The sequence below is a fragment of the Hymenobacter telluris genome (genome assembly GCF_017313265.1).
GTDB classification, from domain to species: domain Bacteria; phylum Bacteroidota; class Bacteroidia; order Cytophagales; family Hymenobacteraceae; genus Hymenobacter; species Hymenobacter telluris.
The window spans coordinates 57,672-115,342 of record NZ_JAFLQZ010000007.1 but is presented as its reverse complement, the minus strand read 5'-3'; the positions used below and the strand labels follow the sequence as shown (position 1 = coordinate 115,342).

The 57,671-nt window shown below is 55.5% G+C and carries 47 protein-coding genes (2 of these 47 cut by a window edge); 25 read left to right on the top strand and 22 right to left on the bottom strand.

All coding sequences use genetic code 11. The features are described 5' to 3' along the window. The 10 genes from J0X19_RS25135 to J0X19_RS12560 form a co-directional block, all read left to right on the top strand. On the top strand, nucleotides 1-2,080 hold the end of the coding sequence (locus J0X19_RS25135; protein ID WP_206984722.1) for a translocation/assembly module TamB domain-containing protein. 2,498 nt of this gene lie to the left of the window's left edge; 2,080 of the gene's 4,578 nt are visible here — the last part of the coding sequence; its start codon lies beyond the left edge, outside the window; it ends in the stop codon at nucleotides 2,078-2,080. Between the two features lie 162 nt (nucleotides 2,081-2,242). After that, nucleotides 2,243-3,136 (top strand): cell division protein FtsX, encoded by an 894-nt coding sequence (locus J0X19_RS12600; RefSeq protein WP_206984721.1) that lies wholly within the window; start codon nucleotides 2,243-2,245, stop codon nucleotides 3,134-3,136. Nucleotides 3,137-3,243: 107 nt separating this feature from the next. Continuing rightward, on the top strand, nucleotides 3,244-3,549 hold the full coding sequence (locus tag J0X19_RS12595) for a DUF3098 domain-containing protein (protein WP_206984720.1): 306 nt from the start codon (nucleotides 3,244-3,246) through the stop codon (nucleotides 3,547-3,549). A 96-nt stretch (nucleotides 3,550-3,645) separates the two neighbouring features. Next, nucleotides 3,646-4,434, top strand: coding sequence for an undecaprenyl-diphosphate phosphatase (locus J0X19_RS12590; protein ID WP_206984719.1), 789 nt, complete (start codon nucleotides 3,646-3,648; stop codon nucleotides 4,432-4,434). An 88-nt stretch (nucleotides 4,435-4,522) separates the two neighbouring features. Beyond that, nucleotides 4,523-5,344, top strand: a complete 822-nt coding sequence (truB, locus tag J0X19_RS12585) for a tRNA pseudouridine(55) synthase TruB (protein WP_206984718.1) — start codon at nucleotides 4,523-4,525, stop codon at nucleotides 5,342-5,344. 135 nt (nucleotides 5,345-5,479) lie between these two features. After that, nucleotides 5,480-6,436, top strand: coding sequence for a bifunctional riboflavin kinase/FAD synthetase (locus tag J0X19_RS12580; protein WP_206984717.1), 957 nt, complete (start codon nucleotides 5,480-5,482; stop codon nucleotides 6,434-6,436). 59 nt (nucleotides 6,437-6,495) lie between these two features. Further along, nucleotides 6,496-7,722 (top strand): carboxypeptidase-like regulatory domain-containing protein, encoded by a 1,227-nt coding sequence (locus tag J0X19_RS12575; RefSeq protein WP_206984716.1) that lies wholly within the window; start codon nucleotides 6,496-6,498, stop codon nucleotides 7,720-7,722. Between the two features lie 25 nt (nucleotides 7,723-7,747). Beyond that, nucleotides 7,748-8,449 carry a CoA transferase subunit A gene (locus J0X19_RS12570; RefSeq protein ID WP_206984715.1) on the top strand — a complete coding sequence of 234 codons (702 nt, stop codon included), beginning with the start codon at nucleotides 7,748-7,750 and terminating at the stop codon, nucleotides 8,447-8,449. 96 nt (nucleotides 8,450-8,545) lie between these two features. Next, on the top strand, nucleotides 8,546-9,823 hold the full coding sequence (locus J0X19_RS12565) for a serine hydrolase domain-containing protein (RefSeq protein WP_206984714.1): 1,278 nt from the start codon (nucleotides 8,546-8,548) through the stop codon (nucleotides 9,821-9,823). A 161-nt stretch (nucleotides 9,824-9,984) separates the two neighbouring features. Next, entirely contained in the window at nucleotides 9,985-10,638 is a 654-nt protein-coding gene (locus J0X19_RS12560; protein WP_206984713.1) for a CoA transferase subunit B, read from the top strand. 98 nt (nucleotides 10,639-10,736) lie between these two features. Here the strand turns inward: J0X19_RS12560 and J0X19_RS12555 are convergent, their stop codons facing one another. Further along, nucleotides 10,737-11,216 carry a hypothetical protein gene (locus J0X19_RS12555; protein ID WP_206984712.1) on the bottom strand — a complete coding sequence of 160 codons (480 nt, stop codon included), beginning with the start codon at nucleotides 11,214-11,216 and terminating at the stop codon, nucleotides 10,737-10,739. 94 nt (nucleotides 11,217-11,310) lie between these two features. Between J0X19_RS12555 and J0X19_RS12550 the strand changes: the two genes are divergently transcribed. From J0X19_RS12550 to J0X19_RS12530, 5 genes are all read left to right on the top strand, one after another. Continuing rightward, the gene (locus tag J0X19_RS12550; RefSeq protein ID WP_206984711.1) at nucleotides 11,311-12,435 is read left to right on the top strand and encodes a T9SS type A sorting domain-containing protein; all 1,125 of its coding nucleotides are present in this window, start codon (nucleotides 11,311-11,313) and stop codon (nucleotides 12,433-12,435) included. 186 nt (nucleotides 12,436-12,621) lie between these two features. Further along, nucleotides 12,622-14,334 carry a bifunctional GNAT family N-acetyltransferase/carbon-nitrogen hydrolase family protein gene (locus J0X19_RS12545; RefSeq protein ID WP_206984710.1) on the top strand — a complete coding sequence of 571 codons (1,713 nt, stop codon included), beginning with the start codon at nucleotides 12,622-12,624 and terminating at the stop codon, nucleotides 14,332-14,334. 39 nt (nucleotides 14,335-14,373) lie between these two features. After that, nucleotides 14,374-14,868, top strand: a complete 495-nt coding sequence (locus J0X19_RS12540; protein ID WP_206984709.1) for an RDD family protein — start codon at nucleotides 14,374-14,376, stop codon at nucleotides 14,866-14,868. Nucleotides 14,869-15,045: 177 nt separating this feature from the next. Further along, a complete protein-coding gene (locus J0X19_RS12535) occupies nucleotides 15,046-15,765 on the top strand; it encodes an SDR family oxidoreductase (protein WP_206984708.1) in 720 nt (239 codons plus the stop codon). Nucleotides 15,766-16,007: 242 nt separating this feature from the next. Then, on the top strand, nucleotides 16,008-18,008 hold the full coding sequence (locus tag J0X19_RS12530) for a DUF4394 domain-containing protein (RefSeq protein ID WP_206984707.1): 2,001 nt from the start codon (nucleotides 16,008-16,010) through the stop codon (nucleotides 18,006-18,008). 130 nt (nucleotides 18,009-18,138) lie between these two features. Here J0X19_RS12530 and J0X19_RS12525 read toward each other — a convergent pair whose 3' ends face one another. Next, nucleotides 18,139-18,879, bottom strand: coding sequence for an RDD family protein (locus tag J0X19_RS12525; RefSeq protein ID WP_206984706.1), 741 nt, complete (start codon nucleotides 18,877-18,879; stop codon nucleotides 18,139-18,141). 281 nt (nucleotides 18,880-19,160) lie between these two features. On the opposite strand from J0X19_RS12525, the gene J0X19_RS12520 reads away from it, so the two are divergent. The 7 genes from J0X19_RS12520 (at nucleotide 19,161) to J0X19_RS12490 (ending at nucleotide 26,525) form a co-directional block, all read left to right on the top strand. Beyond that, complete coding sequence (locus J0X19_RS12520; RefSeq protein WP_206984705.1) at nucleotides 19,161-20,129, top strand: stage II sporulation protein M; 969 nt, start codon at nucleotides 19,161-19,163, stop codon at nucleotides 20,127-20,129. A 48-nt stretch (nucleotides 20,130-20,177) separates the two neighbouring features. Beyond that, the gene (locus J0X19_RS12515) at nucleotides 20,178-21,095 is read left to right on the top strand and encodes a hypothetical protein (RefSeq protein WP_206984704.1); all 918 of its coding nucleotides are present in this window, start codon (nucleotides 20,178-20,180) and stop codon (nucleotides 21,093-21,095) included. 73 nt (nucleotides 21,096-21,168) lie between these two features. Beyond that, on the top strand, nucleotides 21,169-21,912 hold the full coding sequence (locus J0X19_RS12510; RefSeq protein WP_206984703.1) for a DUF4129 domain-containing protein: 744 nt from the start codon (nucleotides 21,169-21,171) through the stop codon (nucleotides 21,910-21,912). 117 nt (nucleotides 21,913-22,029) lie between these two features. Then, nucleotides 22,030-23,436, top strand: a complete 1,407-nt coding sequence (locus J0X19_RS12505; RefSeq protein ID WP_206984702.1) for a DUF4350 domain-containing protein — start codon at nucleotides 22,030-22,032, stop codon at nucleotides 23,434-23,436. Between the two features lie 173 nt (nucleotides 23,437-23,609). After that, nucleotides 23,610-24,710, top strand: a complete 1,101-nt coding sequence (locus tag J0X19_RS12500) for an AAA family ATPase (protein ID WP_242582543.1) — start codon at nucleotides 23,610-23,612, stop codon at nucleotides 24,708-24,710. A 93-nt stretch (nucleotides 24,711-24,803) separates the two neighbouring features. After that, nucleotides 24,804-25,136, top strand: coding sequence for a four helix bundle protein (locus J0X19_RS12495; RefSeq protein WP_242582541.1), 333 nt, complete (start codon nucleotides 24,804-24,806; stop codon nucleotides 25,134-25,136). Nucleotides 25,137-25,172: 36 nt separating this feature from the next. Then, entirely contained in the window at nucleotides 25,173-26,525 is a 1,353-nt protein-coding gene (locus J0X19_RS12490; protein ID WP_206984701.1) for a DUF58 domain-containing protein, read from the top strand. A gap of 472 nt (nucleotides 26,526-26,997) precedes the next feature. Here the strand turns inward: J0X19_RS12490 and J0X19_RS12485 are convergent, their stop codons facing one another. Then, nucleotides 26,998-28,815, bottom strand: coding sequence for a hypothetical protein (locus tag J0X19_RS12485; protein ID WP_206984700.1), 1,818 nt, complete (start codon nucleotides 28,813-28,815; stop codon nucleotides 26,998-27,000). Between the two features lie 171 nt (nucleotides 28,816-28,986). Here J0X19_RS12485 and J0X19_RS12480 point away from each other — a divergent pair, with 171 nt between their 5' ends. Further along, nucleotides 28,987-31,080 carry a beta-N-acetylhexosaminidase gene (locus J0X19_RS12480; RefSeq protein WP_206984699.1) on the top strand — a complete coding sequence of 698 codons (2,094 nt, stop codon included), beginning with the start codon at nucleotides 28,987-28,989 and terminating at the stop codon, nucleotides 31,078-31,080. A 150-nt stretch (nucleotides 31,081-31,230) separates the two neighbouring features. On the opposite strand, the gene J0X19_RS12475 is transcribed toward J0X19_RS12480, so the two are convergent. The 19 genes from J0X19_RS12475 to J0X19_RS12385 all read right to left on the bottom strand — a co-directional run bounded on the left by J0X19_RS12475 (nucleotide 31,231) and on the right by J0X19_RS12385 (nucleotide 56,818). After that, entirely contained in the window at nucleotides 31,231-35,013 is a 3,783-nt protein-coding gene (locus tag J0X19_RS12475) for a hypothetical protein (protein ID WP_206984698.1), read from the bottom strand. 241 nt (nucleotides 35,014-35,254) lie between these two features. Next, nucleotides 35,255-38,974: a sensor histidine kinase gene (locus J0X19_RS12470; protein WP_206984697.1), complete on the bottom strand. Its 3,720-nt coding sequence runs from the start codon at nucleotides 38,972-38,974 to the stop codon at nucleotides 35,255-35,257. Between the two features lie 102 nt (nucleotides 38,975-39,076). Next, nucleotides 39,077-39,475 (bottom strand): DUF983 domain-containing protein, encoded by a 399-nt coding sequence (locus tag J0X19_RS12465; RefSeq protein ID WP_242582539.1) that lies wholly within the window; start codon nucleotides 39,473-39,475, stop codon nucleotides 39,077-39,079. Beyond that, complete coding sequence (locus tag J0X19_RS12460) at nucleotides 39,475-39,735, bottom strand: hypothetical protein (RefSeq protein WP_206984696.1); 261 nt, start codon at nucleotides 39,733-39,735, stop codon at nucleotides 39,475-39,477. Before J0X19_RS12460 ends, J0X19_RS12465 begins: the two co-directional genes overlap by 1 nt. A 39-nt stretch (nucleotides 39,736-39,774) precedes the next feature. Then, entirely contained in the window at nucleotides 39,775-40,332 is a 558-nt protein-coding gene (locus J0X19_RS12455; protein WP_206984695.1) for a DUF420 domain-containing protein, read from the bottom strand. Further along, on the bottom strand, nucleotides 40,316-40,981 hold the full coding sequence (locus tag J0X19_RS12450) for an SCO family protein (RefSeq protein WP_206984694.1): 666 nt from the start codon (nucleotides 40,979-40,981) through the stop codon (nucleotides 40,316-40,318). Before J0X19_RS12450 ends, J0X19_RS12455 begins: the two co-directional genes overlap by 17 nt. Nucleotides 40,982-40,984: 3 nt before the next feature. Further along, the gene (locus J0X19_RS12445; protein ID WP_206984693.1) at nucleotides 40,985-41,326 is read right to left on the bottom strand and encodes a cytochrome C oxidase subunit IV family protein; all 342 of its coding nucleotides are present in this window, start codon (nucleotides 41,324-41,326) and stop codon (nucleotides 40,985-40,987) included. A gap of 93 nt (nucleotides 41,327-41,419) precedes the next feature. After that, nucleotides 41,420-42,199: a cytochrome c oxidase subunit 3 gene (locus J0X19_RS12440; RefSeq protein WP_206984692.1), complete on the bottom strand. Its 780-nt coding sequence runs from the start codon at nucleotides 42,197-42,199 to the stop codon at nucleotides 41,420-41,422. A gap of 21 nt (nucleotides 42,200-42,220) precedes the next feature. Beyond that, nucleotides 42,221-42,814, bottom strand: coding sequence for a cytochrome c oxidase subunit 3 (locus J0X19_RS12435; RefSeq protein ID WP_206984691.1), 594 nt, complete (start codon nucleotides 42,812-42,814; stop codon nucleotides 42,221-42,223). Nucleotides 42,815-42,919: 105 nt separating this feature from the next. Continuing rightward, a complete protein-coding gene (gene cyoE / locus J0X19_RS12430) occupies nucleotides 42,920-43,771 on the bottom strand; it encodes a heme o synthase (RefSeq protein ID WP_206984690.1) in 852 nt (283 codons plus the stop codon). A gap of 53 nt (nucleotides 43,772-43,824) precedes the next feature. Then, complete coding sequence (locus J0X19_RS12425) at nucleotides 43,825-44,910, bottom strand: COX15/CtaA family protein (protein ID WP_206984689.1); 1,086 nt, start codon at nucleotides 44,908-44,910, stop codon at nucleotides 43,825-43,827. Between the two features lie 159 nt (nucleotides 44,911-45,069). Next, entirely contained in the window at nucleotides 45,070-46,932 is a 1,863-nt protein-coding gene (locus J0X19_RS12420; RefSeq protein ID WP_242582536.1) for a cytochrome c oxidase subunit I, read from the bottom strand. A gap of 29 nt (nucleotides 46,933-46,961) precedes the next feature. Then, entirely contained in the window at nucleotides 46,962-48,023 is a 1,062-nt protein-coding gene (locus J0X19_RS12415) for a cytochrome c oxidase subunit II (RefSeq protein ID WP_206984688.1), read from the bottom strand. Nucleotides 48,024-48,107: 84 nt separating this feature from the next. Beyond that, nucleotides 48,108-49,427 carry a quinol:cytochrome C oxidoreductase gene (locus J0X19_RS12410; protein WP_242582533.1) on the bottom strand — a complete coding sequence of 440 codons (1,320 nt, stop codon included), beginning with the start codon at nucleotides 49,425-49,427 and terminating at the stop codon, nucleotides 48,108-48,110. Further along, nucleotides 49,427-50,191, bottom strand: coding sequence for a c-type cytochrome (locus J0X19_RS12405; protein ID WP_206984687.1), 765 nt, complete (start codon nucleotides 50,189-50,191; stop codon nucleotides 49,427-49,429). Before J0X19_RS12405 ends, J0X19_RS12410 begins: the two co-directional genes overlap by 1 nt. Next, on the bottom strand, nucleotides 50,191-50,715 hold the full coding sequence (locus J0X19_RS12400; protein WP_206984686.1) for a DUF3341 domain-containing protein: 525 nt from the start codon (nucleotides 50,713-50,715) through the stop codon (nucleotides 50,191-50,193). The genes J0X19_RS12405 and J0X19_RS12400 overlap by 1 nt, the downstream gene beginning before the upstream one ends. Next, nucleotides 50,708-52,165 carry an NrfD/PsrC family molybdoenzyme membrane anchor subunit gene (gene nrfD / locus J0X19_RS12395; RefSeq protein ID WP_242582530.1) on the bottom strand — a complete coding sequence of 486 codons (1,458 nt, stop codon included), beginning with the start codon at nucleotides 52,163-52,165 and terminating at the stop codon, nucleotides 50,708-50,710. The genes J0X19_RS12400 and nrfD overlap by 8 nt, the downstream gene beginning before the upstream one ends. A gap of 103 nt (nucleotides 52,166-52,268) precedes the next feature. Then, complete coding sequence (locus tag J0X19_RS12390) at nucleotides 52,269-55,307, bottom strand: TAT-variant-translocated molybdopterin oxidoreductase (RefSeq protein WP_206984685.1); 3,039 nt, start codon at nucleotides 55,305-55,307, stop codon at nucleotides 52,269-52,271. A gap of 146 nt (nucleotides 55,308-55,453) precedes the next feature. Continuing rightward, on the bottom strand, nucleotides 55,454-56,818 hold the full coding sequence (locus J0X19_RS12385; protein WP_206984684.1) for a c-type cytochrome: 1,365 nt from the start codon (nucleotides 56,816-56,818) through the stop codon (nucleotides 55,454-55,456). A gap of 383 nt (nucleotides 56,819-57,201) precedes the next feature. Between J0X19_RS12385 and rpsF the strand changes: the two genes are divergently transcribed. Continuing rightward, nucleotides 57,202-57,579 (top strand): 30S ribosomal protein S6, encoded by a 378-nt coding sequence (rpsF, locus tag J0X19_RS12380; protein ID WP_206984683.1) that lies wholly within the window; start codon nucleotides 57,202-57,204, stop codon nucleotides 57,577-57,579. Nucleotides 57,580-57,587: 8 nt separating this feature from the next. Next, nucleotides 57,588-57,671 carry the 5' end (the start) of a 30S ribosomal protein S18 gene (rpsR, locus tag J0X19_RS12375; protein WP_022822548.1) on the top strand. The gene runs 168 nt beyond the window's last position, so only the first 84 of its 252 coding nucleotides appear in the window; the start codon lies at nucleotides 57,588-57,590; its stop codon lies beyond the right edge, outside the window.

The following is a 57,671-nucleotide window of genomic DNA, read 5'->3' as shown; positions in this document are numbered from 1 at the left end:
CCTAAGCCTGAGCAACGGGCCGCAGAGCATCAGCGCCCAGGGCTTCATTTCGCAGGACCCCGCCAAGGAGCTGAAGCTACTGGTAAAGGATATGGAGCTGGCCACGCTCACCTCACTTACCAAGCAGAACATGACCGGCCGCGTGAATGCCGAAGGTACGGTAAGCGGCATTTTCGGGTCGCTGGCCCTCAACTCCACACTGGCCGTCGATTCGTTGGCGCTGGATGGGGTGCTGATTGGCGACGTGAAGGGCAGCAGCAGCTGGGACAACCGCGCCAGCCAGGCCCTGCTCGACCTGGATGTGCTGCGCGACGGCCAGCGGGTGGTACGGGTGGCGGGTACCATTGCCCCCAGCCACTCAACCGAACAGCTCAACCTGACCGCCGTGCTCGACAACGCTCCGGTGAAGCTGGCCGAGCCGTTTCTGAAAACCATCTTCCGCAACCTGGGCGGTACGGCCGTGGGTACGCTGCGGCTGGCCGGCCGGCTCAGTGCGCCCCACCTCACCGGCACCATCGACGTGTCGGAAGGCCAGCTGACATTTATCTATCTGAACACCACCTACACCTTCTCCGACCGAATTCGGTTTACCGATGACCGGATTTCGCTGAACGATATCAAGATGCGCGACCCGCTGGGCAACTCTGGCACCATCAGCGGCGACATTTTTCACGACGGGTTTCAGAACATGCGGCTGGCGCTGGAAGCTTCTTTCCGCAAGATGCTGGTGCTCAATACCACCCGCAAAGACAACCAGCTGTACTACGGTACGGCCTACGCTACCGGCTCGGCGCGCGTAAACGGCCCGTCCACCAACCTGGTAGTGAACGTGCAGGCCAAGTCCGACCCTGGCACGCGCCTTTCGCTGCCGCTCGACAACGCCGCCAAAGCCGAGCAAGCCAGCTACATCCGCTTCGTGAACCGCAACCTGCTCGACACGACTAGCACGCCGGTGCCCATTGGCGTGCAGGACAAGGTGGACCTGTCGGGGATTCGGCTGAACATGAACCTGGAAGTAACGCCCGATGCCTACGTGGAAATCCTGCTCGACGAAAGCACCGGCGACGTAATCCGGGGCACGGCGGCGGGGCGGCTGCGTTTGAACATCGATACGCGCGGCGACTTCAACATGAGCGGGCAGATTGAGATTGTGCGCGGGGCGTACAACTTCACTTTGCAAGGCCTGGTCAACAAGGAATTTGTGGTGCGGCCGGGCGGCACCATCGTCTGGAACGGCGACCCGCTGGCCGGCGAAATGAACGTGACGGCCGCATATACTCAGCGTACTTCGCTGGCTCCTGCCCTGCCCGGCAATACCGCCGTGGTACCTGTTACGGCCGTTATGAACCTGACCGGGCCGCTGCTGCTGCCCGCCATCAAGCTCAATTTGGAGTTCAACGATATTCCCTCGTCGTTGGAAGGCGACCTGGCCCCGTTCCTGTCGTCGTTGCGCAACGATGAGCAGGAGCTGAACCGGCAGGTATTCAGCCTGGTGGTGTTCCGACAGCTGGCGCAGGTGGGCTCGTTGTCGTCGGTTACCTCCTTGCGCGGGCAGGATAACGCCCTGGGCAACAGCCTCGGGCAGATTATTTCCACTCAGCTCGGGGCCCTTACCTCGCAGCTCGACCCCAACCTGGAAATCAGCTTCAACTTCAACGGACTTTCCGCCGAGCAGCTGCAGGCCTTGCAGGTGCGGCTGAGCTACTCGTTCCTGAACGGCCGCCTGCGCGTGACGCGGGAAGGCGGCTTCAGCAACACCGGCACCCTCACAACCTCTACGGGCGTACCCATCTCCGGCTCCAACGCCAATACTTCGGTTATCGGGGATTTGAGTTTGGAATACGCTCTGCGCACCGACGGGAAGTTCCGGGCCAAGCTGCGCTACGAAACCACCCCGCGCGACTACAGTGACCTAACTAACCAGAATCAGGCCCGCGCGGGCATCTCCCTGCTGCACACCGAGCAGTTCGACTCCCTAACTGAGCTATTCGCCCGCAAGCACCTGCGCCGCCGCGAAACCAACGCCCGCAAAGCCCGCGAAGTGCTCAACATCGACGACGACCCACGGACGACGCTTTAAGTGGTTGAATTGTTTAATTGTTGCATTGCTGAATTGTTAGTTGTTCGACGAGACATTAGAACGACCAACAATTCAGCAATGCAACAATTAAACAATTCAATCCCCAACAATTAACAATCAATAACAAACCCGCAACCATTCTCCGATTACCTTTGCCTCTGTATGCCCCCAACCCGTCCGACCCGTAAGAAAAAGCTTGGCAGCTACCCGCACACGATGGTAGTGTTCAGCATTACGCTGGCGTTGCTGGTGATTGGACTATTTGGCTTGCTCCTGATTCACGCGCACAAGCTCTCCAACCTAGTGAAGGAGAATATCGAAATGCAGGTGTACCTGGAGCGCGACTTGCCGGCTACCGAACTGCTACGACTTCAGCAGGACTTTTCGCGCAAGCCATACATTGCCTCGCGCGACAACAAGCCGCAGGTCCGGTTCCTGTCGAAAGAAGAAGGCGCCAAGCAGTTCATCGACCAAACCGGCGAAGACTTCAAGAACTTCCTCGGCGACAACCCCTTGCGCGACGCGTACATCCTGAAAATCAAGTCCGAATTTTCCGACTCATTGCAGATGGGCCGCATTGAGCGGGAGCTGAAGGCCGAGCCGGGCGTGCACGAGGTGCAGTACGTGCAAAGCCTTATTAGCTCCATCAACCAGAATGTGCGCAAGCTGAGCCTGGTGCTGCTGGGCTTTGCCGTGGTGCTGACCGTAGTGGTGACGGTGCTTATCAACAATACCATCAAGCTGGCTTTGTTCTCGCAACGCTTCCTGATTCGGAGCATGCAGCTGGTGGGAGCCACACCCTTCTTTATCCAGCAGCCGTTTTTGCGCCGCGCCACCTGGCAGGGTTTGGTCAGCGGGATTCTGTCGGCTTTGCTGCTGCTGGCCTTGCTGCAATACGCCTACCTGCAAGTAGCCGACCTGCGCATCCTCCGCGACGACCGGCTGATTGGTGCGCTACTGCTAGTAATGGTTGGGTTGGGCTGCGGAATCGGCTTCTTAAGTTCTTACCGCGCCGTGCGCAAGTACCTGGGCATGTCGCTCGACGAACTGTATTAGATGGATGGTGGGAGCTTGGAATCTGTTCAGTTCGCTGGCACTATAAAGACCCCAAATCCTTAGAACCTTGAAGAAATAAGACTACAAAAAATAAGACCATAAGCCTCATGGAACCTACGCAACAACCTCGCTTTGCTTTCGGGACGCGCAATTACCGTTTGATGTTCATCGGGCTGGCCGTACTGGCGGCTGGCTTCATCACCATGACGCTGGACACGGCCGACTACGGCGAAGGATTCCTCGGTATTACATTGGGCCCCATCCTGCTGATTATCGGTTTCCTGATTGAGTTCTGGGCTATCATGGCCCGGCCGCACGGCCCCGCTCCCATTGCCGCCGATGCCACCACCCGCGAAACGCTAGCGCAACAGCCCGCTCCCGCTGCACCAGTAGCTCCTACCTACAAGCGTTAATACATTGGGGTTTGGCGTATTATGGGCTTGGATATTGGCTGGAAAGATCAGCTAACATCCAAGCCCATAATACGCCAAACCCCCAAGACCCTACTTATGAATTATTGGCACGCGCTGCTATTGGCCATTGTAGAAGGCCTCACTGAATTTCTGCCGGTTTCCAGTACTGGCCACATGGTTATTGTTGCCAACCTGTTGGGTATCGGCCAGTTACCATTCACCGAAACCTACATTACCTCTATCCAGCTGGGGGCTATCCTGTCGGTAGTGGCGCTGTACTGGCGGCGTTTCCTGCAAAGCGTTGATTTCTACGTGAAGTTGATTGTGGCCTTTCTACCGTTTGGCATACTGGGCTTTCTGCTGAAAGATGTGATTGAAGAGCTACTTAAGAGCGTGACGGTGGTAGCTGTTTCGTTGGTGTTAGGTGGTATCGTGCTACTGTTTGTGGATAAGTGGTTTTCGGGTCCGCGCAAGGAGGTTACCACGCCTAATACCATGCAGGCGCTCAAAATCGGGCTGTTTCAGTGCATTGCCCTGATACCGGGCGTGTCGCGCTCGGCAGCTACCATCATCGGTGGATTAGCCCAAGGCTTCGACCGGCGTTCGGCGGCCGACTTTTCGTTTCTGCTGGCCGTGCCTACCATGTTTGTCATTACGGTTTATCAGCTCTACAAAACTTACAAAGTAAGTGCGCCCGGCGCCGACGACCTGAAGCTACTGTTGTTCGGCAATGTGGTAGCGTTTGTGGTGGGGCTATTGGCGGTGAAGTCGTTCGTGGATTTTGTGTCGCGCTTCGGCTTTCGGGCCTTTGGCTTCTACCGCATTATCGTGGGTGTTATCATTCTAGTAATGATTGGCTTGGGCATCGACCTGAAGCTGATTTAGTGAATTAGTATCTTTTTGCCTGTAAGCAGGCGCAATGTCATGCAGGGGCCAGACCTTTGCATGACGTTCTTTTTTAAGAGTTTGCCTGATGTCTGATACTGCTTTCCCCCCGTTCGATTTTGAAGCTGGCGAAGTTTTGTTACTCGATAAGCCCCTCACCTGGACTTCGTTTGATGTGGTGCGCAAAGTGAAAAACACGCTCCGCATCAAGAAAATCGGGCACGCGGGCACCCTCGACCCGCTAGCTACCGGCCTCCTGATTCTGTGCACCGGCAAGAAAACCAAGGAAATCGACCTGATTCAAGCGCAGGAGAAGGAGTACACTGGCACGTTCCGCCTCGGCCAGACCACGCCCAGCTTCGACCTGGAAACGCCCGTGGACGCGGAGCAGCCATTCGAGCACCTGACCGAAGCGGAAATACGGGAAGCCACCGCGCCCTTCACCGGCCTGATCGAGCAGACGCCCCCGCTGTTTTCGGCGGTGAAGGTGAACGGCGAGCGGGCCTACGAAGTAGCCCGGCGCGGTGGCGAGGCCGAAATCAAGAGCAAGCAGGTCACTATCCGGGAGTTTGAAATTACCCGCATTGCCTTGCCCGACATAGACTTCCGGGTGACATGCTCGAAAGGCACTTACATCCGCAGCCTCGCCCGCGACTTTGGCGCGGCTCTGGGCTGTGGCGCCCACCTCACCAAGCTGGTGCGCACCCGCATTGGGGAGTACCGCCTTTCGGAGGCCCTGAATATGGAACAGATTGACGCGTTGCGTCCACCCCGTCCCGAAGGTGAAGCCAGCCGCCCGCCCCGCCAGCAGAAGCAACGCCGCCCCGAACGCCGGGCCGGGCTGGAGTATTTCAACGCCAACAACGCGGCCACCGAACCGGATAGCCCTACTAACAGTGCTATAGAATAACTTTCGCCTCGGAATGCGGACCAGCATGTGTTGGGCCTCGTACAAACGACGTTGCCCGCGCATTGTCTAGCGCTTTTTACAGCCCGCCAACCGTAAGCAATGCAACCAATTCTATCAGCGCAAAATCAGTAGTTTATGCAAGTCGTTCGGGACCCGGCGCAGTTTCCGCATCTTCAGGGCAAGGCGGTTGTTACCAGTGGCACGTTTGATGGTGTGCACCTGGGGCACCAAAAGATTCTGCGGCGGCTGCGCGAAGTAGCCGAACAGAGCGGCGGGCCAACGGTGGTTATCACCTATTGGCCGCACCCGCGCCTGGTACTGGGCCCGCCGCCCTCCCACCCCGAACTGCTGGCGTTGCGCCTACTCAACACGCTGGAAGAGAAGGCCGCCAAACTGGCCGAATTTGGCGTGGACTACCTACTGGTGGTGCCTTTCACCAAGGAGTTTTCAGCCCGGACTTCCGAAGAATACATCCAGAATATCCTGCTCGACACGGTGGGCGCTGGTAAGCTAGTCATTGGCTACGACCACCGCTTCGGCAAAAACCGGGAAGGCAGCTTCGAATACCTAAGTGCGCACGCCGACCGATACGGCCTGAGCGTGGAGGAAATTCCGCGCGAAGACGTGGATGCCGTGGGCGTAAGCAGCACTCGCATTCGGCGCGCTCTGGAAAGCGGCGACATCCTGACGGCCAGCCGCTACCTCGGCTACCCCTACCAGCTTACCGGCACCGTAACGCAAGGCCAGCAACTAGGCCGTACAATAGGATGGCCGACGGCCAATTTGCGCGTAGAGGAGCCGCTGAAGCTGATTCCGGCGCGGGGTGTGTACGCCGTAATGGCTACTACGGCCGAGGGCTCTCACCACGAGGCCATGCTCAACATCGGGGTGCGGCCCACCGTGGGCGGCGACCTGGCCGAAACCATTGAAGCGCACCTGCTGGACTTTAGTGGCGACCTGTACGGGCAGCCCCTCACGTTGCAGTTCATTGCCCGCCTGCGCGACGAGCAGAAATTCAACGGCCTCGACGCTTTGAAAGCCCAGCTGGCCCTGGATGCCGACGCGGCCCGGCAGCACTTGGTGGGCGGGTGAAATCGGTGAGGTGCATGATACTGTGCTGCTCATCACCGGCCCGTTGTACATCGTCAAGGGTGCGTTATGCAGCTATTCTGCTGCTCTTTCTGCTGGTTAACACCACCGGTGGCTGGGCGCAGAGCACTCTGAACGGCACTATCCGGGACTCTCTGACACAGAAGCCGTTGGAGCTTGCCAGCGTGTTTCTGGCGAATACCACCTACGGTGCCTCCACCAACGCCAGCGGGCAGTTCACGATAAAAAACGTACCCGCCGGACCCTACGACCTTATCGTGTCTTATGTGGGGTACCAGCTGTTCAAGCGCCGCATTACGGTGGGCAATGGCGCGCAGCCGCTGGAGCTACTGCTCACTCCGTCGGCCCAGCAGCTAAAGGGTGTAACGGTGCGGCCCAACCCAAACCGCGAAAGTGACTACCAGAAGTTTGCCGAAACGTTTCTGGGGCGCACCAGCTTTTCACGGCAGTGCCGCATCCGCAACCCCGATGCCGTGCTGGTAGCCTTCGATGCCGAGCAAAACCAGCTAACCGCCAGCAGCCCCACGTTCGTGCAGGTTGATAACGATGCGCTGGGCTACCGCGTCAAGTATTACGGGCTGGAATTCACCTTGAACTTCAAGCAGCAATACGTGTCGTTCTACGGCTGGCCGGTTTTCGAGGAGATGACGCCGCGCCGCAACAAGCAACGGCAACGCTGGCTCACCAACCGCGAAAAAGCCTATCGAGGCTCCCTGACACACTTTCTGAAAAGTGTGCGCGACAACGACTTAGCCCAGCAGGGCTTTCTGGTACGGAAGCTGCGCATCGTGCCCAACCCCCGCTTTGCCCGCACCGACAGCCTGCGCAAAGCGCTGCTGCGCGCCCGCCGCAACCAGGCGCTAACCGCCGCGGAAATGGATTCTATTGACCGGTGGGTGAAGATGCCGCCTAATTTTTCCATGCTTTATATGGCGGAGCGCCCTATTGACAGCTTGCGCCGGGCTGAATTTACACCCAAGCGAGTGTACCTGCGCTTCTCTGATTATCTGCAAGTCAGCTATTTGCGCGAAGCGCCCGACCCGCTCTACCAGCCGGCGCGGCCGTTTGGTGCCCCGCCCGGTCCTGTTGCCCGGCCCATCCGGCAGATTTCGTTGCTGACGCTCACGCAGCCGGAAGTTGAGATTCTGCCTAACGGTCAATTGGTGGAACCACTGGCCGTTTTAACCGATGAATACTGGGCATTCGAGAAAATGGGTGAACTTTTACCCCTCGATTACCAACCGCCACCTAGTACCACTCCCCGCTAATCCACCGAATTCCACCCGCTGCCTTATGATCAACAAAGTAGTTTCCGACGCCCAAACCGCTCTGCACGGCCTCACCGATGGCATGACGCTCATGCTGGGTGGCTTCGGCTTGTGCGGCATCCCCGAAAACTCCATCCAGGAAATCCTGCGCCTCGGCGTGAAAGACCTGACCTGCATCAGCAACAATGCCGGCGTTGATGATTTTGGCATTGGGCTATTGTTGCAGCAGCGGCAGGTGCGCAAGATGATTTCCAGCTACGTGGGCGAGAATGCCGAGTTTGAGCGGCAGCTGTTGAGTGGCGAATTGGAAGTGGAGTTACTGCCACAAGGCACGCTGGCCGAGCGGATTCGGGCCGGGGGCGCGGGCATTCCGGCCTTTTACACGCCCGCCGGCTACGGCACCGAAGTAGGCGAAGGCAAAGAAAGCCGGGAGTTTAATGGCAAGATGTATTTGCTGGAAACCGGGTTGAAAGCAGATTATGCCTTTGTGAAAGCCTGGAAGGGCGACACCGCCGGCAACCTTATCTACAAAGGCACCGCCCGCAATTTCAACCCCATGATGGCCACGGCCGGCAAAATTACAGTGGCGGAGGTGGAAGAGCTGGTGCCCGCCGGCGAGCTGGACCCCAACCAGATTCACACGCCGGGCATCTTCGTGCAGCGCATTTTCCAGGGCCAGCACTACGAAAAGCGCATCGAGCAGCGCACCGTACGCACGGCCAATTAACTATTTTTCCGCAGTAGCTCGCAGAGGTACGCAGTGTGCTGACACCTGAACACTGCATACCTCTGCGCGAACCTCCGTGAGAAATTCATCTAGGCTATGAAAAACACCGTTCTTCTGTTCCTGGCACTGACCATCGGCGGCCAGGCCTACGCCCAAACAGCTGCGCCAGCCAAGGCCAAAGCCAGCAAAGCGCAAACCCTCACGCCCAGCCCGGTGCCCATGCCCGGCATCGACCGGCTGCTGGAGGAATACACGGCCGACACCCGCGTAGCCGGCGCCATTGCGCTGGTAGCGCACAACGGCAAGATTGTGTACCGCAAGGCGTTCGGCTACGACGACCTGGGCGCCAAAACGCCGCTCAAGCCCGACGCCATTTTCCGGATTGCCTCCCAAACCAAGGCTATTACCAGCATTGGGTTGATGTTGCTCTACGACGAAGGCAAATTCCAGCTCGACGACCCGATTTCCAAGTATCTGCCGGCCTTCCGCAACCCCAAAGTGCTGGCTACTTTCAACGAGAAGGACTCCACCTACACCACTGTACCAGCTAAGTCGGAAATAACCATTCGGCAGCTGTTTACGCACACCTCGGGCCTCGGCTACCCGCTGATTGGTAGCAAGGAAGCCAAGGCCATTTACGCGAAAGCGCACGTGCCAAGCGGCATTGGTACGCCCGCTGGCACGCTGGCCACGGCCATGGACGCCCTGGGACCGCTGCCGCTGATGCACCAGCCGGGCGAGAAATTTACCTACGGCCTGAGCATTGATGTGCTGGGCCGCCTGATTGAAGTGCTCAGCAAGCAGCCTCTCGACCAGTACCTGCGCACCCGCCTGTTCGAGCCGCTGAGCATGCGCGACACTTACTTCTACCTGCCCGCCGACAAGCAGAATCGTTTGGCCGTACTCTACGCCGAAAACGACGCCAAGGCCACCGTGAAGCAAAGCGGCATGTACGGCATGAGCCCGGACTATCCGAAGGACAAAGGCACTTACTTTTCGGGCGGCGCGGGCTTGTCTTCCACCATTGATGACTACGCCGTTTTTCTGCAAATGCTGCTCAACGGGGGTGAGTACAATGGCCGGCGCTACCTGAAACCGGCCACCGTGCAGCTCATTACCAGCAACCAGATTGGCGCCCTGGAGCAAGGCCCGAACAAGTTCGGGCTGGGCTTCAGCATCACTACGGCCAAAACCGCTGAGGCCTCGGGCCTGTCGCAAGGCTCGTATGAGTGGGGCGGTATTTTCGGCACCACGTATTGGGTGGACCCCAAGCTGAACGTGGTGGCCCTGCTTTACACCCAAAAGTACCCCAACACCACCTCCCGCGACCTGCCCGGCAAGTTCAAGCTGCAAGTCCGACAAGCAGTTCAGTAGTGCCTGGTGCTTAGTTGGTAGTGCTTGGTGCTTAGTGCTTAGTACTTACGGTTGTTTAAAAGAACATCCTAAGCACTAGGCACTAGGCACTAAGCACTACCAACTAAGCACCAAGCACTACGCACCAAGCACTACCAACTAAGCACTACGCACCAAATTTCATGTTAGACAAACACGGCATTGCCAAACGCATAGCGCAGGAAGTGCGCGACGGGTACTACGTCAACCTCGGCATCGGCATCCCGACGCTGGTAGCCAACTACATTCCGGCGGGTATCAACGTGGAGTTACAGTCGGAAAACGGCTTGCTGGGCATGGGGCCCTTCCCCACGGAGGCGGAGGTGGACCCCGACCTCATCAACGCCGGCAAGCAAACCGTAACCACGCTGCCCGGTTCCAGCCTGTTCTCCTCCGCCGACTCGTTCGGCATGATTCGGGGCGAGCATGTGGATTTGACCATTTTGGGGGCCATGGAAGTATCGGAAACCGGCGACATTGCCAACTGGAAGATTCCGGGTAAGATGGTGAAAGGCATGGGCGGCGCCATGGATTTGGTGGCGTCGGCCAAGAACATCATTGTGGCCATGCAGCACGTAGCCAAAGATGGTAGCAGCAAACTGCTGCCGGCCTGCACCCTGCCCATCACTGGCCTGCGTTGCGTGAAAAAAATCGTAACTGAACTGGCCGTGCTCGATGTAACGCCCGACGGCTTTGTGTTGCGCGAACGGGCGCCCGGCGTGAGTGTGGAGCAGATACAGGCCGCTACCGCCGGCAAGCTGGTAATACCCAATGAGGTACCAGAAATGAGTTCGTGAAATGGCGAAATTGCGAGGTGGTGAACTGGTGAGTCTGACGTACTGCTTGTGCTAACTGCGCATTGCACACGGGTAAAACTCACCATTTCACCACCTCACTATTTCTGGGTGCGGCGGTACGCCTGGGCCATGATGCGGGCGGCGGCTTCGGGGGTGAAGTGCGAGAAGTACTTCAGTAAATGTGCTAGAGCGGCGGGGGCACTGAGGCTGCCCGTGTGCACCGCTTCGGCGAGGTATTCGGCCAGGGTGTCGGGGTGGCCGGTGAGGGCCGGAAACTCGTGGGCGGTTTTGTAGCGGGCCAGAATATCCACCCGCAGCCAGTCGGGGGCGCCGGGCACTTGCGTGAGCAGGCGCTCCATCACCAACTGCACTTCGTCCATGAACAGCGTGCGCACGAGGCCGGGCGGCGCGGGCACCGCTTGGCCGGCCGCGGCTACCAGCAGCACAGCAGCGGGCATGGCGGGCTGCCAGCGGTGCACATCGGGCGGGGCGCACAGCCAGGCCGTGGGCGGAAAGCTTTCGGGCGAGGCCAGCAGCCGGCCCAACGTTTGCAGACGACGTTCTTCGGGCGGAAGCATGCTGCAAGGTACAACAGCTCGTCCGGATGGCACCTAACCCGGTGCAGGTGCTATATTCGGGGGTTTCAATGCCTTATCTTCCAACCCTTCGCCTATGCGCCACTCCTACGCTGCCGTTCTTGCTTTCTCGCTGCTACCTGCTGGCTTGGCGCTGGCGCAAACCTCGCCCGTTATCACCCGCGCCGACATGCCAGTGGCCACCGATACCCTGCGCCAGAGCATGGCCACCCCTATTCTGCCTGGCAGCGTGCCGCCTCTCACGCAGCGCGGCCCCAACCAAACCTGGAACTACAGCACGCTGGTACCCATCAGCCAGAATGTGGCGCGCTTTACGGCCGTGCCCAATCAACCGCTGTACACATTCACCTTCAACTCGGTGCTGAGTGGCAGCAACCGCGCCACGGTGGCCGCGCCCCAAACCATTCCGCTGCCGCCCGGCATCAGCCTGCCCATCACCGACCCGTACCAGTTCTACAACGCCTCGGCCGCTGATTTTCGGTCGGTGGGTTACGGAGCCAGCCTGAGCGGCACGGCTGTTCCCATCACATATGCCAACGCCGCCCAGCAGGACGTTGTCTACCGGTTTCCGCTGAGCTACGCCAGCACGCCCGATTCCAGCAGCTCGTTTTTCAGTATCAGCGTGCCGGGCACCGGGTACCTGAGCCAGCGCCGCAAACGGGTGAACCGGGTGGATGCCTGGGGCAGCCTGACCACGCCGTTCGGCACCTTCCAAACGGTGCGCGTGGTTACCCGCATTGAAGATCAGGATAGCATTTCGGCCATGGGTATCAACCAGGGAATTACGCTGCCCGTTATGCGCGAGTACAAATGGCTGGCGGTGGGCCAGCACGTGCCGTTGCTGACTATCACAACCACGCGAGTGGGCAACCAAGACGTGGTAGCCAGCGTGGAGTACCGCGACGTGTACCGCCGCCTGTCGGCGCTCGGCACGGCCAGCCAGCTTCCGGAAACGGCCCTGAGCTTGTACCCCAACCCCGTGACGGGCACGGAACCGTTGCGCTTGCAGTTGCCGGCGGCTGGCCCCGTTTCCATCAGCGCCACCGACCTGACCGGCCGCGTGCTGTTCAGCTACAAGCTGCCGCACGCCGCACGCGAAACGGTAGTGCCTGCCGCGGCTTTTGGTGCGTTCCGGGGCGTGGCATTGCTGCGGGTGCAAACCGCAACCGGCATGGCGGTGCGGCGCGTGGTGCGGGAGTAAGTTTCTTAGCCCCCACTTTATGGATGGTACAAACGCCGGTTCTGCTTGCTCAGGACCGGCGTTTTTGGGCTTAGATGCACCACTTTCCCGCCAAACTTGTTGTGTGGCCGTATTACTAGCGCCGTATCCGCTTGGCGGAGCGGTATTTTTGCACTTCTTCCACGACATTCTCTTCAGACGACGTATATGGCAACGAGTTCAAACGGTAAGGTCGGCGGTAGCCACGCCAAAAAAGTAACGCCCGAAGGCAAGCAATCCGGCTCCATAGCCGAACTGCTTACGCCCACGGCTGTTCCGGCCCATAAGCTGGTGCTGCGCACGTTGCGCCGCTCCGATTTCAAGGCCATCAAAGGCATCATGGACCAGGTGTACTCCAACATGGAAGGTGCCTGGTCGGCCGACGAGTTCAGTGCCCTGATTCGGAAGTTTCCGGAAGGCCAGATTGGTATTGAGGACAACGGCCGGCTGGTAGCGGCGGCTTTGGCCATCATTGTTGATTACCAGAAATTCGGCGACAAGCACACCTACGCCAAAATCACCGGCAACGGCAAGTTCGACACCCACAACTCCGACGGTGACACGCTCTACGGCGTGGACGTGTTTGTGGACCCCGAGTACCGCAGCTTGCGCCTGGGCCGCCGCCTCTACGATGCCCGCAAGGAACTGTGCGAAAACCTGAACCTGCGCGCCATGGTGGCCGGCGGCCGGATTCCCGGCTACGCGCAGTACGCCAACGAAATGACGCCCGCTAAATACGTGGAAATGGTGCGCAACAAAGAGCTGGTTGACCCCATCCTCACGTTCCAGCTCTCCAACGAGTTCTACGTGCGCAAAATCATCCGCGGCTACCTTCCCTACGACTCCGAAAGCAAGGCCTACGCCACGCTGCTGGAGTGGATCAATGTGTACTACGAGGAAGAGGAAAAGCTGATTGGCAACCAGAAAAGCAACGTTCGTATTGGCATTGTGCAGTGGCAGATGCGCGCCACCCGCAGCCTGGAGGACCTGTTGCAGCAGATTGAGTTCTTCGTGGACACGGTATCAGGCTACAAGGCCGACTGCGTGATGTTCCCCGAGTTTTTCAACGCTCCGCTGATGGCCCTCACCAACGAAGATTCGCCGGCGGTGGCCATTCGGGCCATGGCGGCCTTCACGGCGCCCATCAAGGCCAAGATGATGGAGCTGGCCGTGAGCTACAACATCAATATTGTGGCGGGCTCGATGCCGGTGTACGAAGACGAAAAGCTGCACAACGTGGCCTACCTCTGCCGCCGCGACGGTACCGTGGACGAGCAGTACAAGCTGCACGTCACGCCCGACGAAGCCAGCTACTGGGGCATGCGCGGCGGCGACAAGCTGAAGTGCTTCGACACCGATTTCGGCAAAATCGGGATTCTGGTGTGCTACGACGTGGAATTCCCGGAGCTGGCGCGCATGCTGAGCGACGAAGGCGTAAAGATTCTGTTCGTACCGTTCTGGACCGACACCAAGAATGCCTACCAGCGCGTACGTATCTGCGCGCAGGCCCGCGCCATCGAAAACGAGTGCTACGTGGCCATTACCGGCTCGGTGGGCAACTTGCCGCGCGTAGAGAACATGGATATTCAGTACTCGCAGAGTGCCGTGTTCAGCCCCTCCGACTTCGCCTTCCCGCACGACGCCATTGTGGCCGAAGCCACCCCAAATACGGAAATGACCCTCATTGCCGACCTCGACCTGGACTTGCTGAAAGACCTGAACACCAGCGGCGCGGTGCGCAACCTGCGCGACCGGCGCAAGGATTTGTACTCGCTGAGCTGGACCGTTAAGAAGACGGAGCGTGACGAGGAGCTACTGGCCCAGGGCACCGAGGAGCGGCACCCACGGGTGAGCAAGCGCAAGGCGGTTGCAGCCGGGTAAGTTTCTGTGCATCTTGTAGGCTCACTATATAGCCACATTATGCAACAGCACTACCACGACGACCAGGATTACACAGACGAACGAATTGAAAACCCCTCGGTATTTGCGGAGCTGCTGAACTCGCCGCTGGCCATGACCCCGGCCACCACGGGCCAGCGCATCCTCAACTATGTTGTGGACTTGGTTGCGTTTTACATCATCATATTTGTCTTTGCCATAGCGTATAGCATGATAGCAGCCTTCAGCGGCAACCAGGAAATGGTTAATGACTTAGACAGCCCGTGGACCACCGTGGTCAGCTTTCTGATTCTGCTGAGCTATTATTTTATCATGGAATCCTTGACGGGCCGCACGATGGGCAAGCTGGTGACGCGCACCAAGGTGGTGATGGAAGACGGCTCTAAGCTCACTGCCAAAGCGGTGATGCAGCGCACACTCAGCCGGCTTATCCCGTTCGAGGCTTTCACTTTCTTCGGTAGTGGGCCGGGCCTGCACGACCGGCTGGCCAACACCCGGGTGGTAAAGGCGAGCTAATCGAGCAGCCACTAGCAAAAGCCAGGTTATAATGAGTGACCTTGAAAAAGCCGGTCGGGAACGTTCCCGACCGGCTTTTTTGTGGAGTTGTGGGCTAATTGCACTTAAACCCGCTTTTATTTCCCTAAACTTCGGTCCCCAGCTCCCCATATTTCTTTCTTCATCAATTCCCATTTCATGAAAAACATCCTCATCACCGGGGCCAACCGGGGCTTGGGCCTGGAACTCACCCGCCAGTACCTGGAGCGCGGCAACACGGTATTTGCTGCCGCCCGCCAACCCGAATCCGCCACCGACCTGCACCAGCTGCAAAGCCAGTACGCCGGTAAGCTCCACCTTGTGCAACTCGACGTAACCGATGAAGCTTCCATTGAAGCCGCCCGGCAGACCGTAGCCAACCTCACCGGCCACTTGGATGTACTGGTGAACAACGCCGGTATTTTCCCCGGCGCGGGCCCCGAGGACCCCGCCAAGCAACACCTCGGCGGCTTGACGGCGGGCAATGCGCTGACTTTCCTGAAAGTGAATGCCGTGGGGCCGCTGCTGGTGGCACAGGCGTTTTTAGACCTGCTGAAAGCGGCCAACAAAGCCCGCATCGTCAGCTTATCGTCGGGGCAGGGCTCCCTGACGTGGAAGGCCTCCGCCGAGCCGTACCATTATTCGGCCAGCAAAGCCGCGCTGAACATGTATATGCGCGCGTTGGCCGCCGAAGTAGGTATCTACGGCGTTATTTCCATTCTGGTGGACCCCGGCTGGGTGCAAACCGGTATGGGCGGCAGCACCGCCGCCCTGCCACCCGCCGATTCGGCGCGGGGCATTATTCGCCTGGCTGAGCAGCTGCATGCCGAGGAAAACGGCAGCTTCGTGACGTGGCAGGGGCAGCCGGTACCTTGGTAATCTGGTACATATTTATGTGCACCGCAGCGGGTGGCCTTCCTTGGGAAGGCCACCCGTTTTTTTATGACATGCTCATTTTAAGCGTGTTGACTGGCAAAAGCCGAAAGCCATTTCTTAACATGCGGATTTTCAAGCCATTAAAAGCGAATTAAAGCCAATCCATATCGAAACCCCTGCTCGTATGAACATCACCGAGCAAGACACTATAGCTCACATTTCATCCATTTCTCCTTCCAATTAGCATGACCAGAAAAATTACTTCCCGGACCAATTCCTTCCGTACTGCTGTGTTGGGACTAGCCGCGTTGGGCCTTTCCATTGGCGCCGCCCAAGCTCAAACTGTGTACGGACTCAGCACCACCAGCACTACTACGGCTAGCCTAGTAACGTTTAATGTCACTACGCCCGGCACTTTCACGGCAACTTTGCCTATCACTGGCGTTACGGCTGGCCAAACCTTAGTAGGTATTGATGTGCGCCCGAACACGGGAGAGGTATTTGCGCTGGGCTACAACCCAACCGGCACGCTTGCGCAGCTTTACACTATCAGCCGCACTACGGGGGTTGCAACGGCAATAGGCACTGCCCTCACCCTGAATCTGGGTTCTGATATAGCGCGCATTGGTTTTGACTTCAACCCAACGGTGGACCGGATTCGGGTAACGGCGGGCAACAGAGCAAACTTCCGCCTTAATCCTAACAACGGCGCCCTTGCTGCCACGGATGGCTCGCTAGGCTACGCCGCCGGGGATGCCAATGCGGGGCAATTCCCAGGCGTTGGGTCGTCGGCTTACACCAACAGCTACATCGGTTCCACAGCTACCACGCTCTACAACCTCGACGAAACAGCTAGCCGGCTGGTTACGCAGATTCCGCCAAACGACGGTATTCTTAACACGGTTGGCGCGCTGGGCGTAGCCACCAACGGTGCGCTGCAAGCCTCCGACCTCGACATCTACTTCAATCCGAGCAATGGCACCAACGTAGCGTATATGTCTACTACCATTGCTACCGGTACCACGGCGGCCACTTCCACGCTCTACACCGTAAACCTAACCACCGGCGCTGCTACTTCGGTGGGTGCGCTGGGTACGGGGCCGTTTGTGGCCATCACCGACATTGCCCTGGCTATTGACCGGCCGGCTACGCTGCCTGCCATTACGGGCCAGTTGGCTTACGCGCTGGCTGGCACCAACCTGATTACGTTTGATACGGCGCAGCCAACCCTGATTCGCACTTCGCTGGGCCTTACCGGAGTAGCCGCCACTCAAACCCTGGTTGGCCTGGATGTCCGCCCACTCACCAATACGCTGTACGCCCTGGGCTACAATGCCGCTGCCGCCGCCGGCACCGCCAACGCGCAGGTGTATTCCGTAAATGCTGCCACGGGTGTAGCCAACCCCATTGGCGCGGCTATTACGCTGGATTTGGGCACGGGCGTTACCGGCTTTGATTTCAACCCGACCGTAGACCGGATTCGGGTGGTGGGCGCCAACCGCAACAACTACCGCCTCAACCCCATTACCGGCGCGCTGGCTGCCACGGATGGGCAAGTGGCCTACACCACGGGCACCAACACACCAAACATTGGGGCCGTAGCGTACACCAACAGCTTTATGGGAGCTGGCTCCACGTCCACTACCATGCTCTACAACTACGACCTGACCCTGAACCAGCTGAACACGCAGGCCACTGCCAACCCACCAGCTGATGGGCAGCTCACCGCCGTTGGCAGCTCGGGCATTACAGTGAATGCCACCACGCCAAACGTAGACCTGGATATTTTCAGCCCCGCCCAGGGCACCAATACCGCCTACATGGTGGCCAATACGGGTACTTCTGCCAACACCTCGCTCTACACCGTGAACCTGACCACGGGTGCCGCTACTGCGGTAGGAGCCATCGGCAACGGTATAGCCGCCCGCAATATTGCCGTGGCCGTAGCTACGGGCGTAGTAAACTCCAACCGCCAGGCGGAGCTGGCAACCAACCTCTCGCTCTACCCTAACCCATTAGCCGGAGTAGCTCGGGTGAGCTTCGGGTTGCCACGTGCGTCCCGCGTAGAACTGACCGTGACGGATGCCCTGGGCCGCACCATCGACCGGGTTGACGCTGGCCTGCGCGCTGCCGGCCCACAAATAGTTGAGTGGAACCGCAAAGGCCAGACGGCTGGCATATACTTCTTCCGCCTCAGCTTCAATGGTGAGCCCGCCGGCACCCGCCAGGCCATCATCACCGAATAAACCACGGCAACTGCCTAGTAGCAAAAAGGCCAGCCCATTATGGGCTGGCCTTTTTTTGTTGGCTGTGCTACCGGATACAGGTTTGCTGATTCCTGATTAAGCATCCATTCTCAGCGGTAACCGTCAACTACTAGCCTTGCATGGCGGCCAGGTGGGCATGGTCGCGGATGACGGTGCGCAGGAATGCTTCGTCGGGTAGCTCGGTGTAGATGCCGGTTAGGTCCTTCACTTTGTTGGCAACTTCGTGCAGTAGCTGGTAGTTGTCGTGCTCCAGGCCTTTTTGCAGCAGTTGCCGGATGGTAGCCACGTCGTGGTCGGCGAGTTGGTCGGCTTGCGGGAACACCACCACGTAATCAGGAGGAGTAACGACGGGCGCCAGTGCTCCGGCGGCCTGCCGCGGCCGGGTGCTTACTACAGTGGTACCGGCGGCCATGTCGCCGAGGCGCTGCCCCCGGCCGTTGGCCAGAATGGTGATAATGGCCACCAGCGGCCCTACCACGGGCAGGCTCATATCAATGAGCCGCAGCAGCCAGCGCAATAAGTAGTCGCCGAGTTGGGGCTGAGTGCCATCCAGGCGAATAACCTTGATGTGGCGCGCTTTCTTGCCGATGCTTTGGCCGTTGAAATATATTTCGCTCGCCAAATGATAGAACACATAGGGCACCGCCGCCACAATGCCAAAGACAACGATGAAAGGCACCGATTTCTGCCCCCCGGTCCCGGCAACCAGCGCGAATAAGAGTCCGCAGGCGGCCAGCCAGGCAAACAGCACCAAGTAGTCGATGATGGCCGCCACGATTCGGTCGCCCACGCTGGCTACCTCATATTCCAGGGAAACGTTTTGGGTGGTATGAACTCGGATAGTACTCATAAACTGAATGGCTGGCGGCGCCACAGCAGCGCCGGAATTAATACAGGAAGGATGCGGGGCAGCCCGGAAAAATTGACAATCTTCGCCAAGCTGACCATGCTGCAAATTAGGCGTTGCTGGTTGATTGTTGGTGGTTACTTGCTGATTGTTGAAGCACATGAGTATGCTGCCCATCTGCACTTAGCTGCCACCGCTCAGCCGCAGCTACCAGAACCGCTATTTTTCGTTGGCCAATTATTCCATAATTCTCTTCCGTTAATCCATCAGCAACCCGTTACTCTATGCGTGAAGCGGTATTTCTGCGGCAGAACGAAGCCCGCTGGAAGCAATACGAAAGCACCTCTGCCACTGACCCCGACGAGCTGGCGGCCCGGTTTGTAGCCCTCACCGACGACCTGGCCTACGCCCAGACCTTCTACCCGGCCTCGCCCACTACCCGCTACCTCAACGACCTGGCGGCCAAGCAGCACCAAACCATCTACAAAAACAAACCCGAGCAAACCAGCCGCTTCCGGGACTTTTGGGCGCGCGAGCTGCCGCTGCTGGTGGCCCGCCACCATACCACGCTGGCTTGGTCGCTGATCCTGTTCACGGTATTTACCCTGATAGGCGTGCTGTCGGCGGCCTACGACGACACCTTTGTGCGGGTGGTGCTGGGCGATGCGTATGTGAACCAAACCCTGGAAAACATCAAGAAAGGCGACCCGATGGCCGTGTACAAAGGCCAGAGCGAAACCCCAATGTTTCTGATGATTACCATCAACAATATCTACGTGTCGTTGGTGGCGTACGTGCTGGGGGCTACGCTGGGGTTGGGCACGGTGTGGGCGCTGTTTCGCAACGGTGTGATGCTGGGGTCCTTTCAATATTTCTTCTACCAGAAAGGCGTGCTGTTGCCGTCGGTGCTCACCATCTGGATTCATGGCACTCTGGAAATTTCGGCCATTGTGCTGGCGGGTGGGGCGGGCTTCGTAATGGCGCGGGGCCTGCTGTTTCCGGGCACTTATTCCCGCACCGAGGCCTTCCGGCAAGCCGCCCGCGACGGCCTGAAGCTGGCTATTGGGCTAGTGCCTATTTTCATTGTGGCGGGCTTTCTGGAAGGGTTTGTAACGCGCCACACCGAAATGCCAATGGCGCTAAGTTTACTCATCATTGGTTGCTCGGCGGCTTTCATTGTTTGGTACTTCATTGTGTACCCCCGCTACCTCACCCGCCAAGTGGCCGCGGCACCTGCTCAGGCAGCCCATTGATGCGCTGCGCACCCCTCGTCTTATCCCGCTTATTCAACTTAGATACCTATGCAATTGAAGTTTACCAAAGAATCGGATTTTCGGCAGGAGCGGGACTTCGGTGCCAAAATCTCCGCTTCCTTCGAGTTTATCGGCGCGCATTGGCAGCCGCTCAGCAGGTGTCTGATTTATTTTGTGCTACCTGCCGCTTTGCTGATGGGCATCTTCATGGGACTGGCCCAAACCAACGCTCTGCGCGATATTAGCGGCAGTTCCACCTCGGCGGGGTCATTCAGTGGGCTCGGTAATCAATTCGGCGCATTCCAATGGCTTGGCCTACTCGCTAGCCTCATTTCCTATGCGCTCCTGGCCGCTACAGTATATGGCTACGTGAACGTGCGAATGACGCTGCCGCCCGAACAAGAAGTAACCCCGGCGTTGGTGGGCGGATGGGTGAAGCGCGACGCTCCGCGCATGGCTGTTTCGGGTCTGGTGGTGGTGGTATTTATTTTCCTTGGCTTTGTCCTGCTGGCTATTCCCGGTATTTACCTGAGCATCGCCCTGAGCATGATTTGGGCAATTCAGTCATTCGAGCGCAAAGGCATGGGCAATGCCATCAACCGTAATATTTCGCTGATTCGGGGCAAATGGTGGTCAACCTTTGGCCTTTCACTGATAGTCTCCATCTTGGTTGCTCTCCTTGGCATGGTCTTTCAGATACCGCAACTGGTACCTTACGTTGGTAAAATATTGAACTGGGATTGGGCTGATTCCAGCTTGCTGAATATAGCCGGCAGCATTGTGGCTTCCGCCGGCGGCGTGATGCTGTACACCTTGCTGTTGGTGGCGCTTATGTTTCAGTACTTCAACCTAGTGGAACGCAAAGAAGGCATCGGGCTCCGCACCCTGGTAGATAGCCTGGGCAATGGCCCCGCCCCGGTGGCCCACAACCACGCGTACCGCCCCGACGATGAAGGCGAATACTAACGCCTGCTCCCTAACCGATTTACGCCCTCCCGTACCTAGCGTGTTTCCTTCTGTGCCTGCTTACTTGCGCTATTTGCTCCGACTGCTGACGCTGGGCTGGCTACTGGCAGCTACCCCCGCACTGGCTGCGCCGGAACCCGCCGCGGTGCAACCCGTCCGGCACCTGCCCGCCGACCGGGCCAGCAACGTCACTCTCCGGAAACCTGCCCCAGCCCGGCTGCGGGAATTTCGGGAGCAGCGCGAGTTTCAGTACGTGGCCGTAAAAAGCGAGAAAAGCGCCTGGGACTTGCTGATGATGCGGTTCTGGCGCTGGCTGGGCGAGTTGCTGGAAACCCCTTCCGGCAAAATAATCTGGAAGTACGGTATCTACGCCGCCCTACTTGCCGCCTTTATCTTCGTGGTGCTCAAGCTTATGCAAGTGGATATCACCCGCGCCTTTGGCCGGGGCACCCGCCGGGCGCCACTTTCTTATGATGTTGACTCCGAAGACATTCATGCGCTCGACTTCAGCACGTTGCTCCGCGAAGCCGAAAGCGCCGGCAACTACCGCTTAGCCGTGCGCTTGGGCTACCTGGAGGTGCTCAAGCAGCTCACCGACCAGGGCCTTATTCGCTGGCAGCCCGACAAAACCAACCACGATTACCTCTACGAGCTGCCGCCCGGCCCGCTGCCGCCCGCTTTCCGGGAGCTAACCCGCCAGTTTGACTTCGTGTGGTATGGAGAGCACGACGACCTTACGCCCACCCACTACGCGCAGGCTCGTGCCACCCGCGAGGCTTTCCAGCACCTCCTGGCCGCTCCCCGCCGCGCCGCCTGATGTAGTGCTTCGTGCTTAGGATGCTACTTCACTCAGACCACACTAACGCCCTCCAGCCAGCAAATACAAAGTACTCCCGCCATGCACTATCAACTAAGCACGAAGCACTAAAAAGACATGACGACTTTTCGCTGGTATTTGCTGTGGGTGGCGCTGCTGTTTGGAGCGTACGTGGCCGTGGAATACTACCGCCCTAAGCAACTCGACTGGACGCCCACCTTCCAGAACAAAGACAAGATTCCGTACGGCGCCTACGTGCTCTACAACGTGCTGCCTGACCTGCTGGGCGTTGCTGAGCGCGACGTACACACCGTGCGGGTGCCCATCTACAACCAGATTGAAGGGGAAGACGAGCCGGACCAGTCCTTCGAGCAGGAGCTGGAAGCCGCTACAGATTCCAGCCAGTTAGTGGTTGACACTACTGCCATTGCAGAAAATACCACGCAGGATTCAGTTGATCAGACAGCCACCTCATCGGCAGCCGAGGCCGAAGATGCTGACTACGAAGCGGGCCTGACGGAAGCAGGCTACCCCAAGGCTACCTATATCTTCATCGACGACGAGTTCCAGCTAAGCGCATCAGACTGCCGGGCCTTACTTCGGCACGTAGCGCGCGGCAACGACGCATTTATTGCCGCCGAGCAGTTCAGCCGGCAGCTAACGGATACGCTGGGGTTTCGCTCGGAAGTTTCTCTGAACAGGGCACGTCGCCGGAAAGCAACCATCGACACCAAGCTGCTGGACTCCGTTCGGCTTCAGCTTACCAATACGCAACTGGCCCGCCAGGCTGGCCCGCTTGGTTTCCGTTTACCCGCGCTGGGGGCAGCCTACCGCTTGCAGCCCGACAGCCTCATGCGGGGTACCGAGCTGGCCACCGATACCGCTGGGCAAGCGGTATTGGTGCGCGTACCGCACGGCCGAGGCCATATCTATTTGTGCAGCGTGCCGTTGGCTTTCACCAATTACTTCGCCTTGCAGCCGCGCACCGGCAACTTTGCGTTTGCGGCCCTCTCCTACTTGCCGGCTGGGCGCACCGTGTGGTGGGATGAGTATCAGAAACAGGGCCGGCAGGGTGAGCAGACGTTGTTGCGGGTGCTGCTAGCGCACGATGCCCTGCGCTGGGCCCTGTACCTGAGTGTGGTGGGCGTTTTGCTGTTTGTGGTGGTGGAAGCCCGGCGGCGGCAGCGCATCATTCCCATCCTGAAGCCCTTGCCCAATACCACGCTGCTGTTTACGCGCACCATTGCCGGCTTGTACCGCCAAGGCAACAGCCACGCAGCCATTGCCGAGAAAAAGATTCAGCTATTCCTGGAACACCTGCGCACCCGCTTCCACGAGCCTAGCCTCGATTTGAACGATGAAGAAGCACGGGAACGGCTGGCACAAAAGACCGGCCTACCCCGCCCCGAGGTAGACGCGTTGGTCCGCCGAATCAACTTCCTGCTCACCGCTCGGCAACTATCCGATGCTGACTTGCTAGGACTGAATAAGGCTATAAACGACTTCCGAAAAGCCGCCTCGTAGTTTTTGCATTATTAGTTAAAATAACATTTAACCTTTTTATAATTATTTCAATAAGGCTATTCAATCAATTTATAGGCACTATTTAGCTATACATCTACTTTGTTATATGAAATTATTTCAAGTCGATTAAATCCCATAGTAACTTCTCTTTGCCTCCTCGCTTTTCAATAAAAATGGAAAACACTCCCGATTCACAGCAAGATAATTCGCCACTTTACACCAACCCCTCAACCGAGCCCGTTAGCCCGGAAGCCGCTACCACTGGCGACCCAACCGAGGCGCCAGCCGTAGAGCCAGCGCCAACCGAGGCCTTCACATCCCGCACCGACCTGAGCCATTTAAGCCGCCACGCCGAAGCCATCCGGCAGGAGCTAGGCAAGGTGATTGTGGGGCAGCAGTCCTTGGCTGAGTTGCTGCTGACCGCTTTGCTGGCCGATGGGCACGTGCTACTGGAAGGCGTGCCCGGCGTGGCCAAAACCCTAACGGCTAAGCTTCTGGCCCGCACCCTCGACGTACCATTCAGCCGCCTTCAGTTCACGCCCGACCTGATGCCTTCCGACGTGCTCGGCACCTCGGTATTTCAACCCAACAAAGCCGATTTCGAATTTCGGCCGGGCCCTATCTTCGCCAGCATCGTGCTGATTGACGAAATCAACCGGGCGCCGGCCAAAACGCAGTCGGCGCTGTTTGAGGTGATGGAAGAGCGGCAGGTAACGCAGGACGGGACCCGCTACACCGTACCCGAGCCGTTTGTGGTGCTGGCCACCCAAAACCCAATTGAGCAGGAAGGCACCTACCGCCTGCCCGAGGCGCAACTCGACCGGTTCCTGTTCAAGCTCAACGTCGGTTACCCGACCGTAGAAGAGGAAATCGGGATTTTGCAGGGCCACCACGCGGGTTTCGGAGGTACGCCGCTCGAAGCCGTGCGCACCGTACTCACGGCCAACGACCTGCGTGGCCTGCGGGAGCAAGTACGGCGGCAACACGTGGAGCCCAAACTGCTGGAATACATTGCGCGCATCGTAGGCCAGACCCGCGCCCACAAGGGCTTGTACCTGGGCGCTTCGCCGCGTGCCTCACTGGCACTGCTCAACGGTGCTAAAGCCCTGGCTGCCCTCCGTGGGCGCGACTTCGTGACGCCCGAGGATATTCACTACCTGGCCGCGCCAGTATTGCGCCACCGCATTCAGCTCACGCCGGAGCGCGAAATGGAAGGCAGCACCGCCGATGACATTGTGAAGCAGATTCTGCAACAAATTGAAGTTCCGCGCTGAAGAAAGTTAAAAAATTAGGAGTTAAAAATTAAAAGCCTATTCAGTCGGGCTATTTATTTATGAAATCAGAAGGGGTGGCGTTAGTGAAAAGCTATGCATTTTCGAAACGCATTGTTCTGCTATACAGGTTGCTTATTGATACCAAACAACCCATGCCTTTGGCTAACCAGATATTTAAGAGCTGGAACATCCATCGGCGCGAATATAGAGGAAGCAACTGGTGGTTTTTCGCGGCGAGATTTCGCAGCCAAATGCAGTATTGCCTACAAGGAAGCCCGGGAGTCACATTATTGGTTACGCTTACTACGTGACACCCACTGTCTAGAGCCCAGGTTAGCTGAATCCTTGATTCAGGATGCAGATGAATTAAAAAGAATTTTAGCAGCTATTCTCATCTCATCAAGCCGGCAAACTGATTCGAAGTAGGTATTTAATTCTTCACTTTTAATTTTTAACTCACCCTTGTCATTCTTCCTGACGCGCCGCTTCTTTGTCCTGCTTACAGCTATCATTATAGGGCTGGTAGTGGCGTTTTTCCTGCCGGGCTGGCTGGCAGTAGTGCAGCTTGGGCTGGGCCTGTTGGTGGCACTCGTGGCTATTGATGCGGGGTTGCTGTACGCGCCGGCGCGGGGCGGAGCCGGACACGTATTTGGCCGCCGGGTGATGGGCGACAAACTCGCCAACGGCTCCGACAACGACGTGGCCATTTACCTGGAAAATCACTACCGCTTTCCGGTGCGCACCGAAACCATTGATGAAATTCCGCATCAGTTTCAGCGGCGCGACGTGCTGTTTCGAGCACCCATAAAGCCCAACGAAACCACCGTTATCAACTACCAGCTACGGCCCGTAAAGCGCGGCGAGTACGAGTTTGGGGCCGTGAATGTGTACGTGGCCTCGCCGCTGGGTTTGGTGCGGCGCCGGTTCCGGTTCGATGATAGCCGCATGGTACCGGTGTACCCGTCGTTTTTGCAGATGCGGCAGTACGAGCTGCTGGCCATCAGCAACCGCCTGACGGAGGTGGGCGTGAAGCGTATCCGGCGGGTGGGTCACAGTATGGAGTTCGAGCAGGTGCGGCCGTACGTAACCGGCGACGACCCGCGCAGCATCAACTGGAAAGCCACCGCCCGCCGCACCACCACCGGCAACGCCGCCGATTCCTTGGTAGTGAACCATTACCAAGACGAGCGCGCCCAGCAGGTGTATTGCCTCATTGATAAGGGCCGGGTGATGCGCATGCCATTCGACGGGCTGAGCTTACTGGATTATGCCATCAACGCCACGCTGGTGGTCAGCAACATTGCCATTCTCAAGCACGATAAGGCCGGGCTGATTACGTTTTCGCACCAAGCGGGCACAATACTACCAGCCGACCGGCGCGGCGGACACATGCGCAAGCTGCTGGAAGTGCTGTATCGGCAGCGCACTAAATATCTGGAAACCGACTACGAGCGGCTCTACATCAACGTCAAGACCAATATCCGGCAGCGCAGCCTGCTGATTCTGTTCACCAATTTTGAAACGCTGAACGGGATGCAGCGCCAACTGCCGTATCTGCGCCGCCTCGCCAAAGACCACTTACTGCTGGTGGTGTTCTTCGAGAATACCGAGCTGCGTGAGTTTCTGGACGCCCCCACCGACACCACGCAGGACGTGTACAACCAAACCATTGCCGAAAAATTCGCCCAGGAAAAGCGCCAGATTGTACGGGAGCTAAACCGCTACGGCATTCACGCCCTGCTCACCGCGCCCCAAAACCTAACGGTGAATACCATCAACAAATACCTGGAGTTCAAGTCAAGGGGGTTAATCTAGTTGGTGATGCAGCCCTCGGAAAGAATAGTAACGCAGTTGCCACTAACCACTCTATGGCTAGATGATAGTAACATTGCTGCAATACGTGGGGAATACCTTACTAAAGCCCAGATCAAGCTTATTCTTACACACCAACGGGCTCAGTTTATCGTGGCTGATATCGGTTATAAGCTGATGTGGATAGACCCTGCTGAATGCTACCGCTTTTGGAAAGAGAAAGGCCATTCTCATGTAGCGGATTACGACGCAAGCATACACTTAGAAAAGTATCCAAACGAGTACGCTTATCTGGCAAGCAGATGGATTGGTGAGCTTATACTACCTACAATACTGTTAGAAAAAATTCACTGACAATCAATATAATACGTCAACATTGTCATTCCGAGCAGAGCCAGGAAGCTGAATTTACCATCTATACATATCAGATTCCTCGCTCTGCTCGGAATGACCACAGGTGTAAAAGTAGAAGTACTTACTCATCAAATGCCTCTAGCCGGGCGTTGTCGAGGAGGAGGTTGGTGGTGGTGCCGTAGTAGAGGAAGGTGACGAGGACATTGTCGAAGTCAGCTTTGGGGGGGCGCATATCGAAGTGCAATTCGCGGGGCCAACCGCCTTCCAGCGCCCGTTGCAAGTGCACGGTGCGGGTCTTAAGGATTTCGTCGCCGCGGCGGAAACGGACTACATACTGGGTCATGCGGTTTACGTCCCACTCCTTTTGGTCGGCGCGGGCAGCGGCGTAGGCGCGTATCCACTCAAACTCGCCGCGCTTCACCGGAATTACCCACTCGGCGCTGCGTGGGTGTTCGGCATCGAGCTTCAACGAGCAATTGCCTTGCAAAGCGGGCGTGCCGCAGACACCGGGTGCGGGTTGCTCGAAATCCTGCTGCCACAAGGTGCGGCTGTTGCGGGCCGTGCCCGTAAATTCGGCGTTGCTATCCAGCAGCAAGTATGTTTCCGAGGGCACTTCGTAGCGGAACACGGTGCGCCACAGATACGCTTTGGTCATTTCGCCAGCCGCTACCAAGCCGCCGTTGCCGCCGGGTACAGCCATTTGGTTCAGCCAATAGCCATAGGCACAGCCCACTACCGCCACGATGCCGTAGGCCACTGCCCAGCGGGGCCGCACCAGCAGCCACCGAAGGGCCGCCGCCAACGGCCACGCCAGCACGGCGTAGCTCTGAATCATGGCCCGGGCCCCCAATCCGCCCCCGTAGGCCCACTCGCTCCAGGCAAACGTAACGTAGGTGAACAGCACCGTATACACCAGCATACTCCAGAACGCCACCGGTTGCTGCCGCCGCAACGGCCCGAACCCAACCAACGCGGTGAGTAGCAGCGGCGAGTAAATCAGCCAGCCCGTGCGGAAACTGAAGATTCCATCAAACAAGTGCGGTTTCAGCCAATCGAAGCCCTGCTCCTGGTAGCTGTACACCACCCAGCGGCCGGTAGCATAATGCCAGTAGAACAGTTGCACGCTCAGCAGTGCCGCCCCCGCCAGTAGGGCCACCAGCAGTAACTGCCAATGCCGCTGCCAAAAGGTTAGCCGCTCCCGCAACACCACCCGGTTGGGTGCCAAACCCCACAGCACCGGTATCAGCCCAGCCAGAATTTCGGTGGGCCGCGTTAGGGTCATCAGGCCGACGATGGCACCAAGACCTGCGGCCCGCAGCATGGTAGGGCGGGCGTAGAAGGCGGGCGTCAGCAATAGCAGCGCGGCGTACCAGAACAGCAGCCAGCAATGCACCATGCCAGCATGACCAGCGGCGCTATAGGTGAGGTAGTTGGTGCCCAGCAGCAGAATCAGCAGCGTGAGGGCCGTGGGCCACTCCCCGAAACGCGGCAGCAAGGCGCGGCGCATCAGCCAGAAACTTGCCACGCACAGCAGCAAACTGCCCAGCTTAACGGCCAGCTGATACGGCGCCGAAAACCCATCGGCCGGGAAGCCCAGCGGCTGCGCCAGTTGGTGCGCAACCAGGAAAAACGGCAGTTCCTGCAAGGCCAGCCCCACTGGGTATTTCATCACGAAGTTGCCGCTGCTCGAATCCCGGTAGGCCTGGTACAAGGTGGGCGTGGGGGCGTAGTCCTTGAGCATCTGCTCCCGGAAGTTCAGCTCGCGCAGGTCGTGGTGAATGAGGGCGGCGGGCAAGTAGAGGTAATAGCCCGAGGCATCCCAGTTGATAACCGGCGACGACGGGGTACGCCAGGTTTCAACGGGCGGGTAATACCACCACGACCAAGCCAGCAGCAACACCGTACAGCACCAGCCAGCCAGGCGGGAAGGAGAATTCATAGAAAGCAGCGAGGCACTGAGAAAAAAACGGACGGCTGGCAAATTGCGGAAAAATTGGGGCCAGACCAACCAACGGCCAGCAAGCACCGGCTCGGCACGAATGCTGCATAGGTGCGCTCCTATCGGCGGCTCCCGTATCTTTCGCCGCCACCGTCCCCTCCCCTGTCGCCTATGTTGAGCCGTCTGTTTGCCGTTGTATTATTGCTCTTGTCCAGCTTGCTGCCGGTTTCCGCGCAGCTTAACCCGGTTACACGCAACCTGTTGCCGGTGCCAAGTTCGGTGCGCTGGGGCAACGGGCAGTTCGTGGTGAAGCGCACGTTCACTGTGCGCATAACCCAGGAAGATTTGATAACGCGCGACAACGGCAGCATCAAGAGCACCACCCAAAAACTCTTGTTTTCGCAGCTGACCTCGCCTACTTCGGCCTATATCAACACCCGATTCACGGAAACCGGCCCGGCCGATTTAACCATTCGCTACGGCAAAGCGGGCCGCCCCGAGCTATTTGACGAGGAACGGTACAGTTTGCGGGTAACGCCGATGGGTATTGCCCTAGACGCCCCGAACAGCTTAGGCGTATTGCGGGGCCTAGCCACGCTGCGGCAGCTGGTTACGGAAGCCCCGTCCGGCAAAAAGAGTATGCCCGAAGTAGACATTCTGGACCAACCCCGGTTTCCGTGGCGCGGCCTGCTCATTGATGCCTCGCGGCACTTTATGCCCGTGGCCCTCATCAAACGCAACCTGGATGGCATGGCGGCGGTGAAAATGAACGTGCTGCACTGGCACCTTTCCGACGACCAGGGCTTTCGGGTGGAAACCAAATCCTTGCCCCGCCTGCACCAGGTGAGTGGGCAATACTACACCCAGGCCCAGGTGCGCGAAGTGCTGGCCTACGCCGCTAGGCGGGGCATCCGGGTGCTGCCTGAGTTCGACGTGCCCAGCCACACCATTGCCTGGTTTGCGGCCTACCCCGAGCTGGCTTCCAACGACTCCACCTACGGCGTGTACCAGAGCTGGCGCACTTCCAACATGGCCATGGACCCCACCAAGGAATCCACGTACGCGCTGATTGACACGCTGTTCAAGGAAATGACCGCGCTGTTTCCCGACCCGTATTTCCACATTGGCGGCGACGAAAACGACGGGCGGCAGTGGCGGCGTAGTGCACGCATTATGGCCTTTGCCCGCGCCAACAACATGCTGAAGCCCGACGGCAAAACCCTCGATAAGCATGCGCTGCAAACCTACTTCAACCGCCGGGTGCTGGCCATCGTCACGAAGTACAATAAGAAGATGGTGGGCTGGGACGAAATCCTGGGGCCGGGCCTGCCGCAAAACGCCGTTATCCAAAGCTGGCGCGGTAAAAAAGGTCTCAACGATGCCGCCCAGGCCGGCCACGCCACGCTGCTGTCCAACGGCTACTACATCGACCTCAATTACTCCGCCGCCACCTACTACGCCACCGACCCGCTGCCCGCCGATACACCCTTAACGCCCGCGCAGCAAAAGCTGGTGCTGGGCGGCGAGGCAACCATGTGGGCCGAATTTGCCGACAGCGTAGTGGTAGATTCGCGCATCTGGCCCCGTACTGCGGCCGTAGCGGAGCGGCTTTGGTCACCGGCTGCCGCCACCCAAAACGTGCCGGATATGTACCGACGGCTGGGGGCCGTTTCCGTGCAGCTGGAGGGGCTGGGGCTGCAACACCGCAAGGCCCCGCAACAACTCCTGACGCAAATGGCCGGCCCAACTTACCGGGTGCCGCTGCGCACGTTGGCGGAAGTGCTGGAACCCGTGAAGGAGTACAAGCGCCATTTCCAGGGCTTCACCTACACGCCCCAAACGCCCCTCAACCGCCTCGTTGATGCCGCCCCCGCCGAATCTGACCGGGCGCGGACGTTTGGTGTGGCCGTGGATACGCTGCTCATGTATCGTTCCGTTTTAGTGGATAAGAGCAGTCCGAAAACCCGCCCCGCCAAGGCCGCCCTGACGGCCGTGCGCGACCAACTCAGAATCTGGCAATCCAACGACGAGCTACTAAAGCCGCTCTTCGCTTCTGCCCCTACTCTCACCGAGTACGCCCCGCTTTCCAACCAGCTGAAGCTGCTGGCCACGCTTGGGTTGGAGCGGTTGCAGCAACTCGAAAACGAACAGGCCCCCACACCTACCTGGCTGGCTGCCGCGCAAAAACAGCTGGAAGCCGCCAAAGCCCCCGCCGGCCAAGCCGAGCTAGCCCTGCTGCCAGCTATGCGCAAGCTGCTGCTGTAAAGCAATTGGCTCTGACAACAACCAAATAACCGTCATGCTGAGCTTGTCGAAGCATCTCTCCCGCAGTGGTAATCAATACTATTTCAACGAAGCGGGAGAGATGCTTCGACAAGCTCAGCATGACACGACAAATAAAACTATGATTACCTATTAGAACAGCACCGACACCTGCATCCGGCCGGTGTTCACCACTTTCAAGCCGTTGGACTTGCGGCCGTCGTAGGCCAGGTTCACGTTGAGGCCGTTGCTGAGGCGCTGCTCGATGTTCAGGTTCCAGGTGAAGTTGCTGCCGGGCCGCAGGGCATTCAGCACCTCCAGCCCCACCACCGAGCTGGCATCCCCCTTGAAACCGACGCCCACGTAACGGGTGCTGGCCGTAACAGTGCGCTTGCTCACCTGGCTGAGACGGGTTTCGATGCCCAGCTCATCGAAGGTGCCGCGGGCCTCGCCTTTGTCGTTGACGGGCGTGGTGTTGGTTTTGGTGGTGCGCAGATAGGTACCGGTGAAGCGCAGCGTGCCGTTGGGCTGGTAGCTGATTTCGGGAGCCAGCTCATAAATCAGCAGCCGGAAATTACGGTCCTTCAAGTAGTTGGAGTTGTTTTGCCGGATGGTGCGCGAGGTGGTGAGCCGCCCCGTGAACGACTGCGCCAGCGTGCGGCGCAGCAGCAGGCTTTGCGCCGCCAGGTTGCGGATATCGGAGCCTTGGGCCAGCAGGGTTTTCTGCTGAGTTTGCTGCACGGTTAGCTCGGCCCCGAAAATAGGGTTGGACCGGTTGAAGTACAGCGTATTACGCAGCAGCTTGTTCAACGACAGCAGCAATGGATCCTCGGTCTGGAACGCAAACGGATTCAGGCGCGACGACAGGCTTTTATCGGTGGTGCGGCGGTCCAGCGTAACGGTGCTGATGGTGGAAAACCGGGCGGCCGCGGCCCGCCAGCCGCCGGCTTCGCGCCAGTTGCGGGGCGCGGCCGTGGTGAGGCGGTAGCTGAAGCGGTTGGTGAAGGCAATGATGTAGTCGTCGGTGGGCAGGTACACTTTAATGTGGGTGCGGTAGACGGCATCGGGCGTGGGGGCCTCGAAAAACTCTTCTTTCTGCTGTCCTAGTTCACCGTTGGATTCCTGGAAATAATGCGTCCCCTGCCCGTTGGGCACGGCCACAAACGAAAAGTCGCGGCGCAATTCCCGGCCGGTAGCTACTGAGTAGCTAAGCTCGGAGCGCACCTGGTTTTGCAGCAAGCTGGCGTTCCAGTCCACTTTGGTAAGCACGGTGCGCTGGCGGGCACTGTCGCGGGCGGCCAGGTCGCGGTAGGTGGCCAGCACGGCCAGGTCTTGGCTGCGGCCGAGGCGGGTGGTCATGGTGCCCTGCCAGGTTTGGGCGGTGCCGCGCCGCTGTAGCTCGCTCTGGTTGGCGTTGGGCGTTTGGTCGCGGCGGTAGGTGTAATCGGCCCGGAACTTGGTTTTGGCGGTGTCCTGGCTCTGAATGAACACGTTGTGCTCGTCGAAGTAATTGGCCGATGACAGCACCACCGAGTCGCCGGACGGCGAGGTAACCCGGTTTTTATCGAAGCGGTAGGCGTAGCCGGGTATCACGCGGCCGCGCACGTAGCGCGCCGTAGCCTCGCCCCGTGCCCACGTCGATTTGCCGGCACCGGCCTGGGAGTTCAATAGAAACAAGCTGCCGCGCATCTGCACGCCGCCTATCTGCCGGGCTACATCCAGCCAGTGCTGCAAGCCATCCACTTCGCCGGAGCGGTAGCGGCGGCTGAGACGGTAGTTGATGGCGTTGTCGGCGTCTTTGGCCGCGCCCACCGCAAAGTTCAGGATGTTGTCGGCGCGGGCTACGCGGCGGGTGGCATTGCCCTGCACGGTGCTGGCGGTGCTCCAGTTTCGGTCGAACTCAATGTCGCGGTACCGGTCGATGGGCGCAAATTCCGGACTGGTGTACTCGTAATCGAGGGCGCTACGGAACCGGTAGTTACGCAATATGCCCAGCCCCGGCAACTTGCGGTCCTGCACCACGTACCCCACGCGCATGGCCTGCCCCTTGTCCGACTGCGGCGAAAATCGGTTCAAGTCCAGCTCCGACGACGCCACATCCACAAACACCGTGGAGGTGGAATCAATCTGGTAGCTGGCCCCAGCCGAAATAAGCTGCTTCTGCAACGGCGCCGGAATCAGCCGGATGGAGGCGTAATTGCCCAGCCCTGGCCCTACGTACTCGTACACCCGCCCGTTGGCGCTGGCCTGCGCTACGCTTAGCTTATAGTCGCCGTTGCCCTGGCCCACATCGGTAAAGCGCACGGTATAGGCCTGCCGCAACGAGTCGGTCAGATAGGTATATATCTCCACCGGCTGCCCTCCTACTAGTTGGGTTTCGCGGGTGTACTGCACTTCCTGCCGGTTGTAGCTGGTAGCCAAACCGCCCGGTACGCGGGCCTGCGCCACGTTGTCGTTGAGGTCGCGCAGCGCCACCCGGTCGGAGTCGTTCAGCACCAGATTAGGCGAGTTGTCGGGGTTGTCGGCTTCGCGGTAGAAGTTGCCGTGCAGGGCCAGCCGGCCTACCTGCTGGTAATGGCTGGCTGAGTAGAGCGAGCGGGCGTAGTTGAAATCGGAGTACTCGAAGTCAATCTTGATGCGTGAATTGTTGGTAATCAGGTGCTGGGGCGAAAACGTGACTTCGGCCTGGTTGTAGTCGATGATGTAGTCGTTGTCGAAACCCCGCGTCATCAGCCGCCCATCCAGAAACACCCGCTCGGAGTTGGCCAGCACGATGATGTACTGCTCGCCGTTGGGCCCGCGCAGCCGGTACGGCCCCTGCACGTTCTCAATGGGCGTCACGTCGATACTACCAAATTTGCCTTTGGCCACCCCACCCGCCACCGTGGTAGAGGACCGCACCGGCCCGAACCGTCCCGATGTTTCCGAGCTGCTCGTACTTGACGTAAGCCCAGTACCCGCCAAACCGGGGGCCGAAGGAGCCGCGCTGCCCGGCGCGGCGCCCTGGTTGAGGTTGGGCGTCTGGCCGCCGTTGCTGATGGTGGTGGTGGAATACGTGCCTGGATTGACGCCGGGGTAGCTGGGTACCGGCGTAAGCTGAGGCGTACTGAAGCCGCTTAATCCAATACCCGGCTGCCCCAAATTCACTTCCAGCGCCGCGCCCTGCACGTTTTTGTAGAAGCGCAGAAAGTAGTCGGGCTTGTTGCGCAGCACCACGTCGCCGGCCGTCAGGTTCCAGCGCTGGCTGGTGAGCGTGATATAGATTCGGTCGAACTCCTGGAGCTGCTGGGTGTTGCCTTCCGGCTGAAACGGTACGCTCTGGTCACTGATGGCGGCCGTGAGGTTGATGTTCTCAGTGAGCTTACCTTCGAGCTGCAAATTCAGCGAGGAGTTGACAAACACGTTTTGGGCGTTGCCGAAGCTGATGCCGCGGGCCAGATTACCGGTTTTGTTGATGCCCGGCGTACTCAGAATCTGCTCTTTCACCGCGAAATCCTGCACCCCAAACGTGCGCCGCGGGAAATCCACACTATCGAGCAGCCCGCGCGGGCGCCGAAACTGCGGGGCCGCCAGCCGTAGCGGCAGCACCCGGTAGCACACCAGCACCGAATCCAGCCCAGGCAAAACCACGTCGGGCTGCCCAGCCTCGGGAGCCGCTACGCGGCGCAGCTGAGAGTAACGGTACCGGTCGGTACGGACGTCGTAGGCTACGGCGCGGCCGTTGATGCTGACGGAGGATGGTACTACCGTTAAAGTATCGGGCAGCTCAAATTCGGTGAGGTCCTGGTCGGGGCTGAGGCGCACCCACACGCAGCGGCGCGTGTTGGGCGGCAGTTCCGGCCGCTGCTGGGCCCACACCGCTGTACCGGCTCCTATCCATAGAGGTATCAGCAGCAGCCAAAAGCGCAGGAAGCGGGGCGTAAAACTGCTACTCATCCAGGATAAATAAATACGAAGATACGCAGGCTCAACAACGCATATTCCCACCAACTTCGTGCCCTTTTGCTTTCGAGCTAGTAGCTGATGGCTGTTAGCTGTTGGCTTTTTCTCATTAGATAATAATGGAAGCTAATCTGCTTGGCTATATGCTTTATTGACTATTAGCCTTCAAGTATCCGCTACTCATAACAAGCAAAGGCTAATAGCTAGCAGCCATCAGCTACTAGCCAATAACAAACTACCCCGCCAGCGGCAACTCAATGTAGAACGTGGTACCGGTGTTTGCCTCGGTTTCAAACCAGATGGTACCGCCGGCGCTTTCGATACCGCGCTTGGCTACGGCCAGCCCGATGCCGGAGCCGGTGGCCTTGGTAGTGAAGTTGGGCACGAACACCTTCTCGCGCACCTCATCGGGAATGCCCGCGCCATTGTCCTGGATGGCAATCCGCGCCCGCCCTTCCTGAATTTCCAGGCTTGCATTGATAATCGGCGTCCGGCTCTCGGGCACGGCTTGCAGGGCGTTGATGAGCAGGTTGTTGAACGTGCGCACTAGCAGATTTTCGTCGGTAAACACTACTACTGGCTCGTCGCTCAGAGGCAGCTGCAGCTGAATGGTAGCATCCTGACGGCTGCCTTGGTGCAGTTCCACGCAGCGGCGCAGCACCGGCACCACGTCCAGGCGCTCGGGGCGCATGGCAGGCAGGTTGGTGAAGTTGCTGAACGAGGTGGCAATGTCGGTCAGCACGTCAATCTGGGTGATGAGCGTTTGCGACACTTTGCCGAGCATCTCGTTGATATTAGGTCGGTTATCCTGAATGGCTCGCTGCAAAAACTGAAGGCTCAGCTTCATCGGCGTGAGCGGGTTCTTTATTTCGTGGGCTACTTGCCGGGCCATTTCGCGCCAGGCCGCTTCTTTTTCCTGCGCAGCCAGTTCCTGCTTGCTTTCCTCCAGCTTCAAGAGCATGGTGTTGTATTCGCGCACCAGCAGCCCAATTTCGTCGTTGGACTGGTAGTTCAGCATTTCGTTCTGGCCCGTCAGCGTGGTTTGCTTCAGCTTCTCGGTTACCAGCTTCAGCGGGTTGGTCAGCACCCGCGACGCCACGAAGGCCAGCACCAGAAACAGAATGAACATCACCGTGAATGTGTTCAGGATGATGGCAATCAGCTCAATCAGCTTGTTGTCGAGGTCTTTCTCGGAGTCGAAAAACGGAATGCCCACGTAGCCCAGCACCACGCTGGAGCGCTCATCAGTTTCCGAAACTGTGCGCAACGGCAGATACAGCGTGTTGAACGACAACGACCCCGCCCGCTCCGTGGCCAGCACCCGCGGCTTAATCTGCTCTTTCAGGCCGGCCAGCGCCTGCGGGTTCATGAGCGTGCCCAGCAACCCCGACTCGAAAATGATGGGCTGGCTACTCACCAGCAGCCGGCCGCGGGCATCGTAGAGGTTGAGGTCGGTTTCGGTGAGGGCCGATACATTGTCGGCCAGGTCGAGCAAAGCCGGGCGGCTAGCCGAATCGGCGAGGAGCTTGCTGTTTTCCAGCAGATTGTCCTGCACGGCCCGGCCGCGCCGCTCGTACGTCCGCCGCAGGTCCCGCTGGTACGACTTTTTCACTTGGCTGATAGTGGCCACGCTCACCACCAGCAGCGGCACCAGAATGCCCAGGTTCAGGAACAGCTGAATTTTGGTGCTGAAGTTGGTACGAAACACGTCGAGGTATTCGCCGCGGCCCAGCCAGTACACGCCGCCGCAAAACAGCCCCAGAAAAGCGTGCAGCAGAAACAAGAACGAGAAGTTAGCCAGCCAGTCGCCGAAGCTGTAGGTGGCCGTCGTGACGACTACCGTGCGGTACTGGGTTTCGTCGCGCACAGCGAGGTGATGGAAGCGGCCTACAACCAGCCCGCTTTGGTAGAGGCGCGGGTTCTGGTACAAGGCGGGCGTGAGGCGGTTCACGTAGTCGTAGTCACCTTCGCTGTACACCAGCTGGTTGTCCTCGTAGCCGGCGTAGCTCAACTCAGCCCCCATCCCCGACTGGAAAAACTTCTGGTCTACCAGCAATTCGGGAATCACGCTGTAGGTAGTTAGCTTTTTCAGGGTGAGTTCCAGCAGTATTGTGCTGTTGCCCTTGGTTGTGGGCACCGTCACGAAATCGACGTAGCGCCGGGTGCTAAACGAGTTGCTGCCGCGCACCAGAAACAGGTTCAACTGGTCGGTGCGGGCGGCGGCCCGAAGCAGGCGGGTACGCATCTGGGGTAGCGTTTCAGCATCGGTGCCACCCTCTACGGGCGTTCCGCCTGGCTTGAAAAGCGTCACCACTATTTCGTATTTGTCGAAGTAGTCACGCAGATACCCGCGCACAATCTTCTGTCGAATTACCTCGGGCCGAGTGGAACTATCGGCTAGCATGGTGCGCAGCTCAGGGTCGGCGGCCATTTCCTGGCCTCGCTCACTGAGCAGTACCTCACCTTGCAGGTCGTTTTCGGCCAGCAGATTCCCGGCTAAGGTTTGCTTGTTGAGAACAAGCTGCCGGTCGAAATGCTCGAACAAGGCCAAGGCGCCCACCGCTGAGCTGATACTCAGCATCAGAAACAGAAACAGGTAGGCCTGATACGGAATAATAGCCGCCACCTGCCGCAAGCCTGTTAGCCGTAGCACGAAGAAGAACAGCAGGGTAATGCCTAGCAGAATAAAATCGGCCTGCCCAAGCACTAGCCCCAGCGGCAAGAATACCGCCGTGCTGGTCCCAAGCGCCAGCACGCCCGTCCGGCGGGTTTCGTACCGGACAGTTGCCTCAAACAGTTGCGCCAGCGCATAAAAGCCCGTCAGATACGCCGCGGTATGCAGCACAATGGCCAGGCACAGCAACGCCTTGAAGCCACTAATGGAAATGTCTTGGGTGACATCCAGCACCAGTTGGGAGTTGTTGAAGCTGTTGGAGTAGAACTGAAACAGAAATTCCAGCAATCCGAAGAAGCTCAGCACCAGCCCTGCCCCCACCATCATGCGGCGCGACAACCGCTGCACCCGCGCCGGCCACAGGGCCACTTTGTAGTGCTGAAACAGCAACAGCCCATACGTTGCGGCCACTACCAGCAGCAAGGCATTAATCAACAGGTCGCCGAGTGAAGGCGACAACCAGGAAGCCGCGTACACCCGCGGATTGAATAGTGGAAGCTCGATAAAGGAAAACGGCAGTCCGTAATGCAGCAGCACTGCCCGTAGCAATACCAATGGCAGCACTGCAGCTATGGCTCCGGTCAATGGCCGACCAGTACGAAATAACTGCCGGGACCAGAGCAGCCAACCAGCCACGTATAGCCCCAGCCCCAGCAACATCAAAGCTAATGGCAGGTATTTGCCGCTGGTTGGGTTGGGCTGAAGGCTTGCCAGCGAAAACAGGTAGTTCCCCTCATTGGAGTAGAGTTTGGGCGAGTTAGATTGGGCATCATCGGCCACCAGCCGCAAATTCAGCCCTGTAAACAAGGCTCGCTCCGCACCGTCACGCAGGTAACGGTTGCTGATACCGTAGCTCCGCTCTAAGGGCACATACGTTAGCACCACGTACGGCCCTGCCTCGTGCCGCAGGGCCAAATAGCGCCCAAACTGCATTACTACCAGCTTCTCATGGAATTGCTGCTGCGCGTTTTCCATATCGGGCCGTACCGTATGATCCGACCAATACAGCAGCTGACTGCCACGAAAAACAAAACACGGGTAAGTGGTTTTACCCACTAAGGTTTGAAACTTAAGCTTTCCTTGTTGAGCCTGCTCAGCTATAACGGCGGCTTCCTGCTCGGCCTCGGTTTCCGCTGCCATTACCAGCTTTTGTAGCCGGTCGGCATCAGCCCGCAGCAGCGCCGCCGGCGACTGACCGTAGCGGTTGCTCAGGTAGGCACCTCCGAAGCAGAGAAAAGCGGCCAGCAATAATGCTAGTGGCAGGAACCGGGAGAACTTCAATCGTCAGGTGTTAGGGCAGCAGCAAGTGGTGCAGCGAGAACCGGCACCCAACAAAAATGCCGCCAATTGGCGGCATTTCCTACTTCTTATCCTGTTTGCTAGCTACTCACGCAGCCTCTCCAACAAGCCTGCATCATAGCGAATCCCTCCAAAAAAGTATAGCATCACCACCCGGGCATAGCGAAAAAGCAGTGGCGTTAGTAGCACCACAATAGCCGCTACCGTTGTGATGTACACCCAAACGGGCGGGTCATTGGCCAGATAATACAGCAGTACTCCCGTCAGAAAGACGATGCCCGTTGAGAAGCCGTAGCTGACGTACATAGCTCCCCAATAAAACCCCACTTCGGGCTCGTAGTATTGCCCACAGGCTACGCAGTCGTCATACATTTCGTCGAACCGGCGCAAATTGAAAGCGGAGTGCTTGAAGAGCGGTCCACGGTGGCAGCGCGGGCACTTCTGGGCCAGCATTGCCAACAGCGTGGAATCAGTGACGGCCATTATTTACTGGTCGTCTTCTTCAGTGAGTGGGTTTTACGATACCACATGTAGCCTACCACTCCCATCAGCAAGTACGGAATAGTAGCCATGTACAGAATGCCTTTGTTGAGGCCCGAGAAATCGTAGCCGTCCTTTTCAGTCCGCGACGACTCCACCTGGGTTTTGCACATGGTGCACTGCGCATGAGCAGCCAATGGGGCTAAGCCAAACAGCAACGCTATAACGGTGACAAAAAACGATTTGATTAACAGCTTTTTCATACTCTTTCCAACAATAGCCACTAAGCAAAGTTTCCTGCCTTACGTGTAGTACGGTGAAATCATGAAATACACCACTACTCCCGTAATTGACACATACAGCCAGATAGGGAATGTGTAACGAGCAATGCGCCGATGCTTGGCAAACTGCTGCGTAAGCGCGAAGTATAGCGTGAAAAGCACCAACCCTACCGTCACGGCCGCCAGTACAATATGCGTCAGGAGAATGAAGTAGTAAATACCTTTAATCAGCCCTACGCCCCCAAACTTGGTGCTAGGTACTTGGGAGTGATATGCCACGTATGACACCAAAAAGAACGAACCCATCAGGAAGGCTGTTCCCATCATGGCGCGGTGCCAAGCTATATTTTTACGCCGGATGAAATAGTAGCCCGCCAGCAGCAATACAGCCGTTAAGGAATTCAATACTGCATTTACAGCCGGCAGCATTTTCACGTTGGCTCCTTCAATCCGGAAGACGTTAGGAAAGTAATACAGTATGGCTACTGCCACCGGAATTACGGCCCCAAGCACTCCGGCTAGTACTTTAAGCGTGGTATTGCTACCGGGTTCGGAAGAAGGCTTACTGATTGTGGTCATAGGTGTAAAGCAACACGTTGATTTCCGTCATGAGGCGGTCTACGTCTTTGGGCTTCATTCCGTCATAGATGCCGCGCACGCGCTTATCACGGTCTACCAGGTATAGGTTTTGGCTGTGTACAATGCCCGGTGCGGCACCGCTGGGGGCCGGCAGTTTGAACTCCTCCGTAGCTAACCGGTAAAGAGCCGTTTTGTCACCAGTCAGGAAAAACCATTTACCAGCAATTGCACCATACTGCTCGGCATAGCGGCCCAATACGGCCACCGAATCATGCTCGGGGTCAACGGTGTAGGAGACCAGCTTTACGCGCGGCTCGTTGCGGAACTTCTCCTGCACCCGCGCCATCTGACTGTTCATGCGTGGGCAAGCACCCGGACAAGTGGCGAAAAAGAAGTTGGCTACGTACACGCCGTTGCTTAAGTCCTTTTGCGAAACCAAACGTCCCGACTGGGAGGACAACGTAAAGTCTCCCAATTGGTGGAAAACAGTATCGCGCCGCCACTTTCCTTCCACCAGCGTTGAATCAACGTGGTCGGGCAGGAAAGTGGGCAGCGCGTAACGGTTGGTACCGAACGTGTACAGAAACACGAAAGCTAGTACCGGGACCAATAGCATGAGGCCCAACAACAGGACGTGTTTGGGCCTCATGCTCTAGTTGAAGGCATTCTGGATGGCTTGGCCGCCGTAGGTTCCCTCAGAAACCAATGCAATCAGCAGCCAGATCAGCAGGGCCATTGGGATGAGGATGGTCCAGATCAGGGCTTTCACTTCGTGCTTCAAGTGCATAAACTCAGCCACGATGAAGAACGCCTTGAAGATGGTCAGAATGATGAAGATAGAGTTACGCAACGTACCCGGATTCATCAGGAATACGAATACGAATTCCAGCGCCGTAATACCTACCAATACAAAAAAAGTCTTCCAGATCCACCCAACGTTGGGCTTCGGAATTTCGCCAGCTTGTACTGGCTCGGTGCTTGCGTGATTAGCCATTATTTTGAATGGTTGAATTACTGAATGATTGAATGGCTAGAGTTTGATGATTTTCGAACAGCCAGCCATCCAGCTATTCTGCCATTTAATCGATTAAACCAAGTAGAAGAAGGTGAAAACGAACACCCATACAAGGTCTACAAAGTGCCAGTACAAACCGACTTTTTCCACCATTTCATAGTGCCCACGTTTGTGGAAAGTGTCGTTGGTGGTAGCAATGAAGCAATACACCAGCAAGCAAACTCCCGAGAATACGTGGGTACCGTGGAAACCAGTAATGAAGAAGAACAGGTCAGCGAATAGGACTGGACCGTACTGGTTCTGCGCTAGGTTAGCACCATGAAATACGGTACCATCGGCCATTAGAGTACCTTCCGTCGTGCCGTGGATGAAGTGGCTCCACTCCCAAGCCTGCGAGCCCAAGAAGGTGGCACCGAAGAGGATAGTCCAGAGCAACCATTTCTGCACATCTTTCTTGTCCATGCGGTGACCTGCTTCCACAGCTAGTACCATCGTAACCGAGCTGAAGATGAGAATCATCGTCATCAGCGCCACAAATCCTAGTGGCACGTCGGCGTGGCCCATACCCGGGAAGGCGTTGAATACCTTGTCCGGAATTGGCCAGTAAGCCGTCGAGAACTTAAACGGAACGCCTGCATTGGGGTCAAAGGCGGGGTTCCGGTGACGGATCAGGCCGTAGGTGGTCAAAAACGCGGCGAACGTGAAAGCGTCCGACAGCAGAAAGAACCACATCATCAGCTTGCCATAGCTGGCTTTGAAGGGTTCGTTGCCACCGTCCCAAGTGCCGCTCCGCGGCCGTTCGGTAGCGGAAGAGGCAGTGGTTAGGGGCTGCGTCGTGGAAATGGTGGACATAATGTACGGAGTAAGACGAGACTAGTGATTCAAAAGTAGGAACAAATACAGGTACAACCAAAGCCCACCCAGGAAGTGCCAGTAGATGGTTACGTTGCCAATGGAGAGCATCTGACGCGAATGCACCTGATAGTTAAAGCTTTTGCGCAATACACGGAGCAGAAAAATCAGTCCTGTAACAAGGTGGAAAGCATGCACGCCCATCAGGACATACAGGAACGAGCCCGATGGATTAGCATCAACGCCGCCAAAGTGAATCTTGTTACGAACTAATTCACCCCACACATTCCATTGCCCAACTAAAAAGGCTAACCCCAATACAAAAGTGATGACGATACCAGTCTGCACCTGGCGCAGTTCGTCTTTTTTGGCTGCAAAGTAAGCCCACTGAATGCTAGCACTGCTGATCAGAATAATGATGCTCGTGTAAAGCAAACCACCTGGCAAAGCAAACTCCAACCAGTTTCCCTCTTCACGACGCACGATGTAGGCACTAGTGTAAGCAGCGAAAATCATTGTGCTGCTAATCATCATCAGCCAGAGCAGTACGCGTAACGGATGAGTTCCGAGAGCTGGCTCCCGGTCTTTGAGAACTTCTAATTCCGAAGAATGCATAGCGAAAATTTATGGTTTCAAGTAGAACTTGTCTTAGTAGACAACACTCAGCACGGAAATGTAGTTTGGTGTTTTCAAGTATATAAGCCGCTTTTTTATAGCACCTTACATCTTATCAAGAACCAAAGCAATTTGCACGATGGGGAGGTATAGGAAAGAGCCAAACATGATGCGCATAGCAGCTTTCTTGGTGCAGGTGCGCATGAGGTAAAAGGTCTGCATAAGAAAAAGCACACCACATACCACCGATATAAGAGCTGATGTTTTGCCAGCCATATTGAATTGCAAGGGCAACAAACTCAACGGAATCAGTACCAAGGTGTAAGTCATGATCTGAAAAGCGGTACGAAGGTCTTTGCGCCCCGGCGAGGGCAGCATTTTGAAGCCTGCCGCTTTATAGTCGTCATCCAACACCCAGGCAATAGCCCAAAAGTGTGGAAACTGCCACATAAACTGAATGCCAAACAACACCCATGCTTCCGGCCCCAATACGCCCGTAGCCGCTACGTATCCAATAAGAGGCGGCATACCACCCGGAATAGCACCTACTGCTACACAGATAGGCGAAATGGTTTTAAGCGGAGTGTAAATAAAGCCATACAGAATCAACGAAATCAACGATAATGCTGCGGCCAGTGGGTTGAAGAAGTAAGACAGTATAGCTAGTCCTACTGCCCCCATAAGAAAGGTAAACACCCAGGCCTCTGTGATACTAAGCACACCCTGAGGGAGGGGGCGCTTAGCCGTGCGCTTCATCAGCTTATCGAGGTCAATTTCGTATATCTGATTGATAGTATTAGCGGCTCCCGTTACGGCCAAACCTCCTAACAATACCAGAAAAGCCCTTCCCCAGTCGAAAGCTTGCACTCCTAGCAAGTACCCAATAGCACTAGAAAAGGCTACTGTTAGTGCGAGCCGGAATTTTATTAATTGGAAGTACGCCCTGGCTTTAATCATCAGTTGGTAAAACAACACTCCCGGTGAAAAGGTACCCAAACCGGGTTGCAAAGTTACGCAACAACCCCCGCATAAGCGGCCTGCCTTTGTGTTTTCAGTCGGCGAGCGTAATGAATCAGCGTCAGAAACTGCACGCCAAACAATACAGTGGCTACCGTTAGATGGATGGGCTGCACAGCAGCGGGCAATGCCAAGTAAGCTAGCACTACCCCAGCCAAGATTTCAATCCCGAGCAGCACCAGTATACCTATTGCCAAGCGCTGTAGGTGTCCGTCACGGCTTTGCAGTAATTGGTAGCCGATGTAGAGATTCAAGGCTAGCAGAACCAATGAAAACGTGCGATGCACTTTAAATAAGCTACCCAACTGCTCTACCCAGCCTGCGCGGCCCACATAATTTGACGCCATAGCTACTACATCAACCTGCTCACGCACTTGGGTACCTAGTACAATTTGCCCGAATGTAAAGAGTGTGGCCAGCACTAACAGCGGCCTTAGCTTACCCGAAAACTTATTTGGTGCAATACCAACTCCGAACAACTCCTGTTGCGAACGATCAACTGCATATATCAACATAGCGACTATCAGCAATGCCAACGCCATGTGTACAGTCACGAGTTCTGGCAACAAGTTCGTTGATACAACCAATGACCCCAGCCATCCTTGGAAGCCGGTAAGCAAAAAGGCCCCAAATGTTAACCAGAAAACGGGCCGGTCGCGTCGCCAATAAGGCAATGCTAATACCACCGTTATGAAGATAAATATGCCAATAAGAGCTCCCAAAAGCCTATTGATGTATTCAATCCAAGTCTTGGTAGCGTTGAAGTCAGTTTCTATGTACTGTGTGGGATGAGCGAATATTTGCCCGGCCACCTGTCTGAAACCTAAGTGTTCCAAGGTTTTAGCTAGCCGTTTATTCTTAGCCACTCGCTGAGCAGTGTATATTTCCTTGTACCCAACCGGCAATTGGCTTAGCTGAGTTGGTGGTATCCAAGTACCGAAACACTTAGGCCAATCTGGACAGCCCATCCCAGAACCTGTGCTTCTGACAACACCACCCACTAGAATTAAAAGGTATACAGCTACTACGGTTAAGATGCCGAAGAACCGAAAGCGGCGCACAAAAGCTGGTTGAACCATACGGGTTGGTTGAGATGGAGGATGATTGCAGAATCAACAATGAAAGCCTAGCAAATGTGCTTCGCCAACACTTTTTCTTGCTGAATCAGCATGCCGAATTATTGACAAAAAAAGGGCCGCCGTAAATACAGCGGCCCTTTTCGGAAATGTCAATTAATTCTACTCATTTTCGTTTTCGTACGGCAAGTTGGAAGAGGTCGTCTTCGAATATGGTACGTTTTGAGGAATAAAGTCTTCTTCCGCACCTGGCTTGCTGTAGTCATATGGCCAACGGTATACAGCAGGAATCTCGCCGGGCCAGTTGCCGTGGCCAGGTACTATTGGTGTGGTCCACTCCAATGTGGTCGAACGCCAAGGATTCTCGGTGGCACGCCGGCCACGGAAAATGCTGTAGAAGAAATTGAATACGAATACAAACTGTGCAAAGAAAGCCAGAATAGCGGCTATCGAAATGAACTTGTTCAGATCAGCAAACTGGCTGAACATGTCGAAACCAGTCCAAGCGTAGTAACGACGTGGGAAGCCAGCAATACCTACGTAGTGCATTGGCAAAAATACCAAGTACACCCCAATGAATGTCAACCAAAAGTGGATATACCCAAGCTTCTCATCCATCATGCGGCCGAACATTTTAGGGAACCAATGGTACACCCCCGCGAACAGGCCGAAGAAAGCCGAGCTACCCATCACCAAGTGAAAGTGAGCTACTACAAAATAGGTATTGTGCATCTGAATGTCCAGAGCAGCGTTACCCAAGATAATCCCTGTTAAACCACCTGAGATAAACAGTGACACAAACCCGATGGAGAAAAGCATTGCCGTAGTAAAACGGATGTTTCCTCTCCATAAAGTAGCCAGCCAGTTAAACGTCTTAACGGCTGAAGGAACGGCAATGATAAGCGTCAAGAACATGAAGACAGAACCCAAGAAAGGGTTCATGCCCGTTATGAACATATGGTGCGCCCACACGACAAATGAAAGCAATGAGATACCCAGCAACGACCCAATCATAGCACGGTAGCCGAAGATAGGTTTACGTGCGTTGGTAGCAAGTATTTCTGATACCATACCCATAGCAGGCATGATTACAATATACACCTCAGGGTGCCCCAGGAACCAGAATAAGTGCTGGAACAAAATAGGCGAACCTCCTACGTTAGGCAACGCCTGGCCAGCAATATAGATGTCCGATAGGAAGAAGCTGGTACCAAAACTACGGTCGAAGATGAGCAGCAGAGCAGCTGAAAAAAGTACTGGGAAAGACAGCAAGCCCAATACTGCAGTCAGAAAGAACGCCCAAATTGTAAGCGGCAATTTACTCATGCTCATGCCACGGGTACGCAAGTTGATAACTGTGGTGATGTAGTTAACACCACCCAGCAACTGCGACACAATGAACAGCGCCATGGATACCAGCCAAAGGGTCATACCCAATCCCGAGCCAGGAATAGCCTGTGGCAATGCACTGAGCGGCGGGTAAATTGTCCAGCCGGCAGCAGCAGGACCGGTCTCCAAAAAGATGGAGATAAACATGATAAGGCCTGATATAAAGAAAAACCAGTACGATAGCATGTTCATGAACCCTGAGGCCATGTCGCGCGCGCCTACTTGCAGCGGAATAAGGAAGTTGGAGAATGTCCCTGACAAACCAGCAGTCAGCACAAAGAACACCATGATAGTGCCGTGCATCGTTACAAGCGCCAAGTAGAACTCAGGATTCAGTTTACCAGCTTCTACCCATTTGCCCAGCACTGGAGTCAGCCACTCCATTGTAGACTCAGGCCAACCAAGTTGCAGACGGAATAAGCTGGATAGGGTACCACCCAGGATGGCCCAAAAAATACCAGTAATCAAGAATTGTTTGGCAATGACCTTATGGTCGGTGCTGAACACATACTTGAAGAGCCAATGCTGATCATGATGATGATCATCATGCAGCGCGTGCTCATCGTGCGTAGTGTGCGGTTCGGTCACACCGATACCGCCTTGCACTTGCGCTTGAGTTGGAAGATTAGCAGCCATATAAAAAGCGTGCGATTAACTAAGTGAAATTAGAGCGAAGCCTTAGCAGCAGGAGTTTCAATTACAGCTGCTGCTTTCTTTACAACTAGCTTCTCTTCCTTCTGTTTAAAAGAAGCTAGCACGTCAGGATTCTGTTCTGAGAATGACTTTTGCTGAGAAAACCAAGCTACATAATCATCTGGTTCATCAACAATAATCTTGTATTTCATTGCAAAGTGCCCACGGCCACAGATCTGGTTGCAGGCCAATTCGTAATCAAACTTAGGATTACCTAACTGAGCCCGCATCTCGTCGGTGGTCTTTGTTGGTGTAAACCAGAACTTGGTTGGCATACCTGGCACTGCATACATCTGCACACGAAAATGCGGCATATACACTGCATGCAATACGTCGCGTGAGCGGATCTTCAACAGTACAGGATGCCCCTTAGGAATATGAATTTCACTAGGCACAAAGTCATCAAGACCTGACTTGTCACTCAAATCAAAGCCAAATTCATTGGTGGCGTCGATAAGACGGTAATTCACAACGCCTAATTTCAGGTCGCGGCCTGGGTAACGTACCAACCAGTTGAACTGTTTGCCCATTACTTCAAGCACTACCGCATCCTTCGGAGCCGGACCAGTAATGCGGGTCCATTCTTTCCACCCAGCAAACACCAGCGCAGCCATTACAATGGCTGGGATGATTGTCCAGATAATCTCAATCTTGTTGTTGTGAGGAAAGAAATAAGCACGCTGGCCTTCCTTGTGCTGATATTTATAGGAGTAAACGAATAGCAGAATCTGCGTCAGTACAAACACTATTCCGATGATGATCATCGTAATCCAGAACATACGCTCAGTGGCATGTCCATGTACTGAAGCAATCGGCGGATTCATTTTATTGAAATTGTCACCGAAAGACCAAGCAAACGCAGCACCCCCAACTACCAAGAACACAAGCATTAGCACCGCATTAACGCGGTTACTTGTCCCAAATTCGCGGGCCGAGCTACCAGAAAAAATTGAAGTCAGAATCTGGAGTCGAAACAACAAGCCGAAAACGACCAGCAGTAACACCAGTACCAACAAAACACCAAGAGTAGTCATTTTGTAGAAGTTAGAAACAAGAACTTAGGCACTAATACTTGACCTCGAAATCTGTAGCCAAGCATTAGCGACTCAGATCTAATATTAAGTGGTATGGTGGATGCTCTCGTCGAGGAAAGGATGGTGCAATGGTACCAACGATGCCTGAGACAGACGCTTGGTAAGCAACAAAAGGAAGCTACCCAAGAATACCAACGCCACTCCGAACTCTATTACAAACCCGTTATTGGCTTGCATAGTTGCAGGCATGATCATTAAATAGAAATCAAACCAGTGACCAATCAAAATAGCAATACTAACAATCTTCAGCATGATCATCTGACGCTTAGCATCACGCGTCATCATGACCAAGAAAGGGAAGGCAAAGTTGATTAGCAGATTGAAGAAGAACAGCCATGTGTACTGGCCATTGAAGCCACCTAACCGCTGGTTGAAGTACACTGACTCTTCGGGTAGGTTAGCGTACCAAATGAGCATAAACTGTGAAAACCATACATAGGTCCAGAAAATGCTGAAACCAAACATGAATTTACCTAAGTCATGTAAGTGACCCGCCTGTACGAATGAGAGATACCCCATCTGCTTCAGGATAATCACGCAAAGCGTAGTAGCAGCAATACCTGATACCCACCAAGAAGCAAATACATACCAACCAAACATCGTTGAAAACCAGTGAGTGTCAATCGACATTACCCAGTCCCAAGCAGACATCGAAGAGGTTACAGCAAACAGTACCAAGAACAAGGCTGATGCAGTGATGCTTTTATGGAAATACTCGGTACCACCATTTAAGTCTTCAGCTAGAGACAATGCCCGCAGCTTATTGGTAAAAACAACCCAGATGGTGATATAGGAAATCGTGCGAATCAGATAGAAGGGCACGCTCAAGAAGCCTGCTTTCCCAGCAATGATATGATCATAGTTAGGATTTCCTTTAGTCATAATCCCTGGTAGCGTCCAGTGGAAAATGTCGTTGTTGATGAGGCTAATCCCAAAAATGAGAACCAATAGTACACCACCGGGTAAAACCCAAGCACTCATTGCTTCATTGATGCGCTTAATCAGAACCGACCAACCTGCATAAGCTACATATTGGATGGCCATAAATACTGTTCCTATCACAGACACTCCTGTGAAGAATACATTATTATGCCAAAGGCTCACGAGTAAACGCTTAATCCAAATAGGACTGCCGTGATGAGCTGCTCCTTCGTGGCCAGCGACGGCACCGTGTGCCGCGGCTCCTTCATGTGCTGCTTCGCCAACATGAAATGCAGCTAACAGTAGACCTATTACCAGTAGAATGACACCGGCGACGATAATAGTGATGAATCTTTTCCGAGCGTTAGGCGAAACCTGTAGGTATTCGGCCGTAACGCTTTCTTGATGCGTCAGTGTTGCCATTAGTTCTGCGGTTTAGCCGTTTCGCTTGATTGATTTGTTCCGTTTCGTGCTTCTGTTCCACCTTGCCCGGGTGTAGCAGAAGCTTTATCAGCTTGTGCTTCTTGAACCGGACCTTGATTTTGAGAATCTGTTGATTCGGAAGTTTGGCCCGCGTCTTGACCTTTTGCCTTTAGAAAGTCGGTCATTCCATCAGGGCCTTTTCCCTGTTGTAGCATCCGCACATACATGGCAATCTTCCATCTTTCGCTCGGGTTCACTTGCGAACCATGCGGCATCATCCGGTTGCGGCCCCATTGAATGACATGGTATATATGACCGTCATTCATGGTCTTGTAAGCACCGGCGGAATAGTTCGGCACACCTTTAAACTTCGCACCTACTGGCCCTTGCCCATCTCCCTGTTCACCATGGCAGTGCTGGCAGTTGCGGACGTAAAGCACTTGTCCTTCTTGCAGGTTATCCTTTGTATAGGAATAAGGATTTCTTAGCACCCGTTCTGCAATTCCAACACTGTCTTTTGGAATGTGCGAATAGTAGTTAAGCTTTCCTACCGGTACAGTTCCCACTACAGGAGTGCGCTCATTAATACCCATTGGATTAATGGTATTAACGTCAAACTGCCTCAGCGGATCGTATGGAATAGACTCATACATCTGCGGTGCATACTCGAGGCCGGGGTCATCGGCACGGTTGCAACCTGTTGTCAGCACTGAAGCAAACAGAATAGCCGACGCTTGCAAACCTAGTTTCAGCGAATGCGTCATTAGAATTTGGTCATTTCTTTTTCGTTCACTTCTGATGCGCCATTAGCACGCAGCAGTTGTGTCAGATGATTCAGATCGGTTTTCTCGTTCATCTCTATTGCCACCACGAACTTGTCGTCGGTTGATCGTACATCCAACACGGGAGTTTTCCAGCGTGGATACAGGCTACTGATGGTGTAGAAAGTGATGACCATTCCATGACAGGTAAAGAATACTGTCAATTCAAAGGCTACAGGAATGAATGCTGGCAGTGCAATATGAGGCTTACCACCGATGATCATTGGCCAGTCGAAGCCGAGCATGTAGATCTGCATCCACAATGCGAAGGAAAGGCCCGTCATGCCTAGGAAAAAAGCTGCAATTGGCAAGCGGGAACGTTCTATCCCCAGTGCATCATCAATACCGTGAATGGGGAAGGGAGTGAATACTTCATAAATCTTCACTCCTGCTTCGCGTACGTTTTCAATTGCGTGCAGCAGCACATCTTCGTCATCGAAGATTCCGAGGGCAAAGCGCTTACTCATGCTTGTCATAATTTACGGGTGCCGAAGCCGGAACGCCGTGGGTGGCTGGTTGGTGAGCTTGATCGTGGTGACCATGGTTACCAGTGTAAGTTGGGCCATTATCTACCGTGTATTTCAGAATAGTTTTCACTTCGGCCATGTTTACCACTGGGAAGAACTTGGCGAAGAGAAGGAACAAAGTGAAGAACAAGCCTAGTGTACCCACATAAATACCGATGTCGATGATGCTAGGCGAGAACATAACCCAGCTAGAAGGCAAGTAGTCACGGTGCAGTGAGGTCACAATAATTACGAAACGCTCAAACCACATCCCGATGTTTACAATGATAGACAGTACGAACGTAGCTGGAATGCTGTAGCGAATGCGACGAATCCACACCAACTGGGGAGAAATTACGTTGCACGTCATCATCGACCAGTAAGCCCACCAGTATGGACCTGTTGCCCGGTTGATGAAAGCGTACTGCTCGAATTCCACTTGCGAATACCAAGCAATGAAAAACTCAGTGATATAGGCTACCCCCACAATCGACCCCGTTACCATCATGATTTTATTCATGAGGGCAATATGCTCCAAGGTGATATAATCCTCCAGCTTGAATACTACACGTGTGATAAGCATCAGCGTGAGCACCATGGCGAAACCGGAGAAGATAGCCCCCGCAACGAAGTAGGGCGGGAAGATAGTAGTGTGCCAACCCGGTACAACCGATGTAGCAAAGTCCATCGATACAATGGTGTGTACCGAGAGTACAAGTGGTGTTGACACACCAGCTAGAATCAGGGAAACCGTTTCGTACCGCGACCAATGTTTGGCCGAACCCTTCCAGCCGAAGCTGAGTAGCGAGTAAGCTACTTTAGCAATCGGCCCTTTCGCACGGTCGCGAATAGTAGCAAAGTCAGGAACCAGACCTGTATACCAGAATACCAGCGACACTGTAAAGTAAGTCGAGATGGCAAACACGTCCCACAATAGAGGGGAGTTGAAGTTCACCCACAACGAACCAAACGTATTTTGCAACGGGAATACCCAATAAGCCAACCAAGGCCGGCCCATGTGCAACACTGGGAACATAGCCGCGCAGATAACGGCGAAAATGGTCATGGCCTCAGCTGCACGGTTGATGGATGAGCGCCACTTCTGACGGAACAGCAACAGTACGGCTGAAATCAAGGTGCCGGCGTGACCGATACCTACCCACCATACGAAGTTGGTGATGTCCCAGGCCCAACCTACTGTTTTATTCAATCCCCATTCCCCGATACCGTACCACAAAGTCCGGTAAACTGAATAGAGAAATACACCAAGGAAGAAAAGGGCAACGCTAAGGGCAGCCATCCAACGGATGTTGGGTTTGGCTTCTACCTGACGGCAGATATCCTGTGTTACGTCGTGGTACGTTTTCCCCCCGGTTACGAGCGGCTCCCGTACAGGCGATACGTGCTGCATATGTTTGTGAATTTTAGTAGGGTTTGGGAACTCAGGGACTGAACTTCTCCTCTGTGGCCTAACGCGAAATCCAAGGTTCTAAGCCCCAGACCCCCAATCTGGCCTAGGCGTTAAACTCTGACTTGTCTCTGTTCCGGATCTTAGTCAGGTACGTGATGTTCGGCTGGGTGTTGATAGAATCAATTACTTTGAAGGCACGCTCACCGTCCTCACGGCGCCAGATTTGTGCAACACGAGTTTCTGGGTCGCGCAAATCACCGAATGTAATTGCTTGAGTAGGGCAAGACTGAGCGCAAGCGGTTACAACTTCACCATCTTTCGGGCGACGCTTTTCTTTCTTGGCTTCAAGCTTAGCAAGCTGGATACGCTGAACGCAGAAGCTGCACTTCTCCATCACACCACGTGCCCGTACAGTTACGTCAGGGTTCAGCACCATGCGGCCAAGATCCGTGAACATGTGGCTGTTCACATCTTCGAACTTCTCGTTGGAGTAGTAAGAGAACCAGTTGAAGCGGCGAACCTTATACGGGCAGTTATTAGCGCAGTAACGCGTACCAACGCAACGGTTATAGGTCATTTGGTTTAGGCCTTCCGAACTATGCGTGGTAGCAAGTACGGGGCACACTGTTTCGCAAGGAGCGTGGTTGCAATGCTGGCACATCATCGGCTGGAAGATAACCGACGGGTTTTCCGACGGATGCTCCATAGCCTCATAAGTAGAGAGCTTGCCCTTTTCTTCGAAATCCTCTTTGTGAGCGTCCGAACTGTAGTAACGGTCGATGCGCAACCAGTGCATTTCGCGGCGGTTGATAACCTCTTGTTTACCTACTACAGCAACGTTGTTCTCCACTTGACACCCAATCACGCAAGAGCCACAGCCAATGCACGAGTTGAGGTCGATAGCCATACCCCAGTGGTGATTTTTGTATTCGTAGTCCTGCCACAACGAAACCTTATTAGGCTTCTGTGGCCCATCAGGAGTGGAAATGGTCTCGTATTCCGTTACTTCCTTAGGGTTCTTGATGTATTGTGCCAGAGTAGCCTCTTGTACCACGGACTTGCGGTCCATGATAGTGTGGTGAGTCTGGGTTTGGGCGATTGGCGAAGTAGCGTCGGTTTTCTCTAACGTCACCACATTAGAGTACACTAGGCTATTGTCGCGCACGACAGCTAGAGGGTAAGCGTTTGCTCCCACTTTGTCCCCTACTCGACCTGCCTTCTCGCGGCCGTACCCTATAGCAATGCTAACGGTGCCCTTTGCTTGACCCGGCTGAATCAGCACTGGTAGTTCGATAGGCTTAGCCCCATTAACCGAAACACGGAGCACATCATTTTGCTCCCATTTGTTGGTTACCGCCATATCACGCGGAACAGCAACGTAGTTGCCCCAAGTGGCTTTAGTAACCGGATCTGGAAGTTCCTGCAACCAAGGATTATTGGCTTCGCAGCTACCTGAGCCGATACCTACTTTTTCATACAAGCAGAGTTCTACTCCATTCACCTTAGGCGCAGAAGAAACCGCAGAAACAGCTTGATCCACCGACATGGCAGGTGCTAACTGTGCTTGAGTTGCCGGAGACAGTGTACCAACTGCCACACCATCGTGTACTGCTTTGTCCCAAGCTTTTTGGAAATCACCAGTCAGCACACCGCGCCACGAATCGCGCAGGTAGTTATAATAAGACTTTGGATTACCAGCCCACACCAGCAAGCTGTCCTGTGCTTGGCGTGTTGCAAATAAAGGCGAAATAGCAGGCTGCGACAGGCTGAGGTAGCCACGCTTAGGCTCGAAGTCGTTCCACGATTCGAGGAAGTTATGGTCGGGGCAAGCGTAGTAGCAAAGAGCGCCCGTCTCGTCCAGACGGTCGTTGAGCGAAATGCTTACAGGAACTTTAGCAATTCCGCTTTTCACTTTCTCTGCTAGAGGGTGGTCGTAAGCAGGGTTGGCATTATAGAAAATAACGGCGCCAACACTGCCAGCATTCATATCATTCACCAAACGCAGCAAGCGAGCATCATCACCTTGGCGCACCAACGATGGGCTTGTCAGGTCAACTGATGCGCCTACGTTGCCGAGGCTTTGGTTGATGGCGGCTACCAGAGTTTGGATAGCAACATCATTGGAACCCGATACTACAAGGCTACGGCCTCGTGCTGCTTTCAACTCTGTAGCTACCTTCTTAACTTCTTTGCTGGCGTTGCCACTACCACCACCTACTATTTCATTGTACAGGGCTAGCGTAGTAGACCCCATTTCAGATGGCTTAATTGGAACGCGCACGTCAGCATTCGAACCAGTCAGAGTCAGCATTGTCTCGAACTGATAATGCCGCGACATGCTCTTCTTCTCACTCGAAACCTTACGGTTAGTAATATACTGAGGCGCGTACTCAACTGGAGAAATCCAGGTACCAAGGAAATCAGCACCCAGACTAACAATTATGTCAGCTTTGCTGAAGTCGTAAGCTGGCAATACACCGCCGTTTGCACGTAGGAGTGCCGACTGCGAGTTGGCATCATACATTACGTGTTCGGTATTTGGATACCGGGCAGCAAACTCAGCAATAACCTTCTTGGTGCTCGGGCTAATGATAGTTGGCGACACGATGGCAATCCGACCAGTAGCACTTGCCAACTTGGCACGAATTTCCTGGTCTACCTTATCCTTATCAGCCTTGTTGCCTTTAATCGTGAAGTGCTGTAAACGGCCTTTATCGTAAAGATTCAGAACAGCAGCCTGCGCGCGAGCCGACAGGCCACCACGCGTGATAGGAGACTCCGGGTTGCCTTCCAGCTTGATTGGCCGGCCCTCGCGGGTTTTCACCAAGATGCTGTTGTAATCAGAACCGTTGAAGTAAGTGGAAGCGTAAAAGTTGGCAATGCCTGGATCTACTTCTTCGGGTTTGTTGAGGTAGGGAATTGCCTTACGGATGGGGGTTTCGCAGCTCGCCAGCGTAGCAGCTGCAATACCGAAGCCCATGAGTTTGAGGAAATCACGACGTGGAGCGACTGAGGCATCCGAAGAGCCATGAGCTTCCTTCATGGGCAAGAAATCCCCAAACTCGCTGAACGCGTTTTTCGTGAACTCTGGCGAGTTCTCTAATTCCTCAATTCCCTTCCAGTACTTAGGCGAGTCTTGCATTTGTTATAGAGACTTATGGGTCTTAAGATGGTGAGCCAACGCACAGCATCTTAAGTTTGAAGGCTTGTTTTGGGAGACTTGTGCTATATGCTTTGCTTGACCCTCTAAAGCATAGCGCTTCAAGAGAGTCAAGCAAAATCAATCAGTTAGTAGTGGCACTTCGAGCATTCCGTACCACCATTCGACGACACCGTAAAGGGGGCAGCACCGTTGGCCTGGTCGTGTAGCTTCACAAGGTTATTGTAGTACCCGTTGCCTTTGGTGTTAAGCGGTGTTTCGCGGTGGCAGTTAATGCACCAGCCCATCGTGAGCGGCGAGTACTGATACACCACATCCATATTTTGGATAGGACCGTGGCAAGTCTGGCACTCAATGCCACCAACCTGCGTGTGCTGCGAGTGGTTGAAGTAAGCTAAATCAGGCAGGTTGTGAATACGTACCCACTGAATAGGCTGCTTACGCTCGATGGCGCGATAAATCTTCTTGATTTCCTGCGACTCCGTTTTAATCTGCGAGTGGCAGTTCATACAGATGTTGGCAGAAGGAATGTTAGCCGACTTGCTCTTATACACCGATGTGTGACAGTAAGCGCAGTTGATTTGGTTTTCACCGGCGTGCAGCTTGTGTGAGAAGGCAATTGGCTGTGTTGGCTGATAGCCCTGAGTCAGACCAACGCCCATAGCACCTTGCACTGACTCGTATAGAATAACCAAGGTGAATACAACCCCAGCACCAATGCGGATAGCTGACGACTTATACAGCTTGCTCCAATCAAAGCGCTGCTCCAGGATTTCAATATCGCGGCCATCCAAGTCTTTCCGACCACGTAGCACATCCTTCATGATGTTGGCAATGATGACCAGTGTTACCACCAGCACAATCAATACCACTACCAATACAATCAGCAGCACATCAGCATACTGACCAGCACCACCTTCAGCACCGGCACCAAGTTTGGTATCCGTTGCAGGATCTGCTTTGTCGGTACCGGCTCCACCACCAGTAGCAGCCTTACCACCACCTTCTTGCGAAGTAACCCAAGCTAGGATAGAGGTAATTTCCTGATCCGACAGCTGGAAGCTAGGCATCTGCTGCTTCTGGTACTGATTGAATAGCTTCACAGCATACTCATCGCCACTGGCTACTACCTTGCTGGAATTCTTAATCCACGGAATCAGCCAGGAAACCGGGCGACGCTTGGTGATACCAGCCAGGGCCGGCCCCACCACCACATCATTCACAGCGTGGCACTGGGCACAGTTACCTTTAAAGAGGGCATCGCCAGCAGCAATAGCAGCAGCATCGCCACCACCAGCACCGGGAGTTGCGGCAGCCGCAGGCGTAGCGGCGGCACCAGCATTACCGGCATCAGAACTACCGGGGGTTACCCCTTCTTTGCTCACGGCCGGGGCCGCCCCTACATCCTGCGCCGAGGAATTACCTACGGCAGCAAGCGTCAGGAACAGAGCTAGAAAGAAGTGAGAAAAAGAACGTAGGCGAATGCTATTCATAGCACAATTTTACTGGAAAGAAAGAAACGCGGGGGTGCTTCAAGGCCACAAATGTAGGTCAGGAATCGTAGAGAACAAACCCAGACAGGCTAATTATCGCCCTAGCAAGCTTGCTTAGAATGATTCTAAAAAATGATACCTTGTACCTATTAGTATATAGGTGACGACATACTTGCCATTGCTAGCTGATTCCTACTCTACACTCCCCTACTCAACTTCTTTAGCAACTACTTTTAGTGGACAGAGGTTTGCTGTCTGAGCCACAAATTGTTAGAGAATTGCTACTATAAATAATTCCATACGGTATACTGTGTATTGCTTGGAGAAAACCGTATCTTTGCCGGCTCATTAATTTTTTCACACATCAATTCTACCCCGTCGTAATGGAAGTAAGAAATTACGAGACGGTCTTCATTTTGACTCCCGTGCTAAACGAGGGTCAAGTGCAAGAGACGGTCGAGAAGTTCTCGCAGGTGCTTAAGGAAAATAGCGCCGACATCATCAACACTGAAGCTTGGGGCCTGAAGAAACTGGCGTATCCAATTCAGAAAAAAAATACCGGCTATTACTTCCTCGTGGAGTTCACTGGCTCGGGCAACATCGTGGATACGCTGGAACTCGCCTTCCGTCGGGATGAGCGGGTAATCCGCTTCCTCACCACTGTTATGGACAAGCACGCTGTTTCGTACAGCCAGCGCCGCCGCAACGGGGAGATGAACCAGCAGAAAGCACAGAAACAATCGGAAGCCGTAGCCCAGTAATTTAGCAGATGAGCCTCGCCAACGAACGTATCCACAAGCAGGATACCCGCAAAAAGTACTGCCGCTTCAAAAAGAACGGCATCAAGTATGTT

Coding starts and splice junctions, on each gene's coding strand:
- J0X19_RS12600 (WP_206984721.1), top strand. CDS start 2,243: ATGCCCCCAACCCGTCCGACCCGTAAGAAAAAGCTTGGCAGCTACCCG.
- J0X19_RS12595 (WP_206984720.1), top strand. CDS start 3,244: ATGGAACCTACGCAACAACCTCGCTTTGCTTTCGGGACGCGCAATTAC.
- J0X19_RS12590 (WP_206984719.1), top strand. CDS start 3,646: ATGAATTATTGGCACGCGCTGCTATTGGCCATTGTAGAAGGCCTCACT.
- truB (WP_206984718.1), top strand. CDS start 4,523: ATGTCTGATACTGCTTTCCCCCCGTTCGATTTTGAAGCTGGCGAAGTT.
- J0X19_RS12580 (WP_206984717.1), top strand. CDS start 5,480: ATGCAAGTCGTTCGGGACCCGGCGCAGTTTCCGCATCTTCAGGGCAAG.
- J0X19_RS12570 (WP_206984715.1), top strand. CDS start 7,748: ATGATCAACAAAGTAGTTTCCGACGCCCAAACCGCTCTGCACGGCCTC.
- J0X19_RS12565 (WP_206984714.1), top strand. CDS start 8,546: ATGAAAAACACCGTTCTTCTGTTCCTGGCACTGACCATCGGCGGCCAG.
- J0X19_RS12560 (WP_206984713.1), top strand. CDS start 9,985: ATGTTAGACAAACACGGCATTGCCAAACGCATAGCGCAGGAAGTGCGC.
- J0X19_RS12555 (WP_206984712.1), bottom strand. CDS start 11,216: ATGCTTCCGCCCGAAGAACGTCGTCTGCAAACGTTGGGCCGGCTGCTG.
- J0X19_RS12550 (WP_206984711.1), top strand. CDS start 11,311: ATGCGCCACTCCTACGCTGCCGTTCTTGCTTTCTCGCTGCTACCTGCT.
- J0X19_RS12545 (WP_206984710.1), top strand. CDS start 12,622: ATGGCAACGAGTTCAAACGGTAAGGTCGGCGGTAGCCACGCCAAAAAA.
- J0X19_RS12540 (WP_206984709.1), top strand. CDS start 14,374: ATGCAACAGCACTACCACGACGACCAGGATTACACAGACGAACGAATT.
- J0X19_RS12535 (WP_206984708.1), top strand. CDS start 15,046: ATGAAAAACATCCTCATCACCGGGGCCAACCGGGGCTTGGGCCTGGAA.
- J0X19_RS12530 (WP_206984707.1), top strand. CDS start 16,008: ATGACCAGAAAAATTACTTCCCGGACCAATTCCTTCCGTACTGCTGTG.
- J0X19_RS12525 (WP_206984706.1), bottom strand. CDS start 18,879: ATGAGTACTATCCGAGTTCATACCACCCAAAACGTTTCCCTGGAATAT.
- J0X19_RS12520 (WP_206984705.1), top strand. CDS start 19,161: ATGCGTGAAGCGGTATTTCTGCGGCAGAACGAAGCCCGCTGGAAGCAA.
- J0X19_RS12515 (WP_206984704.1), top strand. CDS start 20,178: ATGCAATTGAAGTTTACCAAAGAATCGGATTTTCGGCAGGAGCGGGAC.
- J0X19_RS12505 (WP_206984702.1), top strand. CDS start 22,030: ATGACGACTTTTCGCTGGTATTTGCTGTGGGTGGCGCTGCTGTTTGGA.
- J0X19_RS12500 (WP_242582543.1), top strand. CDS start 23,610: ATGGAAAACACTCCCGATTCACAGCAAGATAATTCGCCACTTTACACC.
- J0X19_RS12495 (WP_242582541.1), top strand. CDS start 24,804: ATGCATTTTCGAAACGCATTGTTCTGCTATACAGGTTGCTTATTGATA.
- J0X19_RS12485 (WP_206984700.1), bottom strand. CDS start 28,815: ATGAATTCTCCTTCCCGCCTGGCTGGCTGGTGCTGTACGGTGTTGCTG.
- J0X19_RS12480 (WP_206984699.1), top strand. CDS start 28,987: ATGTTGAGCCGTCTGTTTGCCGTTGTATTATTGCTCTTGTCCAGCTTG.
- J0X19_RS12475 (WP_206984698.1), bottom strand. CDS start 35,013: ATGAGTAGCAGTTTTACGCCCCGCTTCCTGCGCTTTTGGCTGCTGCTG.
- J0X19_RS12465 (WP_242582539.1), bottom strand. CDS start 39,475: ATGGCCGTCACTGATTCCACGCTGTTGGCAATGCTGGCCCAGAAGTGC.
- J0X19_RS12460 (WP_206984696.1), bottom strand. CDS start 39,735: ATGAAAAAGCTGTTAATCAAATCGTTTTTTGTCACCGTTATAGCGTTG.
- J0X19_RS12455 (WP_206984695.1), bottom strand. CDS start 40,332: ATGACCACAATCAGTAAGCCTTCTTCCGAACCCGGTAGCAATACCACG.
- J0X19_RS12450 (WP_206984694.1), bottom strand. CDS start 40,981: ATGAGGCCCAAACACGTCCTGTTGTTGGGCCTCATGCTATTGGTCCCG.
- J0X19_RS12445 (WP_206984693.1), bottom strand. CDS start 41,326: ATGGCTAATCACGCAAGCACCGAGCCAGTACAAGCTGGCGAAATTCCG.
- J0X19_RS12440 (WP_206984692.1), bottom strand. CDS start 42,199: ATGTCCACCATTTCCACGACGCAGCCCCTAACCACTGCCTCTTCCGCT.
- J0X19_RS12435 (WP_206984691.1), bottom strand. CDS start 42,814: ATGCATTCTTCGGAATTAGAAGTTCTCAAAGACCGGGAGCCAGCTCTC.
- cyoE (WP_206984690.1), bottom strand. CDS start 43,771: ATGATTAAAGCCAGGGCGTACTTCCAATTAATAAAATTCCGGCTCGCA.
- J0X19_RS12425 (WP_206984689.1), bottom strand. CDS start 44,910: ATGGTTCAACCAGCTTTTGTGCGCCGCTTTCGGTTCTTCGGCATCTTA.
- J0X19_RS12420 (WP_242582536.1), bottom strand. CDS start 46,932: ATGGCTGCTAATCTTCCAACTCAAGCGCAAGTGCAAGGCGGTATCGGT.
- J0X19_RS12415 (WP_206984688.1), bottom strand. CDS start 48,023: ATGACTACTCTTGGTGTTTTGTTGGTACTGGTGTTACTGCTGGTCGTT.
- J0X19_RS12410 (WP_242582533.1), bottom strand. CDS start 49,427: ATGGCAACACTGACGCATCAAGAAAGCGTTACGGCCGAATACCTACAG.
- J0X19_RS12405 (WP_206984687.1), bottom strand. CDS start 50,191: ATGACGCATTCGCTGAAACTAGGTTTGCAAGCGTCGGCTATTCTGTTT.
- J0X19_RS12400 (WP_206984686.1), bottom strand. CDS start 50,715: ATGAGTAAGCGCTTTGCCCTCGGAATCTTCGATGACGAAGATGTGCTG.
- nrfD (WP_242582530.1), bottom strand. CDS start 52,165: ATGCAGCACGTATCGCCTGTACGGGAGCCGCTCGTAACCGGGGGGAAA.
- J0X19_RS12390 (WP_206984685.1), bottom strand. CDS start 55,307: ATGCAAGACTCGCCTAAGTACTGGAAGGGAATTGAGGAATTAGAGAAC.
- J0X19_RS12385 (WP_206984684.1), bottom strand. CDS start 56,818: ATGAATAGCATTCGCCTACGTTCTTTTTCTCACTTCTTTCTAGCTCTG.
- rpsF (WP_206984683.1), top strand. CDS start 57,202: ATGGAAGTAAGAAATTACGAGACGGTCTTCATTTTGACTCCCGTGCTA.